Here is a 55730-nt window from a genome sequence, read left to right as displayed (position 1 = left end):
AGCGCCAGCCGCAAGCGCACCTGCGGCTTGTCGAGCACCTTCACCACGTCCGCGGACACCACGTCCAGGCGCATGCCCTTGTCCGTCGCCGTCCACAGCGGCTCGTACTTGCCCTCGCGCATCTGATCGAACACCTGGCGCGTGTACTCGTAGAAGGCCTTGCGATCCTGGACGCGGTCATCCTTGTCGCCGCGCTTCTCCAGCTCGGCGAGGTACGCGTCGTATGTCTTGCCCAGCTTGTAGCGATCGTGGTGCGCGTCCACCTGCGTGAAGTACGCCTTGAAGAAGGACGACACCTCCTGCCGGTAGGCCTTCTCGTCCGGGTTGACGCGCAGCCAGCCCACGCGCTCCAGATAGTCCTTCTGCACCCGGGCGAAGTCCGCATCCCGCTGGGCCTCGAGCGCCCGGGCACTCGAGGCACGGGTCGTCACCACCGCGGCGAGGATGATGCCGACGATGAGCACGATGACTCCGAAATAACGCTTCACGCGAGCAACTCCTGGGATCGGGAAAAACGGCCGTAGTGATATGAAGCCTGGCTCTCGTGTACCAGACCCACGGATCCTACGTGTCTCCGGTTGCACTTCCCCTGGAGGAAGGCGGCCTGCTGGGCGCAGCCCGGATCGCCTGGTGTGCCTACGGCGAGCGCTCCGAGGACAATGTTGTGGTGCTGTTGCACGATCTGCCGCACTCCCACCACGCGCTTCGCCCCGCGGGGCAGGACGCCGTCCCGTACTCCGGGTGGGGCTCGGAGCTACTCGGCGAGGGGCGACCCCTGGACACGGCGGCGCTGCACGTGGTGGTGCCCAACCTGCTCGGCAGTCCGTTCGGCTCCACGTCGCCGGTGGCGGTGGATCCTCACGCGCGCCGGCCCTATGGCGCCGCGCTGCCCACGGTGACGGTGCTGGACATGGCGCGCGCGGTGGCGGCGCTCTTGCGCTCGATGAAGGTGGAGCGCGTGCGCGCGGTGGTGGGCGTGGGGCTCGGCGGGCTGGTGGCACTGCGGCTCGCGGCGCTCTTCGCCGAGCGGGTGGGGGGCGTGGCGGTGCTCGGCGCGGCGCGCACCCTGCCCGAGTCCCTGCGCGAGCGCCTGGGCCTCACCCGCCACCTGTTGCGCCTGGATCCCGACTTCCATGACGGGCACTACGCCCCGGGAGCCGGGCCCCGGCGCACGCTGCGCAAGCAGGCCCTGGAGTACCTGCGGCTCGTCCATGGACCCGGCGGAGAGGCCCCGGACGCCACCCAGGCGCTGGAGGCCGAGGCCCAGGCCCTCGCGGATACCTTCGACGCGAACGCCTGGGCATTGCTGTGCACGGCCTACGCGGGCGCGGACCTCTCCGAGTGCCTGGCCGAGGTGCGCGCCCCGGTGCTGCTCGCGGCGGCCGCGAACGACTTGCTGGCCCCTCCCGCGCGCGTGCGCGACACGTACCACCTGCTCAGCGCGGCGGGCATCCGGGCGCACTACCACGAGCTGCCCGAGCCCTGCTCGCACCAGGGCCTGCTCGCCGGCTCCCGGCGGCTGCACGGCCCCCTGCGCGACTTCGTGCGCCGCCGCGGCTGAAGCGCGCTCAGCGCGGCGCGGCGGGGTTCATCAGCCGGGCGCGCAGCGCGCCGACGATCATCCCGATGGCGATGTCGTTGTTGCCCCCCTGCGGCACGATGATGTGCGCGTGGTGCTTGGAGGGCTCGACGAAGCCCATGTGCATGGGCCGCACGTGGCGCAGGTACTGGCTGACCACGTGATCGAAGTCCTGGCCGCGCTCGTGGATGTCGCGCTCGAGCCGGCGCAGGATGCGCAGGTCGTCATCCGTGTCCACGTAGATGCGCACGCTCATCTCGTCGCGCAGCGGCTTCATGTGCAGCACGAGGATGCCCTCCAGGAGGATCATGTCCCCAGGCTCCACGCGCACCGTCTGCGGCTGCCGCGTGCAGGTGACGAAGTCGTACACGGGCTTCTGGATGGCGCGGCCCGCCTTGAGCTCCGCCAGGTGCGCCACGAGCAGTTCCGTGTCGAAGGCATCCGGATGGTCGAAGTTGACCTCGCGGCGCTCGGCCATCGGCAGGTCCGACAGGTCCCGGTAATACGAATCCTGATCGATGAAGGCCACACGGCAGTCGGCGAGCGCCTCGCGAACCTTCCGGGCGACCGTCGTCTTGCCGGAAGCGGTACCACCGGCGATGCCTACGACGAGGGGTGACGGCATGGGGCGCGAACTACCGCAGTGGACGGACGGGCGCAAGGCTGTGTCCAGAACTCCACCTTTCCCCCTCCCTCCGGGGCACCTCACAGTCCTGTAGTCCACGGACTCCCTGTTCAAACCGACGCCACTCCAGGTTCGCCAGACTGGCTGGTATTTCAAGTTTGTCTGATTAGGCGTATAACCCAGGCGTGGAGCCATGAGCGTGGCTTCACTCCATGGACGCGGTCCAGTGCTCGTTGCAGACCGGTGCTGTCCCTAGCCGCCGGGGGGATGACATGCAAAACGTACCGAACGAGACGTCTCGTCGTCTGTCCTCTATCCACGGGCTGTGTTTCCGAGCGGCGATGTCGCTGTGGCTGGCGGGAGTGGCAGGTGGTTGTCACCCCGTCGGGGAAGGGAGTGAGCAGCAGGATCGGTCCGTCCAGATCTGGACCGTGGGCTCCATCAATGGCCTGTCGCTCAATGGCCTGTCGCTCAATGGCTTGTCACTCAACGGACTGTCGCTCAATGGCCTGTCGCTCAATGGCCTGTCCACCAGCCAGTTCGATCTCTGGTTTCAGACCAATCCCACACTCAACGACTCGGTGATGCGGTACGTGGTGCTGTGCGCCGTGCCGGCGGGAGTCACGCGCACCTATACGTCCGCCCTCACGGGGAGCACCTGGAGCTGGACGGGAGGCCTGGGCCTCGCACCGGACTGGGCCCAGGGCACGCCCGCCACGCTCACCGAGCAGCGCCTCGTCTCCGCGTGTCTGGCCGCCCACACCAACAAGTTCGGCTTGCAGATTCCCTTGTCCGTCCAGGGGCAAGGCGCCGCGGGCACGACCGTCCCCACCGATCCCGGCGAGCTCGAGGACTATCCGGAGCGCGAGGGCTGCTTCTTCGGCAACCTCTTCAACAACGAGGGCATCTACGCCGGCAACAACCGCAAGGCGCTCAACCACAAGGAGAGCACGCCGCGCGCCTGCGCCCTCTCCATCAAGAAGTCCGGACCTCCGGAGTGCCCGCCCATCATCCGGGTCGATCCGGACTGCTCGGAGATCTGCACCCAGGACGCCGCGAGCGGCATCTACACGTCCTGCACCTACAATGGCATCACCTACCCGGCCCTCACCACGCGTCTGCGCAAGCAGGACATCTACACGTGTGGAGACGGCGTCTGTCAGGTGAGCGAGAAGTGCGGCACCAAGAATGACTACGACAACTGCGCGTCGGACTGTGGCCGCTGCCCCTGAGCCCCTTCATCCCCAGCGCAGCAGGCCGAGCACCCCCGCGTCGGCGAGCCGTTGGATGGGCACCTCGCGCGCGGGCCGAGGCGCCCGCTCCAGCGCGGCCAGCTCATCGAGCACCAAGGTCGCCGCCGTCAGCACCTCCAGCCCCCGGCCCTTGCGCCGCACGATGAAGCGCCACGGACCGGGCGCCGGACGCCGTGCCACCTGCGCGAGCGCGTCCAGCCCGCTCACCTCCAGGGCCTCGCTCGCCCAGGCCCGCCCCGTCAGGTGACGGCGCAGGGCCCGGGCGGCGAAGACCAGCTCGGTGAGATCCACCGGGAAGCCGCCCAGGCCCACGTCCTCGGCCAGCCCCACCTCGCCCGGTCCCGGCGCGGCGCGGGGCCTGATGCGCGCGGCGTGGGGAAGGAACGTCTCGAAGGAGACCGCCGCCGCGACCCCCTCGTCCGGATGCTCGCGCAAACGCCGCCGCGTCCAGGCCGCGAACGCATGCCCGGGCGAGCGCCCCGAACCCTCGAAGAGCTCGCGGAACTCGCGCGACGCGCAGAACGCCCCCAGGCGCTCACGCGTGCCCGCGAGCAGCAACCGCGACAGGGGCCAGTCGCGATCGAGCACCTCGGCCACCACCGCGAACCGGAAGTCCTGCTCCGCCCGGGCTCCCTCCTCGTCGCCGCCCGGCTCCGGCGTCACGCCATACCCGGACTCGAAGAGCGTCCAGGGCGCGCTCTCCCGGACAAGAGGCGGCGCGGGCCGCTCCACCGGGGTGAGGGACAGCGCGGGCCGCGGCGCACGGGGCACGAGCTGGCGCAGGCGGCGCAGCGTGAGGAGCGCCACGTCGAGCGGGTGTCCATCTCCCTCGAAGGTGACGGCGCGCAACGAGGGGCAGCGCGGCAGGAGCAGCTCCAGCAGGCCGAAGAGCTCCTCGCGCACCGGTTGGGTGTGGTCATCCACGTAGTGGCTCCGGCCGCCCCTCCGGGTGACGACGCCCCCCGCGAGGTGCAGCTCGATGACCTGATCCAACGGGAAGTCCGCGAGCCCCGCGTCCAGGGGCAGCCCGGCGGCGAGCTGGTAGCTGAGCAGGTGCCCCAGGTCGAGCAGCAGCGGCAGCCCGGTGCGCGCGTGCAGGCGGGCCATGAAGTCCAGCACGTGCAGCTCACCCCGCCGGGCGAAGACAGCGGGATTTTCCAGCGCGAGCGGCATGGACAGGTGGGACTGGACGTGGAGCACGTGCGCGGCGCAGTCGCGCAGGCCCGCCTCGGTGAGGGGGGGCGTGAAGTAGAGGTAGCCCGGAAAGGGCTGCCCCCCCGAGTGCCACCACCCCACGTCGTTGCCCACCCACGCGCTGCCCACCGCCCGCGCGTGCGTGTCCAGGGCGGCGAGCGCCCGCTCCGGCTCCAGTTCGGGGCCATAGAGGTTGAGGTGCACCGGATGGAAGAGCACCGGCACCTCTCCCCGGCGCTCCCACATCTCCGGGAAGAGCGAGGCCGCGGCCCGCGTCTCCTCGAGCGACAGCGGCGCGCTGTACTCCACGAAGTCGAAGAGGCCCGGCGCCTCGGCGAGCAGGCGGTAGGGGTGCGGTGCGTCCGCCGCGTCGAGGTTGCTGCTCAAGCCCAGGCCCCTCCAGGGCAGGTTCCAGGCGGATGCCTTCGCGTCGCTCATGGGTACCCACCCTAACGCGAGCCCGTTTCATTCTCCCCGTTCAAGGGCACGAGTACTGGAATCCCCGGGCACGGGGTTGGCCGGTGCACCCGGATCCAGGGACACCTCTTGCGTCCGAACGTGCAGTACCGTAACTCGGCCGCCATGCGCCCTCCTCCTGTCATGCATGACACCAAGACATGGACCACGTCGAATGGGGAGATGCGGCTGTGGCGGCCCGCCCCCCATGTCATCGTCACGAAGTTCAAGGGAACGATGTACGACGCGCACCTGGCGAACCTCGCCATGCGCGCCATCGAGGACATCGTCGCCTCCGAGCCCCGGGTGGACATCTTCCATGACTGGGAAGACATGGAGCTGTACGCCACCCCGGCACGGACCCTGATGACGGAGCGGGCCGTGCCCCTCGCCCCGAACATCAACACCCTGAGCGTCCTGTTCGGCTCCAAGGTGGTGCTCATGGGCGTGTCGCTGGCCAGCATCAAGCTGGGCGGCATTCCCACGTTCACCCAGCGCAAGGAGTTCGAGCAGGCGGTGCAGCAGGCCGCGAAGTCCCCTCCGGGAACCTTCAAGCTCAAGCTGCCCATGGAGGAGTGAACCCCCCCTGCCCCAGGGCCCGCCTCATGGGCCCTTCTTGCCGCGCTGCCACTCCTCCCGGCGCTGATCCTGGGTCGCCTTGCGCGCGAGCGCGTCCTCCACCTGCCTCGGAATCTCATCCAGGCGGGTGCGGTGCATCTGGATGCTCAGCGCATACAAGCCGCGCTCCTGCTCCGACAGTTGAGCGCCATGCTCCTGGAGCACCCGGCTGGCGAACGCGATGAAGTCCTCGGACACCGCGCGGCGGTGATCATAATACTGGTGGATCTCCTCCTCCGTGGCCGTATTCGACTGCACCTTTCCCAGCAACGCGTTCCAGCGCCGCGCCTGCTCCTCGCGCCTGTGGAGGATCTCCGGATCCTTCGTCGGGGCACCCAGCTCCCAATAAAGATTATCGGGCATCTGCTCGCGAAGTTTCTCCAGGTTCACGGGATGCTCGCGCGCCGCCTCGAGCGCGGGGACCTGTTCGGGCTCGGGCGCGGGTGCGGAGGACCCGGCATCGGGCTCGCCCGCGACAGTTGCCTGGGGAGCAACAGGGCGGGATGGCGTGGGCGCCACGGGGACCACCGCCGGAGGCGGGGGCCGGCTCCGCTCCTCGCGTCCGGGTGCCTCGGAAGACGGGTTGTCCTCGCGTGGCATCCACCACAGGATAGCCATCAGCACCACAATGATTGACGCGCCGAGCCATGGCAAAGCCTTCGACCGCGAAGTGACACCCATACCGGTCCAGATACCTCGCGCCACTCGCGCTTCGCAACCCCGCGCGATAAAGTGCGCCCCGGTTCTCCGTGCTTTCCGGATGGTCGAGAACTGAATCGCATAGCCTTACCCCAAGCCCCCACAGGAATACTCACATGAAAAAGCAATGGCTGATGGGCCTTCTCCTGGCCGCTGCACCTGGCGTCGCGAGCGCCGAGGTGCTGGTCTCTGGCATCGTCGACGTGCTGGTGGACGGCGGCAACACCTACGACTGGAGCAAGGTGGAGCTGCCGGGAACCCAGTGCGGCAACGGCTCGCAGTACAAGTTCTTCGTCCATCGCAGCACCACGGGCTCGCAGAACCTGATGTTCTTCTTCGAAGGTGGCGGCGCGTGCTGGGACTACGACACGTGTAGCGGGCGCGCGGGTGTCATTGGCGCGGCCAATCCCAACGGCATCACCGACGACTACATGACGCAGTTCACGGCGAAGTACGTCTCGCCCATCGTCAACGGCGCCGATCCGGGCCTGCCCTTCCGCAGCCGCACGGACATCGCGACCAAGGACTGGAACATCGTCTACCTGCCCTACTGCACGGGCGATGTTCACGTGGGCAACAACGTCGCCACCTACGCCGACCAGACGGGAGCGCAGCCGCCGCTCTCCTGGCACCACTCCGGCTACACCAACTCGCTCGCGGCCATCAACTACGCCAAGACCCAGTTCCCCCAGGTGCAGAAGCTGCTCGTCACCGGGTTCAGCGCGGGCGGCACCGCCACCTCGGCCTCGTACTACTTCGTGCGCCGCATCATCAATCCGGCCCGGGGCTACTTCCTGAACGACTCCGGCCCCATCTACCTGGCGCCCAACGTCAACGACAACTCGCGCCCCCTGCACGACAAGATCCGCCAGTCGTGGAACCTGGACTCGGTGTTCAACCAGTTCCCCGCGTCCTTCGATCGCAACAACCTGGGCACCATCAACCGCATGCTGGCCATGGAGTTCCCGAATGATCAGCTCGCCTACACGGGCTACTCGCGGGACTACAACTACTCGCGCTTCTCCTACGAGCGCTTCTACACGCCCAACGATCAGGAGGCGGTGCTCACCCGCTGGAAGGCGGACCAGGACAAGCTCGTCGCCGAGCTGAGCCTCTACAACAACTACAGCTACTTCATCCCCTACGAGCGGCAGATCAACGCGAGCCACTGCAGCACGATCATCACCTTCGTGGGCGCGCACGCCTGCCAGCGGATGGAGAAGAAGAAGTGGTACGAGTACGTCAACGAGCCGTGGCAGGACTACAAGTGCAACAGCGAGATGGTGTCCATGACCACCTTCCTCCAGCGCTTCATCAATGACAACCAGCGCGTGCGCATCTACGAGCCCGCCAACGGCTACAACGCCGACGACCCGGGCATGTCGGTGCTCGCGCCGCTCATCAACGGCGCCCTCGGCGGCTAGTGCGTCCCCGGCCCGTCCGGGTCTCGAAGGGGAGCCTTCCGCGTGGACCGGGAGGGCTCCCCTTCTTCATGGGACTGGCCCGGCGCGACCCAGGCGCGTGGCGAGCAGCGTGTGCACGGAGGCGGGCAGCCCGCTCAGCACCGCCTCGCCCACCAGGTTGTGGCTGAACCACGCGCCGCGCACCAGGGCCGCCTCCTCCAGCTCCCGCCAGGCCTCCACCAGCCGCGCCACGGGCACCTCCAACACCTCGGCCGCCAGCTCGAGGCCGACATCGGCGCGGGCCACCGCCAACACCTGCGCCAGCCGGAGTGCCTCGGAGGACAGACCCTCCAGACGCGTCTGGATGATGTAGCGGGCCCGGCCCGGAGGCGGCAGTCCCTCGGGAAACCGTCCCCCGAGGCTGTTGGACTCGATGAGATGGCGGGCCGTTTCCACGATGAACAGGGGATTGCCACCGGTGTAGCGGGAGATGTCCTCGGCCATCTGCTCCAACCGGGGCTCGTTCATGCCACGCAGCAGGGTGCGCACCTCCGGCAGCGCCAGGGGCTCGAGCTGGATGAGCTCCGCGAGTCCCGCCTCCACCTGCATGTGGATCCGCTCGCCCTTCCAGAGGGTCTCGTCCGTGCGCTCGCCGAGGAGGATCCACGGAAAGCGCCGGGCCAGCATGTCCTCCTCGAGCTGGGCGAGGAGATAGAAGCTGAGCTCACTGCTGCCGCTGTCGGAGTACTGGGCATCGTCGAAGACGAGGACGTCCAGTTCCCTGAGCGCCTGGCGCGCCATGTGGAGCACGGCGGCGAACAAGCGGGCCGTCTCCTCCGGAGTACCCGGCGGGGGCAGGGGCTCGGGACCCAGCTCTGGCACCAGGCGAGACAGCTCACGACGGACCCAGGGCTCCAGCACCAGCCCCGGGTTGTGCCGCAGGAGGGTGCGCACCCCCCGGGCATGCGTGGAGAAGGGCACGTTGATGTCACCCGGGCGCGACGTCAGCAGCAGCGAGCGGCCCCGCGAGCGGGCGAAGTCCCCGATGAGCCGGGACTTGCCCACGCCCGCGGGGCCCAGGACGAAGGTGGGCCGGCGCGCCGCATGGGCCGCCTCCAGCTTCGCCCACTCTCGCTCTCGGCCCGCCAGCACGGGGGGATGCACCACGGTGAGCGGAAGCACCTTGCGCTCCGAGCCCACCGAGGGTTGCTCCGAGGGCTGTCGCTCCAGCTCGCCCGCCAGCCGGCTCGTCTCCGCCGAGGGCCGGATGCCCAGCTCGCGCGCCAGCACCTCCTCGCACTGGCGCCAGACGCGCAGCGCGGCGTCGCGGTTGCCCATTCGATGATGCAGCCGCATGAGGTGGCGGAACGTCTCCTCGGAGGTGGGCTCCAACGCGAGCATCCGCTGGGCGGCTTCCAGGGCCAGGTTCAGCCGCCCTTCCCGCTCCTCCAGCCACAGCTGCTCTTCCAAGGCCTTGCGTTGCAGACCCGTCACCCGCGGGCGGGTGGCACGCAGCCAATCCTCCAGCGCCTCGCAGTCGTCGTAATTCAAACCCGCGAGCAGCTCGTCTCCCGGACTCTCGAGCCACGAGAGCTGGCCACGCACGAGCTCGCGCACGTCCACCCGGAGATCATCGCGCAGCCGCACCGTCTTGCGGCCCTCCACACCGGCTTCACCCAGCAGCTCGCCCAGGCGACGCAACAATTGGGACAGGTTGTTGCGCGCGGTGGCCTCGCGTGACTCCGGCCAGAGCAGACCCGCGAGCGTCCCCCGCGCCGTCTCTCCCTCCAGCGCCAGGTAGGCCAGGAATGCCGCGGTCTTCCGCTCCAGCGGCCTCGATTTGTGGCGCTCCTCCAGAATCCGGGCACCACCCAGAAGCTCGATACGCGTCTCGCCCAAGCGGCGCGAGTGTAGACGCGCGCCCCTGGCAAGTCACAGCCTTCCCGTGGCCGATCGACACACCGGGGCCCGCCCTGCTTCGGGACGGACCCCGGAGGTCGCGGCATCTGTCGTACGTGGACTCTTCTACTTCAGGCCGATGGTGCCCGTGGACAGCCCGTACTCACTGGCCCCCATGTCCGGCGCGGAGCCAAAGAAAGGCAGCCCCACGTTCAAGCCACGGTCCACCACGTTCGCGCTCGCGCTCGCGGCATCGAAGTAGGGAAAGGGCATGGCCCCCGAGCGCACGAGCTGAGCGATCCCCACGAGATTGCCCGCCTGGGAGGTGCTGGTGGGCAGGGCCGTGGGCGCGTTCCTCGACAGGTTGTGCGAGAAGGCCACGCTCGTGGGCGCCGTCGCGTTGTTCCCCTCCGTGTACACGAACATCTTCATCGCGCCACTGGTCTCGAAGATGTTGTCACGGATCTCGATGGCACCGCTGCCCTGGGAGCTGGGCCGACGGAACTCGAACAACGCCGGCGTGGCCGTGCTGATCACCGTGTTGTTGTAGAACTTGAAGTCGTTGACTGCGGTGGTGAAGACGAACATGGAGGGGCCGGCCGACGCCAGGTTGAACACGTTGTGGTTCACCCGGATGTTCTTGAGGACGGTGCCCTGGGTCGAGGCCTTGCCCTCGTTGTACTCGCCCATCGTGTTCCAGGGGTTGGTATTGCCCGTCATGTCGAAGTAGTTGTGCTCGAGGATGATGTTGCTGTTGGCCAGCTCCACGAAGCCCGCCTTGGCCACCTTGAAGCGGTTGTGGTGGACGTGGAAGCTGTAGGGAGACTGGTCGATGGGGGCGTTGAACTCGAGCGACATCGCGGCGTTGAAATCACAGTGGGCGATCTCCACCCCGTCGGCGCCGATGTTCCAGAACTCGAAGCCGATGTTGGCGGCCCGGTAGTTGTCCCAGGGCGCGCTGTCCTTGCCGCGCTGGATGATGTTCAACAACTTGGAGCCACGGATCTCATCCTGCTTTCGCGCGGTGTCCTCCCAGGAGCGCATGGCCTTGAAGGCATAACCCGAGCCCGTGTGGTAGGTCTCGGGCCTCGATGCGGTGGTGTAATGCTCGATCCGGCCGTTCTGGATGAGGGCCCCTTCATGGGTGCCGCGCAGGGTGATGTTGCCCCAGGACGCGCTCGTGTTCTCGAGCGAGGACTCGGCGATCTCGAAGTCGGAGATGCGCAGGTTCTTCACCCCCGCGTAGCCCTCGCTCGAGCTGTAGATGCCCGCCCACGAGTAGTTCTTGATCTTCACGTGGTGGATGTTCACGCCGTTGCGGTTGATGATCTTGATGCCCGAGGAGCCCAGGTTCTGGCCATCCATGGAGAACCCGGAGAGTTCCTGGGAGGAGTCGACCGGGAGGTAGCGGTCGAACGGTCCGTACGTCGCGCCCTCGTGAACGAAGGCGGGAATCTTCTCCCCCGAGGGATCCAGCACCTTGGACTCCAGCTGGATGAGGCCGTGACCATTCCAATCGAACTGACCGCCACGGATGAGGGTGGCGTCCGCGCCCGCGCCGATGAGGTTGACCTTCTCCTTGAGTTGGATCTGCCGCGTCTCGTCGAACGTGCCCGCGCCCACCTGGATGGTGTGGCCCGCGTTGGCGGGCGCCACGTCCGCGGCCCTGGCGATGGTCCGATAGGGTTTGGCCTGGGTGCCATCGCCCGTCGAGTCATTGCCATTCAGGGCCACGTAGTAGACGCGGCCGCCCGACGACGGGGGCGGAGTGCTGGTTCCCAGCGTGAAGAGAGCCAGGCCCATCAGGTGCGGATCCCCCGACCGGGCGCTCAAATCCAGATTGAGCGTGCCGTCGGACACCTGCACCGTGTAGGGACCGTATTTCTTCCACTCCCCCTTCGCCAGGGTGCCCACGCCCTGAGCCACCGTCTGTCCTTCCAGGGAGACGTCGAGCGAGCGGTAGTTCGTCTGATGGTTCTCGAGGATGTAGAGATAGACACCGTAGCTGGCCGAGGGCACGGTCTGGGCGATCTTCAGGGTGCCGCCCTGCCAGATGGCGCTGTTGAGCATCACGCCCGTCGTGGCGTCCGTCGCCGGGCTCGGGCTCAGACTCGACTGGGCTTCCGAATAGCCAGAGGGAATGCTCAGGCCCTGGGCCTTCGCCTCGGCGAAGGAGAGGAATGGCCGGCCCTCGATGGTGACCGCGCTCCCCGCGAAGTTGATCGCCTTGTAGAAGGTCTCGCTCTCGGCGAGGGCTCGAAATTGCTCGGAGGTGTCTGGGCTGGCCGGCGTGCCCACCGGCGCGGAAGTGGAGGGATCGCAAGCGGACAAGGTGCTGGCGAGGAACACCAGCGCGGCGGTTCTCTTCATGGGGAGCATCCTTTCGGGGCCACTCGGGGGAAGGGCCATTCACGCGATCAGGAACAGATTACCGGCTTCACTTCGATTCCCGCTCTAGCAGGAGATGCGTGACTGCAAGATGACAGCGGGAGAGAGGGTACATGACAACAGCGTGACCCGGCGCGGATGGGCCGGTCATCATCTCAACTTTCGAGAAAGGATTCATTTCCCGAGAACGTGAACTCCAAATGATGAGAAAAAACAACAGGACGAGCGATTCCCTCTCCTTGACGACTCATGGATTTCAGGTCCAAAGTACGAACACGGACTTACCGTACAAAACCAACAATCAGGAGATTCGACATGATGAAGTCAGTGAAGGTGGGCCTTTTCGGGCTGGCGATGAGCGTGATCGGCGCCGTGGCATTTCCTGCTCAAAACGCCCATGCCCAGAGTGATTTGAGTTCAGACGGGAAAAGCCCTATCTGCATAGCACGCTACACGGCTTGCCTTGCTGGCGCGAATGGCAACGCGGCAGTGATCGCCGCGTGCCAGGTGCAGTACGCGCTCTGCAATTAAGGCTGAATTCCAGCTCCCGAGCGGGTTGAGTTCATCCCGCTCGGGAAGCCCGGCCTGGAGTGCCGCTCGGGCGCGGGCTGTTTTGTCACCGGCAATCACAATCCAGACGTGACGACCCTCCACGAGCCGCGCGCCAAAACGCGGAGCGCAACACCTCGCGCGGCTCGTTGTCCGTCATGAGCGCGCGGGCCGGTGCCCTCTGCTATTGGGGGCACCTGTCCAATGGGGAACGCCGGAAGGCGCTCCCCTCCTGGTGAAGCAAGATCCCGGCGTAGAATGGGACACGTCACGAGGGTTGCTCGCGACGGGCATGCTGGCGCTGTAGTTCCGGAGCGACGGCGTTTGGCCACGTTGCCTCCGGAGGTGCGCAGTGTCCATCCGTCTTGCTGGCTCGCGCCCATCTGGCGCATGGCTGCGCCCCTTGCTAGCCGGCTGGCTTCTCCTCGCTCTCTTTCTCCAGTCCGCCTGCGCCACGGGTTCCCCACGTGGCGGCCTCCTCGTGGGCTACCGCTCCCATCCGCTCACGCCCCCGCCAGCCCCCAAGCAGGACGTCACCCTCACGCCGAGCAGCGACTTCGCGTCCGTCCAGGTTTCGGACGCGCAGTTTCACCAGGCCTTCACCCAGCTCGTTCTGGAGGTTCCCCTGCGGGTGGCCCCCCGCCCCACCAAGGCGTTGGCGGGCCGCCTGGTGCTGGCCTCCTGGCCACCCAATGGCGCGGGGGACTCCAGTGTCGAAGGTGGCTATGCCCGCCTGTGCGAACGGCGTGGATCTCCGGGGGACTGCTTCTGGCTGCTGGGGGAGGGCCCCCACGACACCACCCTCAGCCACCGGGACAGGTTCGCGCTGGCCCTCGGCCTCTCCCTCACCCCTGCGGTGGAGGCCGCCTCGGGTGTCCTGCGGGACTTCTCCGCAACGGCCATGACGACGCTGCTCACCGGCCTGTCCCTCTATCTCGTGACACTCATGGCGCCGGAACCCATCTCCAAGGGCCTCGCCCTGGCGATGACCCTGTTCCTCTGGGGCTACCTGGGTAGCGAGCTCTGGGGATTGATTTCCGCCACGAAGGACCTCTGGGAAGAGGTGGAGGTCGCTCGCTCGTTCCACGAGCTGCGCGACGCGAGCGAGCGGTATGCCCAGGTGCTCGGACCCAACACCCTGCGTGTCCTCATCATCCTGACGACCTGGAAGGCAGGCGCCAAGGGGAAGGAGGCCATGACAGGGAGTGGGCTGCCGGGTTTCCCCCTGGCCGTGCAGAACACGGCCACGGCGGGCCGCATCCGCCTGCCCGTGGCGGCTTCCGATGCAACGTCGGTGTCGGTGGCGGAAGGCAAGCTCGTGCTCACGCTCCCCGCGGGCTCGGGTGCCATCCTCTTCATGCAGGAGGAGGAGGGCCCCGTTCACCACATCGCTACCGTGGAGAACGAGAAGTCTCCCGCGCGTGGCGGGCCTTGGACGCCGAAGCTCAAGGAATTCTTCGACAAGGCCGGCATGTCCATGGAAGACCCGGCCAACAAGATCCCCATCCCGGGACACAAGGGCCCTCATCCCGAGGAGTACCATCAGGAGGTCTTTCAACGGCTTGGGAAGGCAGTCAAGCGCTGCGAGACTACGGATCAGTGTCGGACGGCTCTCACCCGGGAATTGAAGCGGCTGGCTACGGAACTCAAGGAGGCAGGTTCCAAGCTCAACAAGCTCGTCACCCGAACCGATTGAGGTTAGGAGAGCCGTATGTCGAAGAGGTATTTCGCGCTGGACGAAGACATGAGCAGCCCGGAGCGTTGGGTGCTCCACGACACCTTGGATGCCCACGGGAAGAAGGTGGGACCGCGGCTGTACCTCAACGAGACCCCCATTCGTTTCGACGGTCACCTGCGAGTTCCCATCCTCCACCCAGGCAGCCCATTGGATTACTCGTTGGCGGACGCTGGGGATTTTCCCGTGGTCACCGAAAAGGTCGCCAGCACTCTGGCCGAATTGGCTCCTGGCGACGTCCAGTTCTACACCGCCGATGTGGACACGCGGCCAGAGCCGTATTTCCTCGTCAATGTCGCGCGCATGGTGAGGTGCATCGATGAGGCCGCCTCAGAGGAAGTGCGCTACGGGGAACCCGAAGACAACTTGCCCGACGCGCTTGGATATTATCTGTCCGTTTACGGCATGCGGATTGACTCGTCCAAAGTGGGCGATGCCAGGATCTTCCGGCCCTGGGGCTATCCAGCCGCTCTTCTCGTTGCCGAGGAAGTGAAGGACGCCCTCGAGCGCACCGGCGCCACGGGGCTGAAGTTCACGGAAGTCACCGGGCCCAGTCCCATCAGCGACGAGGAGCGTGCTTACAAACGGAGGTGCCGTGAGCTTCTGGAGCCCCCTCCTGCCGCCCGACGCGCAGCCTGGAAGTCGCTCGGCGCACTTGATGAACTGGCCGTTGCTCCCGGGGCCATTTGCTACGAATGGCCAGGACACCGGCAGGATTGGGGCATCATCCATCGGGAGGCAGGGCGCCTGCTCCTCGTCTCCGAGGGCCTCTCGGACCCCTTCATCTCCCGCCTGGAGCCCTCCGTTGGCTTTGGCTTGGAGCTCGCCCTGGAGACGGAGCCGACCGAGCTGCCCCTCGACGCCATTGAGCAGAGCTGGCCCTACATCCTGCTGGAGCGAGTCTCCAGGGAGGTGGTGGCCCACGAGCACGTGCGTGAGAGGGCCAAGGCGGGCCTCCTCGCGCTGGAGGTGGCGGGGACAGACATGCCCGCGACCCTCGTTTCCTCGGGGGGTCGCGTGGGTGTGCTGCTTGGCCAGGAGTCGCGCTCACTGCCCAGACTGTTTCCCACCCCCTTCGGCGACGTGCGGCTCGTCACCGTCAAGGCCCTGCTGCCCGCGGAACTGGAATACGTGTCGAAGCAGGGCGCGGAGGGCCTGGACGAACTGGCGCGGCGCTTCGCGCGAACCGGGGAGGAACATGTCTCACGCGCCAGGCGGCGCGCGGTGGTTTAGCTCGCACCTCCGGAAGCACATTCACCAGACGCCATGGGCGGCGAGCCGCCCTCACATCCGCGCGGGCGATTCGGGGCTCTGGCGCGGGCCCGCGGGCCAGAGCTCAGGGCACGTACGCGATGCAGTCAATCTCCACGTGCAGGCCCGGCTCGGGCAGAGCAGACACCTGCACGGTAGTGCGCGCGGGCCGATGCCCGGCGAAGACACGCTCGTAGACGGCGTTCATCCGGGGGAACTCCTTCATGTCCACGAGGAAGACGCCGCAGCGCAGGACGTGCTGTAGGGAGGAGCCTCCCGCCACGAGAATGCGCTCCAGGTTGCGCAGCACCTGCTCCGTCTGCGCCTCGATACCCGCGGCCTGCTGGCCGGTGGCTGGCTCGGTGGCGCCCTGCCCGGAGATGAAGAGCAGCCGGTCCAATTGCATGCCGGGGGAATAGGGACCGGCGGGCTTGGGCAGGTTTGGGGAAACGATGGGTTGGTGCTTCGGTGACGTCATGGGACTCCTCCTCGGATTGGCGGTACCGGGAGACAGACTCGCACGGCACACTCGCGCGGGGAGAAGCACCCGGGACGATGCGTACTTTATCGGAAACTGGAGTATGGACTCCAGATAATGAGAAATCACGAACAGCCTGGGTGTATAAATCCAGTTTGACAAGTCGCAACGTTCCCGTCATAAAGTTGAATACGTGAAGCGCTGAAGATTCCCGACATCCAAGAAATCTTGGACAGGAGGAAGACAGCACCTTCCATTCCTGACGGTCCGAGTGGGGTCGGGTTTCTCCCTGCCAAACACAACCAGGAAAAGGAGTTGAACCATGATGAAGGCATTGAAGGCGGGGCTTTTCGGACTGGCGATGGGCGCGCTCGGTGCCGTGGCCCTTCCCGCGCAGGAAGCCGCGGCGCAGAGTGCGGGCACACCGGCCACACCGGCCCAGCAGTATGGCTGCTGCTCGTACTGCAACCCGGCGTTTCAGCGATGCTTGAACAGCGCGGGCACCAGCCCGATGATGATCGCCGCCTGTGGGGTGACTCGCACCTCTTGCGAGAGCACCTGTAACCGTACCTGCTGATCGCGTTCCCGGCTCCAGGCAAACCATTCAGCAAGACCTGAAGAGAATCGCTTCCCAGGAGATTCAACATGATGAAGGCATTGAAGGCGGGACTTTTCGGATTGGCGATGGGCGCGATCGGCGCCGTGGCGCTTCCCACGCAAGTGGCCGAGGCGCAGACGACCCCGGCGCAGCCGCCACTCACCTGCTGCTCGTATTGCAACCCCAACTATGTGAGCTGCATGGCCAGGTCCACCGGCATGCTCGGTGACACCGTCTGTTTGATGCAGCGCAGTTCTTGCGAGAGCACCTGCAAGCCGGGTTGCTGACGCGCGTCGCAGTCAGAGGCAGAGGCAGGTAAGCGGACCTCACACCAATGTTTGTCTTCGCGGACAGGATCCACTGTCCCAAGAAATCAACAAGGAGATGAGTCATGATGAAGGCATTGAAAGTGGGACTTCTCGGGCTGGCCCTGGGCGCGTTGGGTGCCGTGGCCTTTCCCACGCAAGAGGCCGAGGCCCAGACACCGAATACCGTCTGCTGCTCGCTGTGCAACCCCAGATACCAGGCCTGCCTGAACAGCGCTGGCAACAACTCGTCGGCAATCTCTTCCTGTGTGCGGGACCGCAGCTATTGCGAGAGCGTCTGTCTCCGCACCTGCTGAGTCCCCGTCTGGACATCCCCACACCTCGACAAGGAATTGGACCATGATGAAGACATTGAAGATGGGGTTTTTCGGACTTGCCCTGGGCGCGCTGGGCGCCGTGGCCTTCCCCGCGCATGAAGCCGCGGCGCAGAGCACGGGCACACCGGCCACACCGGCCCAGCAGATTGGCTGTTGCTCGTACTGCAACCCGCAGTTCCAGGGGTGCTTCAACAGCGCCGGCTCCGACATGGTGAAGCTCACCACATGCCATTTGCAGCGCAACATTTGCGAGCAGAGCTGCAATCGCACTTGCTGACCATGCCCCGTTCGTCCGCATTTGCTGACGTACCGGCCCATGCGGAAGCTCGGCGTGGGGCACACCTGTCCGATGGGGCACGCCGTGACGGCGTTCCCCTCCTTTAGAAGTCAGACCCCGGCGTAGAATGGGAGAAGTCACATGGTGAGCCCGCTTCGGGCAAGCCACGGGCTCACCAGGAGCGGGGGTCGGACATGAAGAAGAGCAGGCGCGCGGCGACCTATGAGGACATCGAGGCGCTGCCGGTCGGATGGGTGGGGGAAATCCTGGAGGACGAGCTGGTGGCCTCACCGAGGCCCGCCCTGCCCCACGCGCGAGTGGGCCTGGCGCTCAGTGCCCTGTTGGGCATGGCCTTCGATCTGGGACAGCCCGAGACGCGTGGCGGCTGGTGGCTCCTCTACGAGCCGGAGCTTCACCTGGGCGGAAACGTCCTCGTCCCGGATCTTGCCGGGTGGCGCCGCGAGCGGGTGCCAGTTCCCTCTTTCAAGGACGCGCCCTTCGCCACGGTCGCTCCGGACTGGATCTGCGAGATCCTCTCCCCCGCGTCGGTGAGCACTGACCGGGAGCGCAAGCTTCCGCTCTATCACCGCGAGGGCGTGGGACATGTCTGGCTGGTGGATCCGCCCACCCGGACCCTGGAGATCCACCGTCGACGGGCTCGGGGCTGGCGGCTCATCGCCCGTCACACGGGCGACCAGGACGTTTTCGCGGAGCCGTTCGACGCGCTCGCGGTGAGGCTGGGTGCCCTCTGGTGGCCACGGGGCCCGAACGCACGGGGTGAACCGGCGGGAAGGTGATGTCCTGGGAAGAAGGCCCGGTGCGCTCTCCCGCTCACCGGGCGCCGTAGGCGGCCTCCAGGAGTTGTTCCTGGGGGGCCCCGCTCGCCTTCGCGGCCTCGACGTCGAGCCCCTCGCCATGTCCCTGGAAGGTGACGCGCGCGTCCTCGAAGGCAGCGCTCCGGGGACACGCGGGCAACTTCAGCGTGGAGCGCAATACCTCGCAGGGCAGGGACCCGGGCGCGTCGAACACCGCTCCCCCCTCGCTCCTCGTGCGCAGGTAGTGCACGCGTCCCTCGGCGAAGCGCACCGCCGTCACGCCCCGGCCCAACAGCGACTCCACCTGCGCGCGTGGGCGCGCCGCTCGTTGTGCGCCACCACCCGCGCCAGCGCCACCCTCGCCTCCCCCTTCAACGCCGCGTCCTCCGCCGTCACCACCCCGGCCGTGTATTGCAACCGCGTGGTGCGGAAGACATACGCCGAGCCCTTCCTCGCCTTGAGCGCCGTGGGGCTCGTGGGCACTCCCGCCGGAGGCGCGTAGGGCGGCGGCGGCGACCAGGTGAGCACCCCCGCGTAATCACGGCCCGCGGGCAGCTCGGGAAAGCGCACCCGCCAGGGGCTGCCCAGGCACACCGCTCCGCCCTTCTTCACCCACGGCTCCAGCTTCGTGAAGTCTCCCGACACCGCCCGCGGCGTGCCGTCCTCCAGCACGAAGCCCGCCCCCGGACACCGCGCCTCGACAGAGTCCGGGGACACCAGCCCCAGCCTTCCCCTCCCAGTCCAGGAAGTAGCCGTTGCACGAGTCGCCCAGGTCCCTGTTTTGATGTAGAAACGAGCCTTGAATGTGGTCTCGGTGCATCCATATGGGGGGCGATTGATGACTCAGCATCTACGGAACCAAAGTCGATTTGCCGCAACCGACGCACTGCTATTGGACAAGGAAGGACGCGAGTTGCTGGTAGTGTGTGTGGCGGGGCGATTCGTCTTGCCACCTCCGGGACACCCAACCATCGAGCCACTGAGACTGAGCGAGGATCAGTACCCGCCACCTCAAGTGGATGAGTACTGGGGTGAGCCTCATCTATCAAGTCTGCGCCAAGAGGGGCAATTGGTATACGCGCGACCAGGAACGGACATGTACGTCACTGGGCACGCCTGGGCTCCACAGGGGAAGCCAACAAAGGAGGGCGTGGTTGGATTGAGAGTGGGATCCTGTCGCAAAGTGGCCCGTGTGTTCGGCCCGCGGGTGTGGCAGCAGGGGCTTCTGGGGGTGAAGCCCTCCGCGCCGCAAGCCTATGAGCGAATGCCCTTGCGCTGGGAGAGGAGCGTGGGAGGAGCAAGTGAGCCGCGCAACCCTGTGGGGTGTGGCTTGTATGCATCGGCGAAGGAAGCCGTGGATAGGCCACTGCCCAACGTGGAGGACGTGGAGCGATTGCTAGAAAGCCCCACGCAAAAGTTGGCGCCAGTGGGCTTCGGCCCGGTGGCCCGGCACTGGGAGCCACGGCGCGGGTATGCAGGCACGTATGACGTACAATGGGTGGAGCGGCGCGCACCGTTGTGGCCCAAGGACTTCGACGAGCGGTTCTTCCAGGCGGCTGCTCCGGGATTGAATGTGGCGAGTGGGCTGAAGGGGGGCGAGGAGGTGGTACTGGAGGGATTCTCCCCGGACGGGCGACTGGAATTTTTGCTGCCATACTCGCAGTTGGCGCTGGAGAACCGATTGGGGAGACGGATCGTACGGCGAGAGTTCGTACTGGATGGCGTGCATCTAGAGCCGGACGAGGCGGCGGTGACGCTGCTGTGGCGAGCAACGATTCTCTTGCATGGGGAACTAGCGGCGTACAGCGAGAGCGTCATTCAAGAGGCATTTCCGAGAAAGGAATTGCAGTGAGGGACTACCGGGATGCAGTGGCCGTAGTCGCACTCGGGGCATGCACGCCAATAGGGCTGACAGCACAGGTGACCCATGCGGAGCGGGCCGCGGGCACAACGGGCTTCGTTTGTACGGAGGTGAGGGATGACAGACGTGGGCGAATACGAGCGAGCCGCTTGCCTCTGCTCAAGGAAGACAGGACACGCACGCAACGCATGGTGGCATTGGGGGTAACGGCGCTTGAGGAGTGCTTGGCCGAGGTAAAACAATGGGGTGTGCAACGGTTGCCACTCATACTCGGGCTGCCGGAGCAAATGCATGGGGCCCCCTGGGAGCAAGAGGAATTGAAGGAGGCGCTGGAGCAGCAAATGGCGGCGGTGCGGTTGGAGTGGGAGCCCGGAGAGTGGCGAGAGGGCCGAGCGGGCCTCTTCCCAGCGTTGGCGCGAGCAAGAGAACTTCTGAGACGACAGCGATCGCCCTGGGTGCTGGTGGGAGGAGTTGACTGCCTCAGTGATCGGGCATCGCTGCGGCGGTTGGTGGAGTCGGGGCGATGTTTGACGGAGGAGCGGCGCGCAGGAGTGCTGCCAGGCGAGGGGGCTGGTTTTGTACTGCTGGCGAACGCGGAGACGGTCAGGCAACAACGGCTCGTAGTAAAGGGCTGGATCGTAGCGGAGTCCAGTGCGCGAGAAGAGCGGCACTTCCGGCAGGGAGAACCCAACCAGTCAGACGGGTTGACAGCAGTTTTTCATCAGCTGAGGTATCATCCACTGGTAAGAGGCCAACGGGTAGATCGTGTGCTTTCATGCCAAACAGGGGAAAGTTACTGGGCAAAAGAGTTCGCACTGGCGTACTTGCGCAATGCCGAGCTATTCCCCGAACCATTGATGATTGAGGATGTGGCCCAGGGGCTGGGTGAAGTGGGGGCGGCAGCTGGGGCGCTCCAGGTGGGATATGGGTTGTATGTGCTGAGAAAACTGGGTGGCCGGAGGGCACTGGTGTACGGCAGCTCAGATGGAGGATGCGTGGGGGCATGCGTGCTGGCGGTGCAGCCATGAAGACGTATGTGAACGGACGTTCGGTGCTGCATCAGGGCGATGGTAATCAGCAGACGGCGGCGGCACCGGATGTGTGTAAAACCCCCTCGCCTGGTGGGCCAGTGCCAGTGCCTTACCCGAATATTGCCAAGGACAGTGATTTGGCTGAGGGAAGCACGAGTGTAGAGGTAAATGGGTACCCGGTAGCACTCAAGGGCTCATACTTAAGCACCAGTTCTGGAGACGAGGCTGGGACGGCAGGCGGAGGGCTGATTTCATCGAAAACACAGGGGAAAATCATCTTCCTCACAGCGAGCCTGGACGTGTTGGTGGAAGGACAGGGGGTTGTACGCTTCCTGGATACATTTTTAGCGAATGCCAACACCCCAAACACGGTGGGAACTGTGTATGGGGATCCTCAGCGCGTGGAGGGCAAAGCCGAAGAACTGATATGCCAAGCATGTGGCCAGCCATTCTCACAGCATGAGCCAGGGCTCCCTGCAACAGAGGATGTTCAGAAAGAAATGAGGCTCCTTGTCAGAAGACATCATGGAGAGTTCAAACAAGAGGTCGAGGAGAGGGAGGGGTACGGCTTTATGCTGGGGGTACTGAAATGCAGGACCAAAAACGGGAAAACGATAACCATCAACTCCATGTCGGGCGCAATTAACTCCGTGCCCAGGAACTTCCCCGTGGGAAACGGAATGGATGGAGCCAAGCTGAATCAAATACTGAAGAAGCAGGCTGATCGTCTCGCCAACAAAAGAAACAACCCAATCCGAATGGATCGACTAAAAGGCAAAGACTCCAGCTCCAACGAACCAGGTGGCTGTGCCGCTCCCAAGCTATTGCTTTACGCCATGGAGCAGGGATGGGAACCTCTCGAAATGGTCGAGCAGTGGTTTGGACCGCCCAAGGGCGACAAAGAGCATGGCCAGAATTACGAACCATGTCAGACCTGCCGAAACTTACTGCCCGTGCTCTTGTGCGAGGCCAGACAGAGAGCGAAGAGCGAGCCGATTGAACCGAGAACGTGGCCAGCCAATGAGATGGAGCCATCATGACCAGCGGAATCCAGGGAGTTGTGCAGTTCATTCTTGAGCGATGGCCCGCCTCTCGAACACCGCTGCGCGGGGCATCAAAGGATGAAATCCATCGATTGGAAGAGGTTCAAGGACGCACACTGCCAGAGGCCTACAAGACTTTCCTGACGCATGTTGGCCACGGGAGTGACGGCCTGGCCTGGGAGCACATCGACTTCAGACCAAGTGCAATCGAACGATTCGTGACACGCTCCCGGCGTTTGAGCTTAGTGCCCCGGAGGTACATTCTTGTTGGGAGAGATTTGACTGAGTCGGAGCTAGAATATTTTCTCGACCTGGGCGTGGATTCCGGCAATGGGCCTCCAGCCGTCCGCGTGCCTGTCATCAACCTCGAGGACAAACTAGAACCAGAGAGCGAGAGAATACATCCAGACGCAACAAGCTTGGCGGAAATGCTTTTTCGTGAGGCCTACCATGATCTGCGAGTGGAGCCCATGCAACATATGTCTCTGCACTCTGATGTAAGAGGGGAGAATCCGCCCAAGGAACGTGCCGAGCAAGTACTGACAGAACTAGGTCTGATACGACATCCCCTCTCTGGGCCCTGGGTCCAGGGCTATGAATCCGATGAAGGGGTCATCGAAGTACGATGGCTCAAGGGAGAAGGGCTTCAGCTCATTGCCGCCTCGGACCACGAAGAGTGGATATCGAAAGTGGGCAAGGAACTACGCAGTCGCCTACCTGTTGTATTGATTTGATCGGACATTCAAAGGAGCTATCCAATGCGCTCGCACTCTCTGCTTGACCACCCAGAAGCCGAAGCATTTCAGCGCGGCTTGGGAGAGAACCATCTCTCAGAACTGGAGTTCCTGCTGGCGCAGCGGCTCCGCTACCTGCACGACCCGGAGGTGCCCTGGTCTCGTTTAGGACAATTGGAAGCACGTGCTCTGGCTCATGCCGAAGCCCTGCATGCCGCCAGCAAAACGGGGCTGGCTCAGACGCGAGCGCTACTTACCGAGGATGATGCGAACCGAGTACGCGCCTCCGCCTATACCTTGACCCTGCACGGAACTGAAGACATGGACGAGGTCTTTCAAGCCATGGACAAGGCTCCCGAGGAGCTACTCCCTGCTTGGTTTGAAGCCCTGGCCCTGGTTTCCCACACTGAAGTCGCGCCCGGCCTCTGTCGCCTACTGAGTTCGTCCCGTTCGCAGGTACGCGCCTCCGCCGCCCACTGGCTGGGTTGGAGACGCGAAGGAGAAGCAGAGTGCCTGTTGCCCTTACTGGAGGATCCTCAACCTGTCGTACGCTCCGCCACCGCACTCGCGCTGGCGCGATTACGCTACCAGCATGCATTGAAAACCATTGAGACCCAGTCACGCAGGGTGCCCCCTGGCGAGGCGGTAGATTTGTTGCCTGCTGCCCTTCTCATGGGCTCCTCGGACGCACTACAGCAGGTGCGTCGCCTTTGTGTCGCCGACAACCCGCCCCCCGCTCTACTTCATCTACTAGCACTCGCGGGGGATGAGTGCGATGTGGCGCGGATTCAACGTTGTGTCGTGAATCCCGGCCTCGCCATCTCAGCCCTCCATGCAATGGGCGTACTCGGCGTCCCAGCCACTGTACCCATGCTGCTTGAGCAGTTGGAGGCAGCGGAGACGAAAACACGTCTAGCGGCAGATGAAGCCTTGAGCCTCATGACAGGGGCGCGCTTGCCGCACCAGCTACACCTGCACAGAGAACTCGATGAGGGCGAGAACCGCTCAACATGGGTGGAGACTCCTGTCACCGAGCCCAAAGCCTGGCGGCGTTGGTGGGAGGATAATCGTGCACGCTTCGGCCAAGCGCCTCGCTGGCGCCGGGGCCAGCCGTTTAGTGTGGTCGCCTGTCTTGCCGAACTCAAGGAGCCCCTCAGCCCGCTGAGAGTACGCACGCGCGCAGCCAGAGAACTCGCCTTGCACACTCGCCAATCCATTGACTTCGAGCCCGATTGGCCAGTGCTCCGCCAGCAGCAGGCTCTGAACCATTGGCAGAAAATGTTTGAATAGGGGCAGATGGTGGCGGCCATCCCCTCACCGGGCGCCGTACGCGGCCTCCAGGAGTTGTTCCTGTGGGGCCCCGCTCGCCTTCGCGGCCTCGACGTCGAGCCCCTCGCCATGTCCCTGGCCCTGTCCCTGGAAGGTGACGCGCGCGTCCTCGAAGGCGGCGCTCCGGGGGCACGCGGGCAATTTCAGCGTGGAGCGCAGCACCTCACAGGGCAGGGATTCGGGCGCGTCGAACACCGCTCCGCCCTCGTTCCTCGTGCGCAGGTAGTGCACGCGCCCCTCGGCGAAGCGCACCGCCGTCACGCCCCGGCCCAACAGCGACTCCACCTGCGCGCGCGGACGCGTCTGCGTCCAGGGCTCCTGTCCTCCCTTGGAGAAGGTCAGCCACTCGCGCCAGCGCAGCGCCGGCAACCGCAGGGCCCGCGCGTCCTCGGGCGCGATGCGCACGGTGCCCTGGAAGGACTGGCAATGCGTCGTATCGCAGAGGGGCCGGCCCGGATGGCGCTCGTCCGCGTGCCGCTCGTTGTGCGCCACCACCCGCGCCAGCGCCACCCTCGCCTCCCCCTTCAACGCCGCGTCCTCCGCCGTCACCACTCCGGCCGTGTATTGCAGCCGCGTGGTGCGGAAGACATACGCCGAGCCCTTCCTCGCCTTGAGCGCCGTGGGGCTCGTGGGCACTCCCGCCGGAGGCGCGTAGGGCGGCGGCGGCGACCAGGTGAGCACCCCCGCGTAATCACGGCCCGCGGGCAGCTCGGGAAAGCGCACCCGCCAGGGGCTGCCCAGGCACACCGCTCCGCCCTTCTTCACCCACGGCTCCAGCTTCGTGAAGTCTCCCGACACCGCCCGCGGCGTGCCGTCCTCCAGCACGAAGCCCGCCCCCAGGCACCGCGCCTCGACAGAGTCCGGGGACACCAGCCCCAGCACCTGCACCCGCGCCGCCTCCAGCCCCGCGTGCTGGCTCCTCACCCGCGCCAGCAGTCGGGGCACCTCGTCCGCGAAGGCCCGCGGCATCTTCCCCGGCCTCGCCACCACCGCCACCAGGTCCGCGTCCACCGCGACAATCCACCCGAGCACCGGCCGGCTCTCCTCGTCCCGCACCGTCCCCGTCTTCGTCGCCACGCCCGCGTAGTCCCTCGACGCGGGCAGCTCCGACAGCGTCCCTCGCGCCGCGTTGTCCGCGAGCCACGTCAGCACGTCCGGCCGCGCCTCCGCCAGCAACCGGTACGCCTGCGCCAGCCCCCACGGAGACAGGCTCAGCGTCGCGCGCAAGCCGATGGCGTCCGCCATGTCCAGCGGCTCGCTCGACAGGCCCACCGCCGACAGCACCGCCCCCCAGGCCCCGAAGGCCCTCGGCGCGCTCCCCTTCCCCTCCCAGTCCAGGAAGTAGCCGTTGCACGAGCGCAACAGCGCCGTCCTCACGTCCATCCGCTCCGGCATCCGCTCGCCGCACATCCACTCCGCCACCTCCGCCCGGGGCGCGAGCACCGGAGGCGCCGCCGTGCTCCCCGCCACCACGAAGGGCTTGAGCGTCGAGCCATAGGGCATGGCCGTGCGGAACGCCCCCTCGGAGAAGAGCACCTCGCCCGAGTGCCGGCTGAGCACCACCGTGGCCTGGGCGACGCTCCGCTCCGCGTGTCCGGCCAGCTCTCCCACCGACAACGGCACCGTCCAGCGCGTCCCCTCCTGGCACCGCCGCAGCCTCCGCGTCAGCGCCCTCGGAAAGCCCGCGTCCTCGTTCAGCACGCGCGCCAGCGCCCGGCGCGCCCGCGGCGTGTCCACGTCCGGGCTCCGCGCCAGCTCCACCGAGGCGCTCGCCAGCGACTGGTAGGGTGCCTCGCGCCACTCGGCCAGCTCGCCGCTCACCGCCAGCGCGAAGGCCTCGTGGAACAGCCGATCCTCCGCCGACGCCGGACAGGCCCACCAGAGGAGCTGGTGCGCCAGCTCGTGCCGGAGCGCCACGCGCAGCCGCACGTCCAGCACCCCGGCGCTGTCCTGCCGCAGCTCCACCACCCCCGGCCGGCCCTGCCCGTTGCGCGAGGGTAACAGCGTCTCCCCGCGCTTGAGCAGCACGGTGGCCGGTGCCCGGGCGGGTGCGCCTCCCGCCTCGGCCACGTAGCGCGCCTCCAGCGCCCGCCAGGTGGCCTCCGCCTCGGTGCGCAGCGCCGCCTCGGGAGTCACGTCTCCGCGGGTGACGAAGACGGGGGTGGCCGCCAGCACGACGGCCGTGACCGCGGCCCACCCCATCACCGCCTCACCCTCCGCCCGGCCCCACGTCCGTCTGCGAGGCCGCCACCTTCAGCACGTCCGTGCCCGTGCGGCCGCGGATGCTCGTGACGTACATGTCCTCGATGACGGCGGGCGGCGCGGAGAAGGAGCCCACGAACTGCGCCCGCATCACGTAGCCCACCGTGCGCGGACTGTCGCTCCACCACGCCGGCTCCTCGAAGAAGAACGTGGCGCGCTGGGGGCTGAGCGAGCGGCGCTTGAGCGCCTCGGGGGCCAGGGGCAGCTCGTGCGGAGCCGCCCGGTACTCCTTGTCCTCGACGAGCGGCACGAAGCCCGCCGGCACCGCGTCCTCCACCACGTAGTACGCCGAGCGGTTGCGGTTGTCCCCACGCGCGTCCAGCGTCAGCTCCACGTACACCACCTCGCCCTGGTTGAGCGAGGCCCCCGGCTCGAGCCGCACCTTGCCGCTCTCGCGCAGGACGTAATAGGCGCGCGTGAGGCTCATGCCCTCGGCCATGGGCTTCACGTCCGTGAGCGGCGTGGCCGCCGTGCCCCGCAGGCTCGCCACGCCCTGGAAGTCCGCCACCTGCACGCCGCGCGTGCCCGGCTCCAGCACCGCCACCAGCCCCATGCCCCGCGGGCTGAAGCTCACCGGGCTCTTCGTCCCCTTCACCTCGGGCGGCGGCAGCTTGCGGAACTCCTTCGCGTCCCGCTCGACGAGCCACAGCGAGTGCAGCAGCGCCGTGCTTCTATCGAAGGTGGACAGCCCCGGCTCCGACAGCGCCTCCAGCAGCCGCCGGCGCGCCTTGGCCACGTCCAGGTTCCCGAAGGACGCCGCGTGGGCGAGGATCGCCGTGAGGCCCACCCGGCGCAGCGGATAGCGCCACATGGCCTCGCTCGGCGCGGGCAGCTTCGCCAGCGTGACGAAGCCCTCGTTGCTCTGGGCCACCAGCGCGTCGATGCGGCCCTTGAGCGCGGGCTCCTTCATCACTCCCGCCTTCTCCGCCGCCAGCACCGCCAGCGCCAGCGGATAGAGGTCTCCCGGCGGCGCGGCCTCCACCAGCGCGCGCACCCGGGCCGCCTGCCGCTCGCCGTCCATGCGCGCCAGCACCCACGCCCGCGTGGCGTCCCACTCGAAGGGCAGCCCCTCCTGCGCCTCCAGCCAGCGCAGGCTCTCGGTGATGCGCGGCTCGTTGCGATCCACGAGCCCCGCGTCCACCGCGTACGCGAGCCCGTCCAGCGCGATGAGCGTCATGGGCAGGTCCGCCTGGTTGTAGCCGCTGAACCAGGTGAAGCCGCCGCCCTTGACGCCCATGTCCAGGATGCGCGCCGTGCCCTGCACCGCGCGGCTGCGCGCCTCGGCGAGCAGCCCCTGGCTGTCCGTGTCGAGCGACTCCAGCGCGCCCGCCTTCTTGAGCGTCTGGTACAGCGCCACGTTGGGCACCGTGGTGGACACGAGCTGCTCCAGGCACCCATACGGGTAGGTGAGCAGCTCGCGCACGTTGGCGAGCGCCGCGTCCACGAGCGAGGGCTGCAACACCAGCTCCACGCCCTCCACCTTCGCGCTCGGCGCCGCGGGCAGGGACAGCTCGCCGCCGCCCCACTTCGACACCTTCACCGGCTCCTCGAACACCGCCGGGCGCACGTCCAGCACGTGCTTGTCCCTCAGCGGCTCCTTGCCCCCCGTCACCTCCACCGCGAGCTGCGCCAGGCCCGCGCCCTTCGTCTTGAGCTGGAGGGGCAGCACCTGCTCGCCCCCCTTGGCGAGCTGCACCTTGCGCTGGTCCTCGGCGGCATCGAGCACGCCCGAGGCCACGAGCCGCACGTTCAACTGCTGGCTGTCCGGGGACTTCTCCCCCGCCGACAGGCGCACCGACGCGCGCGCCTCGTCTCCCTGGCGGAGGAACTGGGGCAGCGCCGCGTACAGGGCGAGCCCGCCGCGCGTGGCGAACTCCGCCGTGCCCTCGCCGAAGCGGCCCGAGGTGTCCGCCGCCACGCCCGTCACCACCCAGAGCGTCTGGTTGGAGGGCAGCTTGAAGCGTACCGTGGCCCGCCCGTCCCGGTCCGTGACGACCGAGGGGCTCCAGAAGGCCGTGTCGCGCTCCAGGTCCTTGGCCTGTCGCGTGGGCGGCTTGATGGAAGCGAAGGCATGGTCCGGCAGCCCCGAGAGCTTGCGGGCGATGGCCTCGCCGTAGCCGTAGCCCTGGAACTCGGCCGACACGAAGGTGGCCACGTTGTCGCGGCCCGGCGGGTAGAAGAAGTCGAGCACCTGGGGACGGAACTCGCTCTGGATGGCGTAGACAGCCTTGTCCACCACGCCCACGGACACCTGCGACACCACGCCCTCGCCCTCGTGGTTCGTCACCCGGAGGTCGATGATCTGCTCGGTGAGGGGCGTGGCCTCGGCGCGCCGGGGCTGCAACGACACGCGCAGCGTGCGCTCGGCGGGGACGATGCGGAAGCCCACCGTGCGCTCCTCCCAGCCGCCCGCCGCCGTGGGGTACGCCACCGACGCGTACACCGCGCTGCCAAAGCGCTTCTCCACCTCGAATTCGTACACGAGCGTGCGGCCCTTCAGCTCGACGAGCTTCGTGCCGTACACCCCCGCGCCCGTGAGCGTCACCCACACCGGGCCGCCATCCGTGCCGTTGGGGCCCCAGCCCTGGGGCAACAGGCCCACGAGCTGCGCCGTGTCGCCCGGCGACAGCGTGCTCGCGAGCGCCGCCAGGGTCAGCGTGGGCACCTGCGCCACCGGCTCGCTCTCCGCGCCGATGACGAGCAGTTGCTCCTCGCCCGTCCACGTCTCGCCGCCCTTGTCCTTCACCGTGACGCGCGCCAGCACCGCGCCCGCGTCCGGGGTGGGCACCTTCTCACGTGCCGTGCCGTCCGGCCCCGTGGTGAAGCTCCGCTTGCCCAGGCTCTTCTCCTCGCCATCCGCGCGGCGCAGCACGAACTCCACCTCGCCCGGCGTGGTGCCGTAGGGCTTGCCGGACAGCGTGGTGGCGCGCACGCTCAGCACCGCCTCGCCGCCCTTCTTCACCACCGCCGCCGAGTAGCGCGCGCTTCCCAGCACCTCCACCTTGGACAGGAAGAAGGCGGCGCTCGCGTTGGCGAACGTCTGCTGGTCATCCCGCGCGCGCACCGTGAGGGTGTAGCGGTAGGGCAGGCGCTCCTCGCCCGGCTTGAGGGCGGGCACGGGGATTTCAATCACCGCGTTGCCCTCGGCGTCGAACGTCGCGGCGCTCGCCCACGGGTCCTCCTCCACCTCGCGCTGGGCCACCGTGGAGTACAGGCGCTCGGGCACGCTCAGCCTGCCCTCCGTGGTGGAAGCGCTGCCGTACGTCACCGCGCTGCCCTGCCCGCCCATGCCCGCGTCATCCACCCAGGCCGGCGCGTCCAGCAGCGTGCGGTAGAGGAACACCTCGTAGCGCGTCTGCGGAGGCACGGCCCCGTCGTACCGGCGCGCCTGCACCGTGGCCTTGATGGACTGGCCCGGCACCACCTTCTCCGACTCCGGCCGCAGCTCCAGGTAGAAGGTGGGCTTCACGTAGTCCTGCACGCGCGCCTCGCCCTGGTGCGGCTGGCTGTCCAGCTCGGCCGTGACGCGCAGCACGCCGGTGCCCAGGTCCTCGGGCACCTTCACGCCGCCGTTGAAGGCGCCGAACTCGTCCACCCGGGCCTGCGTCTTCACCTCGCGGCCCTCGGCCGACACGAGCTTCACCGCCACGTCGCGGCGGCGGGGCGTGAACAGGCGCGCGAGGTAGCTGTCCGGCTGGCGCACGAGCCCGCGGAAGCGCACCTCGTCACCCGGCTTGTAGATGGGCCGGTCGCTGTAGATGAACACGTCGGGCGCCACCGCGAGCGACGAATAGAAGTCCGTGTCCACGAGCGCCGTGTCCCCGTCGGCCGTGGCGGTGGCGATGATGCGCGGCTCCTGCACGGGCAGCCGCACCTCGCCCTGCGCGTCCGTGGTGCCCGTGGGGCCCTTGCCGTTGGGCAGGTACACCTGCACCTGGGCGCCCACGCGGGGCCGCTGATCCCTCCCCGCCACGCGCACCAGCACCTGGCCATCCGTCTGCTTGAGCTGCACGGTGAGATCCGTGACGACGAGCACCACCTGCCCCTCCACACGGCCCTGGACGAGCTGGAGCAGGTAGGTGCCGGTCGGCAGGGGCGCGAGCGTCACGCGGCGCTCCTGGAAGCCGCTGTCGTAGAACGAGGTGTCGAAGCCCGGCACGCTGAACTCGCGATCCGTGCCGCCCAGGTCCAGGTTCAACCACTGGCTGCGCACCGCGGTGAAGCCGGCGGGCACGCCCACGAGCTTGCGCGCGCCCTCGGCCACGCGGGCCAGCGGCTGGCCCGGAGGCGGAGGAGGCCGCGCGGGCAGACGCGGCGCCACCGCCTCGCGGAAGTCGGTGCCGAGCGCGTTGAGCAGGAAGGTGCCCGGAGAGCGCGTGGCGTTGAGGCCACGGCTGAGCGCGTTGCCCGGATTGGCGAGCGTGGGCGGCGTCTCGTACGCGCGGCGGATGTCGCCCTGCGCGCGGATGAAGGCCTGGAGGTTGTCGGGCTTGAGCACCCGCAGCTCCACGGGCCCCTTGCTCTCGAAGGCCACGTCCACGGCGACCGGCTCGTGGCTGCCGTAGGCCCGGGGGACGGTGATGTAGAGGGGCTTGGCCGCGGCCACTCCGGCGGACACCAGCGCGGCCAGGGCCGCGATGCGAGCGATGGACTTCATGAACCAAACCCTCCCGGCACCAGCCGGTTGCCATCCACCGTGCCGCGCAGGCCGATGTACGGAAGCGTTTCGAGATCCTTGCGCGCGGCCTCGATCTCCGCGGGCACCTTGCGCGCGGGCGGCTTCGCGCCTTCACCGGAGGACAGCTGCGACAGGTAGCCGTCCACCATCAACCCGCCGAGCAACGAGCCCGTGCGCACGCCGAAGGACACCGAGCCCTTCTCGCGCAGCCCCGCCACCACCGGGGGAGCCGCGTGCAGCAGGTTGGGCACCTCCCCCCCACACGCCTTGCGCAGCCGCTCGAGCACGGCGGGGGAGGAGGCCAGCACGTGGTGGCCGCACAGCGTCTCGCGCTCCATCCGGTTGGGTCCGGAGAAGAGCGTGTCGAGCGCCACCGCGTCCTCGGGCCGACCCCAGAGCAGGGCCACCTCGCTGGGCAGGTCCGCATCCCCCCGGGGCGTCCACACCAGCGCCACCTGGCGCGTGCGCACCGCCATGTCCGCGCTCCCTCCCGACCAGAAGGCCTTGAGGCTGGCCGCGTCGAGCAGCTCGGGCAGCTTGAGCTGGAGCGTGAGCAGCACGGGCGTCTCCTCGGGGATGAGCTTGAGCAGCTCGTCGGACAGGGGGGCGCTGTCCAGCCGGGGATCGTCCGCCACCGGGCCAGCGATGCCCCGGCCCACCAGCCGGTTGCCCTCGGCGGCGAACTGGAGGCGGATGCCCTGGGACACGCCCATCACGTGCGTGAGCAGCTGCGCCTCGCGGCCGAGCGCCTCGGGGGAGAAGCCCAGCTCCAGGTCCACCTCCTCGGGTGGCTCCAGGTCCAGGTGGGGCTCGCACAGGCCCTGCAGCACGACGGCCGGGGTCCGGCCGAACACCATCCGGTCATCCGTGCGCGCCGCCCACAGGGACTGCTCGGCCACGAGCCAGCGCGTCAGGGTGAAGCCCTTGCCGGGCACCTCGCCCTGCCCTCCCGGACACGTGTCGGCCGTGAGGACGTCGCGGCGCACCGCCCCGGCCATCCCATCGAAGGCGGCCATGACGGTGTTGCCCGGCTCGGGCACGAGGATGGCGGGCGTGCCGGTGCGGGTGTCACCGGAGAACCACACCACGCGGAAGGGCGCCGAGAGGAGCTGTCCGGCGAGCAGGTCGAACACGGCGCCCTTGAAGCCCAGACCGAGCTCCTCGCTCCGGGTGCCGAGCATCGCGGCCCAGCCACCCACGAAGCCCTGGCCGAGCGGCTTGCGCAGCTGCTCCTGGAGCCACGCGTTGCCCGTGAGCGCCTCGCGCACCTCGCCCGGCGTGTAGACGTCCACCCAGAAGGCGGGGCGCACGGCCTCGGAGGGCACGTCCATCTTCCGGGGTTTGTCGGGCGCGGGCGGCAGCGCCTGCAGGATGCCCGTGCCGCTCGAGGCATCGCCAGAAGACGGGGGGGCGCCGGGGTTGACGGGGGACGACGGGGAGGGGGCACTGCCCCGACCGAGGAAGAAGGCGGCGGCGAACACGCCCGCGAGCACGGCGACGCCAGCCCCCACGAGCAGCGCGCGGGGAGGTCCCTTGCGGCCCGGAGGCGCGGGGGGCGGCGGAGCGCCCGGCGGGGATGAGGGAGGGTTCATCGTGTCCACTCCTTGAAGCGGAAGAAGCCGAGAAAGGCGGTGTTCTGGGATACCGGACGCCACTCCAGGGGCGCCTCGGTGACGAGCGACTGGAGGACGCCGGTGCGCACCGCGGCGCCCGGCTCCCCCGGATGATAGACGACGCGCGTGGGGGCATGCGCCTTGTCCTCGGGGCGCACCACGAGCATCAGGTGGAAGACGGGGCCCGCGTCGCGCTCCAGACGGAAGGCCACCACGTCCCCGGTGCGCAGCGACTCGCGCGTGGCCTCGTCCCGGCCGAGCGGCGTGAAGCTCTGGGCGAGCAGCGTCTCGGCGTCCGCGAAGTCACCAGGCGCTCCCCGGGCATCGCGCCACAGGGGCGTGGCGAGCCGCTCGGGGCGCCAGCGCCGGTAGGCGCTCCGGAAGACGAAGCGCACCAGGCCCGCGCAATCGCGCTGCGCCGGGTGCCACGCGGGGTCCATCTGGCGCACCTGGGCGATCGCCACGCGGGCCACCTCGCGGCGCAGCGGGGCCTCATCGGCGCTGGCGGGCGCGGCGTGGAGCGACAGGAGCAGGAGCAGGGAGAGCATGACGGGCCAGGGCCCTCACTCGCCTTCGCCGCCGCCCTCATCCGGGCCGCCGCCCTGGGTGAGCGTCTTGACGGCGTCCTCCAGGTTGACGGGCCACGCGGGGGACTTGGGGACCGGGCCCTGTCCGGGCACGTACACCTCGGCCTTGCCCTCGCCCAGCACGTTCACCCACGCGAGCACCCGCGTGGAGCCGGGCGTGGCGAGCGGGATGCGCACCATGCGGCGCACCTCCTGGGGCGTGCCCTCGTAGAGCGCCACGTTGAGCGTGGCCACGGTGTGGGCCTTGTCGCCGCTGGGCCAGTAGTTGGTGGCGATGAGGTAGACGCCCTGGGGCGGGGCCCGGTGCACGTAGAGGTAGGGGCCGTAGGCGGGATCGTCGAAGGACGACTCACCCTGCTCGTTGAGGAAGAAGGTGCCTCCGCTGGGGCTCTCGGTGTTGGCCCAGTACACGTGCGCCATCTTGCGCAGGTCCAACTGCGCGCCCTTGCCGTCCTTGCCCGGGGTGACGCTGTCCTGGGTGGGCTCGTAGATGTGCAGGTCCGTGTAGACGCCCTCGGTGTCACTGGTGAGGATGGCCTTGAGGGGCACGGGGGGAATCTGCGCGTAGCTGGTGGCCTGGGCGCGCGTGGTGCCACCCTGGTTGGTGGCCATCACCGTGACGACGTTCTTGCCGCTGGCGGCGGGGAACTTGCGCCGGAAGCGCCCCCCGAAGGTGCGCATCAGGTAGCGGTCGCCGTTGATGGAGAGCACCACCGGATCGATGGTGGTGTCACTCACCGAGCCCTCCACGAGCAGCATCCGGTCCACCGTCCACCCGCCCGCGGGAGCGGTGAGGCGCACCGTGGGGGGCGTCTTGCCCTTTCCGATGGGGACGCCCTGCTGCCGCGGCGGCGCGGGCGGGGCCTGGGTGAGCAGCACGGCCAGGAGGACGGACAGCATCGGGAGCTCGTGAGTGGAGGGGAAGGAGGGTCAGATCGGCTGGAACCCCAGTTCGCAATTGTAGTCGAACGTCAGCTCTTCTCCAGGGTCGATTCGCCGCAGGGCCTCCACCAGGAACGTGTTCGGGTGCGGGCCGTCCTTCAGTTTGACGTTGGGCTGGGTCGAGTGGTTGTAGAGCATGAGCAGCCCCCCCGCGATGGCGAACTCCCGGCCGGGCTCGTCGCTCCAGTACAGCAGGTAACGATCGAAGACCGTCCCACCCAGCGGCACGGGCAGGTCCTTCTTGGGGATGATGATCGCCGGCACCACTTCCACCGCCTCGCCCGGGGCGAAACCACGCAGCGCCACCACTCCACGGCCCTTGCCCGGGATCTCCCGGAACCCCACGCTGTTGGTCTGAGGCACGACTTGCATACGCGAATCCATGGCTCCTGAAAGCGACGCGGCGGACGAAGAGCGCCAGCGGCGCGCCACATGTACTTCAAGGCGGATTGTTTTTCTCGGGGCTCACGTCTCCTCGTCGTCCCCGGCCGCGTCCGCCTTCTTGCCGCCCATCAGCGCGTCGATCTCCGCGTGCGCGGCGGCGGCCTGCTGCGCATCGAGCCGCTTCACTCCCTGCATCTGCTCGATGACCCAGTGGGCCCGACGCTTGAGGGCCGGCGAGCCCGAGGCCGGCGAGCGCCGCCGGGGCGCGGGCAGCATGGACGCGAGCAGGGCGCCCTGCGCCGGGCTGAGCTCCGCGGCGGAGACCCCGAAGTGCTCCCGGGCTCCCGCCTCGATTCCGTACACCCCATTCCCCCACTCCACCACGTTCAGGTAGAGCGCGAGGATGCGGCGCTTGGGCAGCGCCTTCTCCAGCCTCCGCGTGAGCACCAGCTCCTTCGCCTTGCGCAGAAGGCTGCGGTCCGTGGACAGCCACAGGTTCTTGGCCAGTTGCTGGGTGATGGTGGACGCCCCCCGCCCCAGCTTCCCCTGGCGGATCGCATCGTCCAGGGCGTTCTCCAACTCCTTGGTGTCCACACCATCATGGAGGAAAAAGCTCGCGTCCTCGGAGAGCACCACCGCGGCGATGGCGTGCTTGGACACGTTGGACAGGCCCACCCAGGTCTGCCTGCGCCGGGGCTTCTGATTGGCCGCGCGCGCCTCCTCGGCGCGCTGCTCGATGAGGGCCGTCGTCTTCGGGTTCTGCTTGAGCAGCGGCTCGGCGTCCGGAAGGCGCGCGTACTCGTAGGACGCGAACGCCACGAGCCCCAGGAACAGCACGCCGAGGATCCGGCCCGGCCACCGGAGGCCCCCGGAGGAGGCCGCCTTGGGCGCCTTGGAGGGCTTGGGGGTCTTGCTCCCGGGGGACGTCTTGCTCGTCTTCGTCCGACCCGACGGGGGGCCCTGCTGCTTCAGCTTGATGGTCCGGCTGCTCATGGGGGAAGTCCCCTCTACCCCGAAGCCCTCCGGGAGGAAAATTCACCTCTGGCGACTTCCCTCCTGGACGGATGGAGCACCCGGCACGGGCCTCGTCTGCCCGCTCGTCCCCTTCCCGATTTCCACCCGGCGGCCGATCTTCCCCTCTCCAGGGAGGGAGTCATGAGCATGGGCACGAGGATGGTGGGGTGGCTGGCGGTGGGAGCGGCGTTGCTGGGGGTGGGCACGGTGGGGTGCGCCCAGAGCGGCATGGCGTCGCAGGAGGACGCGCAGAACGGGCCGGTCGAGGATGGGATGAACGGGCGCTGCGACTACGAGGATCCGAACCGGTACTACGTCTCGCGGGAGCCCGAGCAGTGCGCTCGCATCCGGTTCGTCTGCCCGAATCCGGCGGACTCCACGCCCCCCGTCAAGCCGAACTACTTCAGCGACCGCTGTGGCTGTGGCTGCGAGGCCGAGCCCTAGCGCGGACTCACTTCCACCAGAGCCACAGCGCCAGGCCCAGGGCGACAACTCCCAGGACCGCCCCGAGGCCCATCAGGCCCAGCAGCCAGAGGGGACGGCGCTTGCGGATGATGGGCACGTACTCCGGGGTCCGGTCGACGCGGTCCAGCTCGACGCTCAAGCGTCGCTGCACGGTCACGGGCAGGGTCCGGCCCAGATCTTCCGGACGCACGAGTTCCCCGTTGATGAGCAGACGGGGGCGGCCGGCGGCGGACGGCTCGGAGGAGTCAGGAGGAGAAGAATCGGAGGCCGGCATCGGATCCTCACTGTAACCCAGACGGCGCTCCCTCAAGTGCCCGTCTGCCCACGAGCCAACAGAACAGGAAGAGCGGCGCGCGCTCCCCCCGGGCGCTAGACTCGGCGGCATGTGGCAACTCCTCAATCCCCACAAGCAGAAGCTCCCCAGCCCGGCGGAGGCCCTTCCGGGCCGTTCCACCCGGATGAAGGTCCCCGCCCGGCACCACGTCAACGCCACCCCCCTCGAGGGACCCCTCCCCGAGGGCATGCAGGAAGCCGTCTTCGGCCTGGGCTGCTTCTGGGGGGCCGAGCGCAAGTTCTGGCAGACCCCGGGCGTCTACTCCACGTCCGTGGGCTACGCCGGAGGCCTGACGCCCAACCCTACCTATGAGGAGGTATGCTCGGGTCGCACCGGTCACACCGAGGTGGTGCGCGTGGTGTTCGATCCCCGCAAGCTCTCCTTCGAGGCGCTCCTGAAGGTCTTCTGGGAGAGCCACGATCCCACCCAGGGCATGCGCCAGGGCAACGACACGGGAACCCAGTACCGCTCGGCCATCTACTGGACCACCGAGGAGCAGCACCGGCAGGTGGAGGCCTCGCGCGAGGCGTACCAGAAGGTGCTCGGCCAGGCGGGCTACGGGCCCATCACCACGGAAGTGCGCCAGGCGCCCGAGTACTACTACGCCGAGGACTACCACCAGCAGTACCTGGCGAAGAACCCGAACGGGTACTGCGGCCTGGGCGGCACGGGGGTGAGCTGCCCGGTGGGCGTGGTGGCCGCCTCGTAGCGACCCGGTGCTACTCGCTGCGCATGGCCTCGACGGGATCCAGCCTCGCGGCGCGGGCCGCGGGGTAGATGCCGAAGATGAGCCCCACGCCGGAGCTCATCCCCAGCGAGAGGGCGACGGCCCAGGCGGGCACCACGGTGTTGAAGCCCAGCACCCAGCGCACGAGGAAGGCCAGCCCGAAGCCCAGCCCCACGCCGATGGCGCCGCCCAAGAGCGCCATCATCACCGCCTCGGTGGCGAACTGGCCGAGGATGCGCGCCTTGCGCGCGCCCAGCGCCTTGCGGATGCCGATCTCCTTGGTCCGCTCCGTCACCGACACCAGCATGATGTTGAGGATGCCGATGCCGCCCACCACGAGCGACAACAGGCACACGCCGAAGCTGGCGATGGTGATGACCTGGGAGAGGCTGTTGAAGGTCTGGGTCATCGACTCGTTGGTGTGGACCTCGAAGTCGTTGGGCTCGAGCGGAGCCACCTCGCGCCGGCGGCGCATCAGGTTGGTCACCTCCTCCTGGGCCTTGGACAACAACTCCGGCGTGGTGGCCTGCACCGACAGCTGCAGCGAGCCGCCCGCGCCATAGAGCAGCTTGTAGACGCGCAGGGGGATGAAGACCTCGTTGTCCATGCTCACCATGCCCAGGAAGCTGCCGCGCCGCTGGGTGACACCCACCACGGTGAAGGGCCGGCCCTTGATGCGCAGCTGCTGGCCGATGGGATTCATGCCCGGGTAGAGCGCGTCCACCACGTCCATGCCCAACACCACCACCTGACGCCCATCCACCTCGTCCACCGGGCCGAAGAAGCGCCCCGAGGCGATGTTGATGCCGCTCGTCTCCAGGTACTCGGGGGTGGCGCCGGTGACGTCCACCGAGGGCCGCGTCTCCAGGTTCGCGGTGGACAGCTTCTGCCCCCCCTCGCTGTCCGACGCGGACACCTGGAGCACCGAGGGGCACGTCTCCAGGATGGCGCGCACGTCCTCGAGCGTCATGTTCTTGCGCATGGCGTACTTGCGCCAGTTCACCCGGCCGAAGCCCACCGGCCACTTGCTCACCTGGAAGGTGTTGGCGCCCAGCTGGGACAGATCCTTGTTCACCTTGAGGCGCAGCCCCTCGATGAGCGCCATCATGGTGATGACCGTCATGACCCCGATGACGATGCCCAGCAGCGTGAGCAGCGAGCGCAGGGGGTTGCCCAGGAAGGTGCCCACGGCGAGCCGCAGGTTGTCGGTGGCCGCGAGCCAGGAAGCGCGGAAGCGTCGGAGCATGGGGAGACTCATTCGTAGCGGAGCGCTTCCACGGGATCCAGGTTGGCCGCGCGCGCCGCCGGCCAGATGCCGAACAGCAGGCCCACCAGCGCGGCGAAGGCCACGCCGCCCACCACGGTGATCCACTGCACGTCCGCGGCCAGGGGGGTGAGCAGCGAGAGGATCTTCGCCGTGCCCAGGCCCACGATCGTGCCCGTCAGCCCCCCGAGCGCGGATACGGCCGAGGCCTCCATGAGGAACTGCAACACGATGGTGCGCTTGCGTGCCCCGAGCGCCCGGCGGATGCCGATCTCCCGCGTCCGCTCGCGCACCGACACGAGCATGATGTTCATGATGCCGATGCCGCCCACCAGCAGGGTGATGAAGCCCACCCCCACCGCCACGCCGAAGAGCGCGCCGGTGAGCTGCTCGTACGTCTTGGCCATCATCTCCGGCTTGTTGATGGAGAAGTCGTCCGGGGCGCCCGGGGGCGTGGCGCGCACGCGCCGCAGGATGCCCACCAGCTGATCCTCCGCCTTCTTCATGTCCTCGGAGCGCTCGATGGAGATGGCGATGCTGAAGCCCCGGCCCTTGCCGAAGGTGGAGTAGAACGTCTTGAAGGGCATGACCACCTTGAGATCCTGATCATTGCCCAGCATCTTGCCCTTGGACGCGAGCGTGCCCACCACCTGGAAGGGGTGGCCATCGATGCGCACCGTGCGGCCCAGGGGATTGAGCCCGGAGAAGAGCGTGCCCACCACGCTGGAGCCGAGCACCACCACCGGACGCGTCACGGCGTCATCCGCCTCGGTGAGGGGCCGGCCGGACTGGAGCTGATAGGCGGCGACGGACAGGTACTCGTGCGTGGCGCCGGTGATCTCCACGGTGGACACCTGCTCGCCATTGAAGGCCACGTCGCCCACGCGGTTCACCACGGGCGACATGCCGGAGATGTAGCTGGACTGCGCGCGGATCTGCTCCAACTGCGGCAGGGTGAAGTTCTTGCGGTTGCGGTACATCCACCAGTCCCCCGTCATCACCCAGGGGAACTTGGAGACGTAGAGGGAGTTGGTGCCCATGCTGGCCAGCTGCTTGTCGAAGGAGCTGTTGAGCCCCTGGATGATGCCGACGATGGCGAGCAGCGTGGCCACGCCGATGCCGATGCCCACCGTGGTGAGCACCGTGCGCATCCGGTTGGCGCTCAGCGAGAAGAACGCGATGCGCGCCCCCTCGAACAGGTCCACCCTCACCGCCCGGCTCATGCGCCCTCCACCGCATGCAGCGGCGCCCCATGCCCCAGGGCCACCTCGCGCCCGGGTCCATCCGCGACGATCTCCCCGTCGCTGATGCGGATGGCCCGCGGACAGCGCGCCGCCAGCTTGGGCTCGTGCGTGACGAGCACCAGCGTGTTGCCCGCGCGGTGCAGCTCCTCGAACAGGCGGACGATCTCCTCGCCCGTGGCCGAGTCCAGGTTGCCCGTGGGCTCGTCGGCCAGCAGCATGGAGGGCTCGGCCACGAGCGCCCGGGCGATGGCCACGCGCTGGCGCTGACCGCCGGACAGCTCGTTGGGCCGGTGGTGCATGCGGTGCTCCAGGTGCACCTTGGCGAGCGCCGCCCGGGCCCGCTCGCGCCGCTCTTTCGCCCCCAGGCCCCGGTACACCAGGGGCAGCTCCACGTTGGAGAGCGCCGTCTCGCGCGGCAGGAGCTGGAACGTCTGGAAGATGAAGCCGATCTCCTCGTTGCGCACCACGGCCAGCTCGTCGTCGACCATGTGCGACACGTCCTTGCCGTTGAGCAGGTAGCTGCCGCTGGTGGGCGTGTCCAGGCAGCCCAGCACGTTCATGAGCGTGCTCTTGCCCGAGCCGGACTGGCCGATGATGGCCACCCACTCGCCCCGGCGGATGCCGAAGGAGACACCGCGCAGCGCACGCACCTCCTCGCCTCCCACGTGGAAGACGCGCGTCACGTCCCGGACGTCGATGAGCCGGGCATCACCCGGGAGCGCCGCCGTGCTCACGACTTGCCACCACCCGGCCCACCCAGCATCGGCTCGTTCACCAGGTCTCCCGACTTGAGATCCTTGGACAGCGTGCGGTAGGGGCCCTCCACCACGCGCTCCCCCTCCTGGATGCCCTCGAGGATCTCCAGATCCGTGTCGGAGGCGATGCCCGTGCGCACCCGGCGCGCCTGCGCCTTGTTGTCCGAGTCCACCACGAAGACCACCTTGGCGAGCGACTCCGCGCGGTGGGGCGCCGTCAGGCCACCCTCCACCGGCGGCTTGTAGTCCGGCAGGCTCTTCTCCGGCCGCACCGTCACCGCCTGGATGGGCACGAGCACCGTGTCGTTGTGCACCTCGGCGGAGATGCGCACCTCGGCGCTCATGCCCGGCAACACCCGGGGCGGCCGCGTGCTCAGCGCCACCGTCACCGGGAAGCTCGTCACCTCCGACTCGGTACCCGGGTTCTTGATGAGCGCCTTCTGGGCGATGTCCACCACCGCGCCCTCGTAGGACTCGCCCTCGAGCGCGTCCACGGTGATCTCCGCCGGCTGGCCGGGCTTGAGGTGCACCACCTCGTGCTCGCCCACCTCGAACTTCACCTCCATCACGTTGAGCGCGGCGATGGTCATCACCACGTCCTCGGACAGGTCCGAGCCGCGCACGCGCTCACCCACCTCGCGCGACAGCTCGATGACGTTGCCGTCGATGGGCGACAGGAGCGTCGTCTGGGCGAGGTTGTTGCTCTGCTCCTCGTACACGGCGGACGCCTGGGACAGGCGCTGCTGCGCCGCCGCCAGCCGCACCACGGCCGCGTCCCGCGTGGACTTGGCCACTTCCAGCTCGGCCGCCGAGGCGAGCTGCTTGTTCGCCAGCGCCTCCACGCGCGCGAGCTCCGCGTTGGTGCGATCCACCTCCACCTGGACGACCTGCGCGTCCGAGCGCGCCGCGGACTGCGCCGCCTGGGCCTGCTTCGCCCCGGCCGCGTACCGGCGCGGATCGATGCGGCCGAGCACCTGGCCCTTGCTCACCCGCTCGCCCTCCCGCACCTTCAGCTCCACCAGGTCTCCGGAGAGGTTGGAGGAGATCTTCACCGTGGTCGCCGCCTGGACCTTGCCGGCGCCGGTGATGGTGCGGGTGATTCCGCCCTTGCGGGCCTTCGTCAACTGGGCCTCCACCGAGGGAGGAGGCCTGTCCTTCAGCCCTCCCACGGTGATGGCCGCCGCCCCGAGGAACAAACCGCCCGCGATGATCGCCTTCCACCACTTCATTTCGCTTCTCCCGGATTCAGCGTTCCCATGGCGCGCATCAGCGCGAAACGGGCGACCTCCACATCAATCCTGTTCTCGAGCAGGGTCAGCTCCGCCTGCGTGAGCTTGAGCTGGGCGTCGCGCACCTCGAGCGTCGAGCTGACGCCCGCGTTGAAGCGCTCGCTGGCGAGCGCCAGGGCGTCGGCGGCCGCCTTGCGGTTGGCCTCGGCCAGCTCGGTGGCGATGATCTGCGCCTCCAGCGTCGCATGCGCCTGACGCACCTGCCCTTCCAGATCCCGCTCCGCCTGCCGCAGGTTCAGCTCGGCCACCCGGCTCTGGGTCCGGGCCTGGCTCTCCTGGGCCGTCGTGGCCCAGCCATTGAAGAGATCCCACGACAGCGAGAGGCCCCCGCGCACCGAGTTCTGCAGCCGAGGCTGGAGGAAGACGATGTCCGCGTCAGGACCCCCGCGCTCCAAATCCACGGAGAGGGACAGCCGCGGCAGGAAACCCGAGTGGGCGATGCGCTCCTGCAACTCCGCGGCGCGCAGCCGCTCGCGCAGCGCCACCAACAGCGGCCGGCGGGTCCGCGCCTCCTCGAGCGCTTGCGACAGGGACAGGACGGGCTCGGGCGCGCGACGCAGCAGCTCCGGCTCCACCGCCGTCACCTCCTCGGCGCCCGGCAGCGCCAGCCACGTGGCGAGCTGCACCTGGTTGCCCACGAGCTCGGACTGCCGCGCCACCACGGCGATGCGGTCATTGCCCAGGTTCACCTGCGCGGACAACTCCTCGGCCTTGCCCACCCGGCCCGCCACGAACAGCGCCCGGGCGCGCTCGAGCTGCTCCTCGCTGCGCTTCACGTTGGCCTGGAGCACCTGGATGGTGGCCTGGGTGCGGTAGAGCAGGAAGAAGCGCTGGATGCCCTCCTGCTCGCTGGCGTCGCGATCCTCCAGGGCCTGGCCCCGCTGCGACTCGAGCTGGGCGCCGCTCTGCTCCAGCCGCGCCCAGATGGACCGGTCATAGATGACCTGGCGGATGGACACGCTCGCGCCGAAAGTCGCGAAGGTCGCCGCCGGCACATCCACCGGGGTGTTCACGTAGCCCCCGTCCGGCGAGGGCACGACGTTGTAGTCGCGCGAGGGGCCCGAGTACACGCCGGTGGTCCCCACCTGGAAGCCCACCTGGGGCAGCAGCGAGGAGCGCGCGATGCGCACATCCTGTTCGGAGGAGGCCACCTGGAGCAGGGCCGAGAGCGACTGGGTGTTCTGTCGGCTACGGACCCGCGCCTCCTCGAGCTGGATGGGCGTGGGGGCGGCGGCGAGCACCGCGGCGAGCAGGACCGCGTTCATGCCGCACCTCCCGCCTTGGCCGCCGCGATGCCGGGCAGGCCCACGAAGACCACGCCGATGAACATCACATAGAGGACGCACCCGAGCGCCACCGCCCGGGTCCGGCTCATGCCCGTGGCCGCGGAGAAGCCCAGCCCGAGCAGCACCACGCTCCACAGGTTGAAGAAGTCCACCCCGCGCAGCACCCGCTCCATCTTGGGCGACAGGCCCCCCAGCGCGGCCAGGCTCGAGGGCACCAGATCCTGCACACGCGCCTCGGACAGGGCGGGCTGGGCGAACGCGCAGACCGTGAAGACCAGGTGGTAGAGCGCGATGGGCAGCATCGCCAGCGCCGCCGCCGACAGCAACCGGCCAAAGGGCGCGCTCCGATCGAACAGCCACGCGCACACCCACAGCAGCGCCGCCAGCACCAGCGTCTGCAGCGGCATGAGGAGCACCCCCTTGAGGAGGCCCACGATCAGCGCCTTGCGGGGGGCGCTCTGGATCTCCTCGGACAGCTCGCTCTCCGTCATCCGCTCGAGCTGGCCCGACATCTGCAACCGCTGCACCACCGAGGCCCTCGCGTCCCAGCGCAGGGAGAACGCCGTGCCCGAGGCGGACACACACAGCACGAGCAGAAGCAGGGGCCACACCCAGCGATGGGCCTCGACCGCGGCGCGCGTCGCGTCGAGCGGATCGAGAAGTACCCGGGCAGGTTGAGCAAGTGAGATCATAGTCAAGGAGAAGGCGATCAGGAGCCGCGCGAGAATGTACGCGAGAGGACGCACTTCATTGCAAATGCGCCTGACCCCTGTCACCCCCAACAGGCTGGCGGCCCACCCCTTCCCGGACATCTTCACCCAGGGCGGAGTCAAGGTGTAGCGGCCTGTTACGGAAATTTTGCCGCGAGGATCCGAAGGGTGTATGTGCTCGCCTGCTCGCCTTCTGGAGTCTGAATGGTCGACAGCTCGGATTTCGCTCAGGTACTCCACGAAGCCTCGGACATCGCCCAGAGCGTTGAGCACAAGCTCACCTCGGCGCACGTGCTGCTGGCTCTCTTCACGGTGGAGAACCGGGCCCAGTTGCTCCTTCGGGAAAAAGGGGTCAACGAGGACAACCTCCTGGAGCAACTGACGGCGCACGACGCGGAGCAGGACGGTCTGGTGCGCACCCTGTGCATGCGGGCGCGGGAGATCGCCCAGAGCATCGGCTCGCGCGAGGCGGACTGCCTGCACCTGCTGGTGGCGTTCACGCGCGTGCCCTGCACCGCGAGGGATCTGCTGGCCAAGACGTGCTCGCCGTTGATGAACCTGGCCAACACGGCGCTCTCCTACTGCGTCAGCGGGAGCACGCCCCGACGCTACCAGCCGGGCCGGGCGAACACGCCGCTGACCATGCCCCGGCCCTCCCGGCCTCCAGGCTCGCCCCCCTCGGCCCCGCCCGCCTCCATCCTCGCCCCGAGCGTGTCGCGCCCCCTGCCCGCCCTGCGCGCGCCCTCTCGGCCCGCCCTCTCCCCGCGCGATCTCATCGACGAGGTGCACGAGGACGTGGCGCCCCCCTCGCCGCCCGCGGCCCGCGCGCCCTCGCGCACGCCCGCGCCCGTTGCCCCTCCGGCGGCGCCCGCCCCCGTGACGCCCCCGCCCGCGACGGCGGCTCCCCCGACGGCCACGCCCTCGACGACGTCCGCCCCCGTGGCCGCTCCGGCCACCCCTCCGGCGACCCCCCGCCCCTCGCCCACCCCTCCGCCCGCGTCCCGTCCGGCGGCGCCGGCTCGCTCCGCCGCGCCCCTGGTGCTCGACGAGAAGCGCTTCCCGGTGCTCACCTCGCAGGGCCGCAACCTGAGCCGGCTCGCCCAGGAGGGGAAGTTGGATCCGGTGGTGGGCCGCGCCAAGGAGATCGACGAAGTCATCGACGTGCTCGGCAAGCGGCGCACCAACAACCCGTGCCTGCTGGGCGAGGCGGGCGTGGGCAAGACGGCGGTGGTGGAGGGCGTGGCCCAGCGCCTGCTGGAGCTGCGCGGGAGCCTCGCGGAGAAGATCCTCATCGAGCTGGACATGGCCACGCTGGTGGCGGGCACCCAGCTGCGCGGCGCCTTCTCCGAGAAGCTCAACGCCCTCAAGGAGGAGGTGCGGCGGGCGGACGGTCGCGTGGTGGTGTTCATCGATGAAATCCACACGCTGGTGGGCGCGGGCTCCACGGGCGAGGGTCCCCAGGACGCCGCCAACGAGCTGAAGACGGCCATGGCGCGCGGGGAGTTTCCCTGCATCGGCGCCACCACCCACGACGAGTACCGCAAGTTCATCTCGCAGGATCCGGCGCTCGAGCGGCGCTTCACCCCCGTGGTGGTGCACGAGCCGTCGGTGCCGGAGACGGTGGAGATCCTCCAGGGCATCATCGGCCGCTACGAGGACCACCATGGCCTGCGCTACGAGCCCGAGGCGCTGGTGGCCGCCGCGTCGCTGGCGTCGCGCTACGTGACGGACAGGTTCATGCCGGACAAGGCCATCTCCGTGGTGGACCTGGCCGGCTCGCGGTGCAAGCGCGAGGGCAAGGAGCTGGTGGAGGCGGGGGACGTGGCGCGCGTGGTGGCGAAGATCGCGGGCATCCCCGAGGAGCGCCTGCTGATGACGGACTCGGCGCGGCTGTTGCGGCTGGAGGCGGACCTGGGCGAGCGCGTCATCGGCCACGAGGACGCCATCTCCCGCATCTCGCGCGTCATCCGCCGCAACTACGCGGGCTTCGCCTCGCGCCGGCCCATGGGCTCCTTCCTCTTCCTCGGCCCCACGGGCGTGGGCAAGACGGAGATGGCGCGCGCGCTGGCCGAGGTGCTCTTCGGCAGCAAGGATCTGCTGGTGCGCCTGGACATGAGCGAGATGTCCGAGAGCCACGGCGTGTCGCGCCTCATCGGCTCGCCCGCGGGCTACGTGGGCTATGGGGACGGCGGGCAGCTCACGGAGCCCGTGCGCCGCCGCCCCTCGTGCGTGGTGGTGCTGGACGAGATCGAGAAGGCCCACCGCGAGGTGCAGCTCTTGCTGCTCCAGGTGCTGGAGGAGGGCCGGCTGACGGATGGCAAGGGAAGGCACATCGACTTCTCCAATACCGTCATCGTCCTCACGACGAACCTGGGCGCGGAGGCCTTCCACAGCAAGAGCCGGCTGCTCGGCTTCGGCAATCCGCTGGCCAAGAACGCCACGCCCGCGGGCGACATGGAGGCGGCGAGCAACGCCGCGCGCCAGGCGATGCCGCCGGAGTTGTGGAACCGCATCGACGAGCGGCTGCCCTTCCGCCCCCTGGGCGAGGCGGACGTGGCGCGCATCGCCACCCTGCTGCTGGACGAGAGCCGCAAGCGGCTCGCCACGGAGAAGAGCATCGAGTACGTGGCGGGGCCGGACGTGGTGGAGCTGCTCATGAAGTCGGGCGGGTTCGATCCGAAGCTGGGCGCCCGGCCGATGCGCCAGGTGGTGCAGCGGCTGGTGGAGGCCCCCCTGGCCGAGCGCATCCTCGCGGGCGAGTTCATGACCGGCGATCGGGTGCGGGTGAGCGTGCAGGCCGGGGAGTTGCAGTTCCAGCGCGAGGAGCGTTGAGCCCGTGAGCGCCGCGCGTCCTAATCGCCCGAGGGTGGTGGTGGTGGGCGCGGGCCGGGTGGGCGGCGCGCTCGCGCTGTCACTCGCGGCCAGGCGCTGGCCGGTGCGAGTGTGGGTACGCTCCGAGGAGGCGCGGCGCCGCGTGCGGGACTGGGGGCTCGGGCTCGCGACGGAGAAGGACATCGCGAGTGCGCGCGTGTGCCTGTTGTGCGTGCCGGACAAGGCGGTGTCGCCGGTGGCCGAGGAGTGGAAGCCCCGGCTCGCGCGGGGCGCGGCCCTGGTGCACTGCGCGGGTGCCCTGTCGCTGGAGGCGCTCGGTGCGCCCCGGGGACGGGTGCTGGGCTCCTTCCACCCGCTCGTCGCGGTGTCGGACGCGCGAGACTCGCTGGCGGGCAACTCGGTGGCCCTGAGCACCCGCTCGCGCTGGCTGGGCGAGGTGTTGGAGCGGATGGCGAAGGACGTGGGACTGCATGTGCTCCGGGTGAAGGAGCGACAGCGGGCCGCCTACCATGCCGGGGCGGTGCTGAGCGCCGGGGGCGTGGTGGCGGCCCTGTCCGCGGCCGTGGAGGCCCTGCGCGTGGCGGGCATTTCCGAGGAGGAAGCGCTCGCGGCGCTGTTGCCCCTCACGCGCTCGGCGCTGCGCGGGGTGGAGGCACGGGGGCTCTCGGCGGGCTACACGGGCCCCATCGCCCGGGGAGACGCGGAGGTGGTGGCGGCACACCTCTCGGCGCTCCCTCCGGACGCGGCCGCGGTCTACCGGCCTCTGTCCCGACGTGGGCTGTCGCTCGTCGGCCACCGCCTCCCCGCCGAATCCCTGGCGAAGCTGAAGACCATCCTCGACTGAAGACAGTCAACCCCTGGGCCGCAACGGGTGACTGTGTCGAAGCGTGCTCCGACGGACTCGGTCCTATCCTTCAGGTTCATCCACGCGGGCGGCGATGGAGAAGGAATATATCGAGCGGTGATTGATATTGGGGTGATACACGGCGAGGTAGGGCTCGCCGGAGATTTGGATGACTGCTTGTCTGGGCGGCGCGGCCTGTCCCTGAAGCCACGCCTCTGCCTCTTCCCTCGTTGCGAAGGCTGCCACGGGAGGAGGTAGCCCCTCGCGCATCCGCGTGCCGAGGTAATACTCAAAGACAGGATGAGGAAAGAGGCGGCGGTGTTTCTTCTCTCGGATGTAGATGAGATGATGATACTGGTCCGCCACCAGGACGTAAGCAGAAGAAGGCGGGTCCGGGAGTTCATTCAGCCATGAGTCCGCCTCCTCGCGCGTGTTGAAGGACGCGACCACATGCGGAGGATCATCGGACACGAGGTGTTTGCGATAGTCCTCGAAGACGTATGTCTGACCCGTGGATTCGATGAAGAGAAGAGCATCGAAGATGACGTCCAGAAACTCCTGCTGCTCCTGGGATTGAGGGGTGATCCCCATCCCCGCGAGGAAATCCGTGGCCTTGATGAGGAGTTCGCGCGTGTTCATCGCGCCCCCTCCGCACCCGGAGTTCCCGATGAAGCTTCCGCGGAGATCATCAGGACCACGGGTGCCAACACAACGGCTGCCGCCCCGGCGGAAACCACGACGAAAGTCACCCCCGCTATCACGATGATGCTCCCGGCCAGGACGTCCATCCGGTGGCGCTTCAGCCAGTCGACCGCGCTGTCCATCGAAGTGAATTCCTGGGGGCGAAGCTTTTCCAACTCCAAGCAGTCATTATAGGCTTGCTGACAGCTTCTTCGGCAGAACTCCGATTTCCCGCCGCTCTTTCTCGGAGAGGTAAAACTCCCGTATCCGCGAGGAAGTGGACGAGCCATGCACTCTTGGTAGCACGCTCGATTCTCTTCGTCACAATCCCTCTGCCTGGCCGCCACTGGGACGAGGCGCCCCGCTTGTCCACCTGTGTCTGGTTGGCGTTGGTAGGGAAAACGAGTGACGCTGTCGGTGGATTGCCACGAGTGAGTGATCTGCCCGTCCGGACGTTCCTCGATGATGAGCACGAAACTGGACGGACTGGCTGCGCTCGCGTCGTGGGGGAGCACATGGCGGGCGGCGCTACACGAGACGAGCAACGCGCACAGGCCTACAGCCATGAGTTTCTGGTGGGTTGTACCGGTCCTCATGGCCGTATCCTACATAGCCCGACTGCGGAGGCTGCGGAAAAGGGCAGCACGGCACCGCTGCCGCCCGAGCACTTCCGAGACAGGGGCCGATGAAGCACCCTGCTCTTCGCATCAGGAGGTGGCGATCGACTTGGGCGGCAGCTTCAACACCTGGCCGACCTTGATCTGATCCGGGTTCTTGAGCTGGTCCTTGTTGATCTCGAAGATGCGCGGGTAGAGCTTCGCATCGCCATAAATGTCCTTGGCGAGCTTGCTCAGCGTGTCCCCGGACTTCACGGTGTACACACCGTAGGGCTCCGCGTGGGTCACGTTCAGCATCACCACGATCTCGTTCTGCCAGTTGGCGTGCTTCGCCTTGATCTGATCCCACATGCGATCCCGATCCCAGGCATGCTCCACCGTCCCCTGGATGATGAGCTTGCCGTTCTCCTCGCGGGACTCGACCTTCGCTCCCACGTTCTTCGCGACGTCGAGCACGTCCTTGTAGTCGTTCTGCAGGGCCATGGCTTTCCTCTCGTCACCACCCGGAGGAAGGCTCTCCCTCCGGTGGAGCGCCGCACTCTAACCATCGCCCTCCCTCACAACAGGCGAGGCACCCGATCCATGGCCCGGATGACGGGCTGTCAACAGAGCCGGGGTCGCCCGTCCCGCACTCCGCCCCAGGCGTTGCACATCCGCTTGTTCCGGCCTCTCGATGAATATATCTTCATCGCATGAGGAAACGCTCACCCTCCGAGCCGGGCACGAAGACACTCCGGGAACGACTGCGCGAGGAGACGGAACAAACCCTCCTCGAAGCGGCGGAGCAGCTCTTCGCCGAGCAGGGCGTGGGCGGCACGCGGATCGAGGACATCTCGAAGCGGGCGGGCGTGGCCGTGGGCACGCTCTACAACTACTTCGAGGACCGCGAGGAGCTGCTCGCCGCGCTCATGGCCCGCCGCCGCGCGGAGCTCGTGAAGATGCTGGACGAGGTGAGCGAGGCGGCCCGCGGCAAGCCCTGGCACGAGGAGTTCGACGCCTTCCTGCGCGCGACGCTCACCTTCCTGGAGCAGCACCGGCGCTTCTTCTCCCTCCTCGTCCAGGGCGAGGTGACCGCCCTTCGCCACACGACGGAGAAGACGAGCGGCTCGGGACTCGACGACATCCACGCCTGCGCGGAGCGGCTCGTGCGGCGCGGCGTGGCCGAGGGCGTGCTCAAGCCCGAGTTCGCGGCGCTCTATCCCGCACTGCTGCTCGGCATGCTCCGCTCCGCCATCGTCCATGACCGGTACGCGGATTCACCCGGCCCGCTCATCGCGCTGCTGGAACCCTTTCGCGACTTCTTCCTGAAAGGGGCGGGGAAGAAGCGCTGAGTCTCAACCCGCGGTCGCCCCCCTGACCCTCGAGAAAGCCCCTACCCCCATGCAAGCCAGTGACTACAACCCCCTGTCGTCCACGGTGCAGGCCGATCCCTACCCCTATTACGCGGCGCTCCGGGAGCACTCCCCCATCTATTTCAACGAGCAGCTCGGCTGGTACATCGTCAGCCGCTACGAGGACGTCGTCGCCATCACCAAGAACCCGGCGGTCTTCTCCTCCGCGCGCGCCATCGTGCAGCCGGAGAAACTCGACGCGGCGGAGAAGGTGGCCCCCATCTCCGTGCGCAGCTTCCGCCGGGGCATCCTCATCGGCGAGGATCCCCCCACCCACACGAAGACCCGGAACCTGGTGACCCGGGCCTTCACCCCCAAGCGCATCGCCGAGATGGAGCCGCGCATCCGGCAGATCGCCCGCGAGCTCATCTCCCAGCTCCCCCGCTCGGGCGAGTTCGATCTCATCAAGGACCTGGCCGAGCCGCTGCCCATGATCGTCATCGCGGAGATGTTGGGCGTGGAGCCGGAGCGTCGGCACGATTTCAAGCGCTGGTCCGATGATGCCATCGCCATCTCCTTCGCGCTCGTCAAGGGCGCGGAGCTGTCCGGCCTCGAGCACAGCTCCCGCGAAATGGCCGACTACATGGCGCGGGCCCTGGAAGCGCGCCGCCAGCAGCCTCGGGAGGATCTCATCCAGGCGCTGCTGGACAACGGCGTGCGCGAGGGCCTGCTCTCCGTGGACGACGCGTCCGCCTTCTGCCGGCTGCTGCTCGTGGCGGGCAACGAGACCACCACCAACCTGCTCGGCAACGGCATGCGCGCGCTGCTCGGCCATCCCGATCAACTGGAGCGGCTCACGCGCGAGCCCTCGCTGATCCCCAACGCCGTGGAGGAGATGCTTCGCTTCGACTCGGCCGCGCAGGCGCTCTTCCGCAAGACGACGCAGGAGGTGGAGGTGTCCGGCGTGCGTATCCCCGCGGGGGCGAGCGTCCTGTTGCTCTTCGGCTCCGCCAATCGCGACCCGCGCAAGTTCCAGGATCCGGATCACTTCGACGTGACACGCAACGTCGCGGGACAAGTCGCCTTCGGCCACGGCATCCACTTCTGCCTCGGGGCACCCCTGGCGCGGCTGGAGGCCAAGGTGGCGCTGGAGGAGTTGCTCACGCCGGACCGCCAGCTCTCCCTGGTCCCCGGCCAGCGCCTGGAGAACGTGGCGCACTTCACCCTCCGGGGCCTCAAGTCCCTGCGGCTGCGCACGGAGCCCGCGCGGAGCGCTCGCGCGAGCGCTTGAGCGAGAAGGGACACACGGGGGCGGGAGGACCCGCCCTGGCGCGCGGCGCTCGGGATGCCTCTGCTCCCTGGCGCCGCGCGGCGAGGCCTGGGGCTCAGCTAGCTGAGGATGATGCGGGGCCCCTGCAGGGCGTTGCGCACCGCGGCCAGGTCGCGCTCGGACATGGCGTCGCCCTCGGTCATCTGGCGCAGGCACACGTCGCCCTTGCCCTCGAGCACCAGCTTCTTGAGGTCACCCAGCAGCACCGAGGCCGCCTTGAGCATCTCCTCGTTCTGGGGGTTGGGCGGCGCGCCCTTGCCGGCCTTCTCCTCCATGTACTTGGTGAAGCGGCGCACCGTGTCCACCATCTGGTTCGGGTCGAACTTGGCCAGCACCGGCTTGAGCCGCTCCATGTTCAGCTTGAGCAGGTGCAAGGGCGCCCGCGAGCGCTCGAAGCTCGCGTGCAGCGGGGTCACCTCGGTGCGATCGAACGCGCCGAGCAGCCCCTCGTCCGGCGCCTGCACCGAGTGCGGCACCACGTCCACGAACAGCTCCATGGGCGCCACGCCCTGGGTGAACGCCTGGAGCTCCTCCTCGTCCACCGGCGGGAAGTCCTGCGGCGTGCCGATGAAGAGCATGGGCAGGATGAGGTGGCCCCAGAACTCGTTCTGCGCCGCGCCCGTGCTCGCCTGCGTGCCGAACAGGTGCGCCATCAGCTCCACGATGCGCGGCGCCACTTCCACCTGCTCCGACAGCTTCTTGCCCGGCTGCATCTGCTGCAGCGCCGTGAGCACCTGGCCCTCGAACTGCTGGCGCACTTCCTTGGGAATCTGCGCCCGGCCCAGCGCGTCGCGGATCTCCCGCGTCAGCGCGTCCGGCGTGGAGTCCAGCGCCTTGACCGTCTTGGCCGGATCCATCACCAGGAACTGCATGAAGCCCGGATCGATGAGCCGCTGGTAGTCCGCCGGGCCCAGCTTCTGCCCGCCGCCCGCGCCGCCAAAGCGCGCCTTGCCCAGCATGCCGCGGATGCTCGCGGACAGCTCCTCCAGGCGCGACAGCTTGCCGGCGATGAGCGAGTTCATCACCTCGCCAAACGGCGACAGCACGATGAGCGCGTCGGGGAAGCCCAGCGACGCCCCCTCGGGGGACTCGCGGTTGAGGAACCAGAACGCGCCGTGATCGCCCGCCAGACGCTCGGCCAGCGCTCCGCCGATGCCCAGCGCGAGCACCTGGTGGTTCTGGTTGTTCGGATCGAAGGCGCCGCCGAGCAGGTTCGGCAGGGCGGATTCCACCTCCTGCCAGGGCGTCTTCAGGAGATCCACGGGCTTGCCCGCGAGCTGCTCGAGGGCAGCGGCGACCTGGGCCTGGGCGGATTGGACATGCGGAGGGGCGGGATGAGCCATGAAGGATTCCTCTTACGGGACAGTCGACCGTAACGAAACGAACGCCCCCTTACCGCGAAATCCAAGTTCATCGCCATCAATTGCGCACCCCCCTAGGATGGGTGTCCGATGCCGCGCCGCTTCCTCCCCCTCCTGGTGCTCCTGCTCTCCCTCACGGGGTGCGCCTTCGTCACACCCCGCTTCGAGCAGAACGTCCAGACGGACTTCGTCCGGGCAGACATGCGCAAGCTGACCACGCGCACGCTCGAGCTGTACTACCCCGCCCGGCTGCGCCCCAGCGCCTTGCGCATCGCGGCGCGGGTGGAGGACTGCGTCGAGCGGCTGCGCCTGCTGCCCCGCCCCGCCCGCTCGCGCTCCCGGGTGCTCGTCTACCTGACGGGCGAGGACTTCAACAACGCGTACGTCGCCCCGGACTACTCCAGCAGGCCCCAGCAGATGGTGTTGCCGGCGCACATGTCGCTGGAGCTCTTCAACCTCCTGGGCTTCGGCCCCGCGGAGCTGGGCGCGGTGGGCTGTCACGAGGCCGTGCACTACGTGCAGATGGAGCAGACGGGCGGCCTGTGGGGCGCGGTCAACACCGTGACGGGGGGCCTGTTCCAGCCCAACACCCTCACCGAGTCCTGGTTCCTCGAGGGGCTGGCCGTCCATTACGAGGGACGGCTGGGCACGCACCAGGGCCGGCCGCACAGCCCGGTGTGGCGCGGCTTCTTCGAGGCCGCCGCCCAGGAGCTCGGCGGGGACTTCCACCCGGGCTACCTCTCCCCCGAGCACCGGCGGATGGACCCCTTCGGGGGCAACTACCTCATCGGCAGCCACTTCGTGGAGTGGCTCGCTCGCACCTACGGGGAGGAGCGGCTGTGGCGGCTGGTGGAGGCGCAGGGCACCACCCTCGTGCCCCCCGTGGCGGTGACGCTGCGCTTCAAGGCCGTGTACGGCTCCACCCTCGGCACGCTCTTCCGCGAGTTCACCGAGAGCCTCGCCCGGGAGCTCCCCCGGCGCGAGCGTCCCCCCTCGCAGCGGGTGCTCGCCCCCGAGGTGGGCTACTTCGCCCGGCTCGCGGCCTCGCCCACCGACGGCGCCCTGGCCACCGTGGACGTGGGCCGTGACGCGGTGCCCCACCTCACCGTGCGCGAGCGCGATGGCTCGCCGCGCTTCAGCCGCTCGCTCACCCAGTTCCTCCCCGGGCGCCGGTGGATCTCCACCCACCCGCTCAACATGAGCGGCCTGTCCTTCTCCGCCGATGGCCAGTCGCTCTTCCTCGTGGCCGCGGACGTCGACGCCCTGGGCAGCTACCTGTCGCGGGTGTGGCGGGTGGACGCGCGCACCGGCGAGGTGGTGCGCACGTGGGAGGGAATCGAAGGCATGGGCGGCGGCGTCACGCCGGATGGCCAGGCGTATGTCTTCGTCCACGTCCAGGGCGACACCGCCAACCTCGTCCGGCTGGAGCTCGCCACCGGCGCGCGCTCCCCCCTCACCCACTTCGAGGGCCAGGTGTCGCTCGGGCCTCCGGCCGTGTCCGCCGACGGGCGCGTCGTCTTCCCCCGCCTCACCCCGCGGGGATGGAACCTCGCGCTGCTCGAGGCCGATGGCTCCGTGCGCCCGCTCACCGACGACGCGCACTTCAACTACTCGCCCCGCTGGCTGGACGCGGGCCGGATCGTCTTCCTGCGCGAGCACGCGGGAAGGTGGCAGGCGCACGTGCTCGAGCTCGCGGGCGGCGAGCCCCTGCGCATCACCGATGCGCCCCACCTCGTCATGGACGTGGCGCCGCTCGGCGGCTCGGAGGTGGTCTTCCTCAACCGCCACGGCTTCGACTTCTCGCTGGATGCCGCGCCCCTCGTCGCGCCCGCCCCGCCCGAGGCCCTCGCCCAGGCGCCCGCGCCCGCCCTGGAGCCCGCCCAGGAGGCCCCGCCCCCCGAGTCCGTGCCCTCCTCCACGCCTCCCTTGGAGCACCCACTCGACATCCTCACCGACGAGCCCTACTCCCCCCTGGAGCGATTCTTCCTGCCGGAGCTGCGCGCGCCCTATGTCTACGTGCTGCCCGACGCGAGCACCCCCGGCCGGTTCATCGGCTACGGGGGCCTGTTGCTCGCGGGGCAGGACAGGCTGGGCTTCCACCAGTACGCGCTCGGGGTGGAGGCCGACACGCGGCTGAGGGATCCCAGCATCACGTTCGACTACGGCAACGCCCTGCCCGCCCCCTGGTACCTGCGGCTGTCCGGAGCGCGCGTCGTCCAGGAGGGCCGCAGGGATCTCCAGGCCTCGCTGTCCCTGTCGCGCACGTTCTGGACCACGCCCGTGAGCTTCAGCCTGCTCGGGCTGCGCCGCGACTGGTACGCCACCTCCAAGCGCCCGGGCGTGCGCACCTCGCTCATCGGCCCCTCGGCCAGCGTGTCCTACTTCGCCGGGGAGAGCACCTCCTACGGCGGCACGCAGCGGGGAATCGGCCTGGCGCTGGGCGCGGGCGTGTACCCCCTGGCCTTCGACGAGACCCGGCCCTTCGCGGACGTGCGCGCCGAGCTGAGCGCCTACCTGCCCGGACTGCCCTTCGTGCGGCGCGACAACCTGCAACTGTCACTCGTGGGCCGCGTCCTGCCCCAGGCCCCCGAGGGGCTGCTCCAGGTGGGGGGCGTGCCCCTGAGCTCCTTCGCCCTCCAGCGGCGCCAGGGCCCCGAAGACACCCGCAGCGTGCCCCTGCGCCTGCAGCCCGGACTGAGCTTCGTGGAGACCCTGCGCGGCT

The 55730-nt window shown here is 68.4% G+C and carries 50 protein-coding genes (2 of these 50 only partly in view); 23 read left to right on the top strand and 27 right to left on the bottom strand.

Annotation, left to right across the window (positions count from 1 at the left end):
* Positions 1 to 488 carry the 5' portion of a hypothetical protein gene (locus CYFUS_RS19405; RefSeq protein WP_095986578.1) on the bottom strand. The gene continues 418 nt to the left of window position 1, outside the view, so the window shows 488 of its 906 coding nt (coding positions 1-488); the start codon lies at positions 486 to 488; its stop codon lies off the left edge, out of view.
* Positions 489 to 568: 80 nt separating this feature from the next.
* On the opposite strand from CYFUS_RS19405, the gene CYFUS_RS19400 reads away from it, so the two are divergent.
* A complete protein-coding gene (locus CYFUS_RS19400; protein ID WP_332468398.1) occupies positions 569 to 1561 on the top strand; it encodes an alpha/beta fold hydrolase in 993 nt (330 codons plus the stop codon).
* 7 nt (positions 1562 to 1568) lie between these two features.
* Here CYFUS_RS19400 and udk read toward each other — a convergent pair whose 3' ends face one another.
* Positions 1569 to 2204 (bottom strand): uridine kinase, encoded by a 636-nt coding sequence (udk, locus tag CYFUS_RS19395; RefSeq protein WP_095986576.1) that lies wholly within the window; start codon positions 2202 to 2204, stop codon positions 1569 to 1571.
* 341 nt (positions 2205 to 2545) lie between these two features.
* On the opposite strand from udk, the gene CYFUS_RS19390 reads away from it, so the two are divergent.
* Positions 2546 to 3436: a hypothetical protein gene (locus CYFUS_RS19390; RefSeq protein ID WP_095986575.1), complete on the top strand. Its 891-nt coding sequence runs from the start codon at positions 2546 to 2548 to the stop codon at positions 3434 to 3436.
* Between the two features lie 6 nt (positions 3437 to 3442).
* Here the strand turns inward: CYFUS_RS19390 and CYFUS_RS19385 are convergent, their stop codons facing one another.
* Complete coding sequence (locus tag CYFUS_RS19385) at positions 3443 to 5089, bottom strand: DUF692 domain-containing protein (RefSeq protein ID WP_095986574.1); 1647 nt, start codon at positions 5087 to 5089, stop codon at positions 3443 to 3445.
* Between the two features lie 108 nt (positions 5090 to 5197).
* Between CYFUS_RS19385 and CYFUS_RS19380 the strand changes: the two genes are divergently transcribed.
* Positions 5198 to 5686, top strand: a complete 489-nt coding sequence (locus tag CYFUS_RS19380) for a hypothetical protein (protein WP_157758531.1) — start codon at positions 5198 to 5200, stop codon at positions 5684 to 5686.
* 24 nt (positions 5687 to 5710) lie between these two features.
* On the opposite strand, the gene CYFUS_RS19375 is transcribed toward CYFUS_RS19380, so the two are convergent.
* Entirely contained in the window at positions 5711 to 6343 is a 633-nt protein-coding gene (locus CYFUS_RS19375) for a hypothetical protein (protein ID WP_232537657.1), read from the bottom strand.
* Positions 6344 to 6540: 197 nt separating this feature from the next.
* On the opposite strand from CYFUS_RS19375, the gene CYFUS_RS19370 reads away from it, so the two are divergent.
* Positions 6541 to 7848 carry a pectin acetylesterase-family hydrolase gene (locus CYFUS_RS19370; protein ID WP_095986571.1) on the top strand — a complete coding sequence of 436 codons (1308 nt, stop codon included), beginning with the start codon at positions 6541 to 6543 and terminating at the stop codon, positions 7846 to 7848.
* 66 nt (positions 7849 to 7914) lie between these two features.
* On the opposite strand, the gene CYFUS_RS19365 is transcribed toward CYFUS_RS19370, so the two are convergent.
* Both CYFUS_RS19365 and CYFUS_RS19360 read right to left on the bottom strand, forming a co-directional pair.
* Positions 7915 to 9726 carry an AAA family ATPase gene (locus CYFUS_RS19365; protein ID WP_095986570.1) on the bottom strand — a complete coding sequence of 604 codons (1812 nt, stop codon included), beginning with the start codon at positions 9724 to 9726 and terminating at the stop codon, positions 7915 to 7917.
* A gap of 126 nt (positions 9727 to 9852) precedes the next feature.
* On the bottom strand, positions 9853 to 12096 hold the full coding sequence (locus tag CYFUS_RS19360) for a DUF1565 domain-containing protein (RefSeq protein WP_157758530.1): 2244 nt from the start codon (positions 12094 to 12096) through the stop codon (positions 9853 to 9855).
* Between the two features lie 333 nt (positions 12097 to 12429).
* On the opposite strand from CYFUS_RS19360, the gene CYFUS_RS19355 reads away from it, so the two are divergent.
* The 3 genes from CYFUS_RS19355 to CYFUS_RS19345 all read left to right on the top strand — a co-directional run bounded on the left by CYFUS_RS19355 (position 12430) and on the right by CYFUS_RS19345 (position 15631).
* Entirely contained in the window at positions 12430 to 12645 is a 216-nt protein-coding gene (locus CYFUS_RS19355; RefSeq protein ID WP_095986568.1) for a hypothetical protein, read from the top strand.
* A gap of 499 nt (positions 12646 to 13144) precedes the next feature.
* The gene (locus tag CYFUS_RS19350; RefSeq protein ID WP_232537656.1) at positions 13145 to 14359 is read left to right on the top strand and encodes an AHH domain-containing protein; all 1215 of its coding nucleotides are present in this window, start codon (positions 13145 to 13147) and stop codon (positions 14357 to 14359) included.
* Between the two features lie 48 nt (positions 14360 to 14407).
* Positions 14408 to 15631 (top strand): imm11 family protein, encoded by a 1224-nt coding sequence (locus CYFUS_RS19345; RefSeq protein WP_232537655.1) that lies wholly within the window; start codon positions 14408 to 14410, stop codon positions 15629 to 15631.
* A 103-nt stretch (positions 15632 to 15734) separates the two neighbouring features.
* Here the strand turns inward: CYFUS_RS19345 and CYFUS_RS19340 are convergent, their stop codons facing one another.
* Positions 15735 to 16127: a RidA family protein gene (locus CYFUS_RS19340; RefSeq protein ID WP_095986565.1), complete on the bottom strand. Its 393-nt coding sequence runs from the start codon at positions 16125 to 16127 to the stop codon at positions 15735 to 15737.
* A gap of 322 nt (positions 16128 to 16449) precedes the next feature.
* Here CYFUS_RS19340 and CYFUS_RS50705 point away from each other — a divergent pair, with 322 nt between their 5' ends.
* From CYFUS_RS50705 to CYFUS_RS19320, 5 genes are all read left to right on the top strand, one after another.
* Positions 16450 to 16704 (top strand): hypothetical protein, encoded by a 255-nt coding sequence (locus CYFUS_RS50705; RefSeq protein ID WP_157758529.1) that lies wholly within the window; start codon positions 16450 to 16452, stop codon positions 16702 to 16704.
* A 68-nt stretch (positions 16705 to 16772) separates the two neighbouring features.
* A complete protein-coding gene (locus CYFUS_RS19335; protein WP_095986564.1) occupies positions 16773 to 17012 on the top strand; it encodes a hypothetical protein in 240 nt (79 codons plus the stop codon).
* A 104-nt stretch (positions 17013 to 17116) separates the two neighbouring features.
* Positions 17117 to 17347 (top strand): hypothetical protein, encoded by a 231-nt coding sequence (locus tag CYFUS_RS19330; protein WP_095986563.1) that lies wholly within the window; start codon positions 17117 to 17119, stop codon positions 17345 to 17347.
* Positions 17348 to 17390: 43 nt separating this feature from the next.
* Complete coding sequence (locus CYFUS_RS19325; protein WP_095986562.1) at positions 17391 to 17645, top strand: hypothetical protein; 255 nt, start codon at positions 17391 to 17393, stop codon at positions 17643 to 17645.
* A gap of 194 nt (positions 17646 to 17839) precedes the next feature.
* Positions 17840 to 18442 (top strand): Uma2 family endonuclease, encoded by a 603-nt coding sequence (locus CYFUS_RS19320; protein WP_095986561.1) that lies wholly within the window; start codon positions 17840 to 17842, stop codon positions 18440 to 18442.
* A 34-nt stretch (positions 18443 to 18476) separates the two neighbouring features.
* Here CYFUS_RS19320 and CYFUS_RS54335 read toward each other — a convergent pair whose 3' ends face one another.
* Complete coding sequence (locus CYFUS_RS54335) at positions 18477 to 18752, bottom strand: hypothetical protein (RefSeq protein ID WP_198316632.1); 276 nt, start codon at positions 18750 to 18752, stop codon at positions 18477 to 18479.
* On the bottom strand, positions 18737 to 19177 hold the full coding sequence (locus CYFUS_RS54330; RefSeq protein ID WP_198316631.1) for a hypothetical protein: 441 nt from the start codon (positions 19175 to 19177) through the stop codon (positions 18737 to 18739). Before CYFUS_RS54330 ends, CYFUS_RS54335 begins: the two co-directional genes overlap by 16 nt.
* A gap of 121 nt (positions 19178 to 19298) precedes the next feature.
* Between CYFUS_RS54330 and CYFUS_RS19310 the strand changes: the two genes are divergently transcribed.
* The 4 genes from CYFUS_RS19310 (at position 19299) to CYFUS_RS19300 (ending at position 24419) form a co-directional block, all read left to right on the top strand.
* Complete coding sequence (locus CYFUS_RS19310) at positions 19299 to 20312, top strand: DUF2169 family type VI secretion system accessory protein (RefSeq protein ID WP_095986560.1); 1014 nt, start codon at positions 19299 to 19301, stop codon at positions 20310 to 20312.
* Between the two features lie 1033 nt (positions 20313 to 21345).
* Positions 21346 to 22392, top strand: a complete 1047-nt coding sequence (locus CYFUS_RS19305; RefSeq protein ID WP_095986559.1) for a DUF4150 domain-containing protein — start codon at positions 21346 to 21348, stop codon at positions 22390 to 22392.
* Positions 22389 to 23129 carry an SMI1/KNR4 family protein gene (locus CYFUS_RS50700; protein ID WP_157758528.1) on the top strand — a complete coding sequence of 247 codons (741 nt, stop codon included), beginning with the start codon at positions 22389 to 22391 and terminating at the stop codon, positions 23127 to 23129. Before CYFUS_RS19305 ends, CYFUS_RS50700 begins: the two co-directional genes overlap by 4 nt.
* 24 nt (positions 23130 to 23153) lie before the next feature.
* The gene (locus CYFUS_RS19300; protein WP_095986558.1) at positions 23154 to 24419 is read left to right on the top strand and encodes a HEAT repeat domain-containing protein; all 1266 of its coding nucleotides are present in this window, start codon (positions 23154 to 23156) and stop codon (positions 24417 to 24419) included.
* A 24-nt stretch (positions 24420 to 24443) separates the two neighbouring features.
* Here the strand turns inward: CYFUS_RS19300 and CYFUS_RS19295 are convergent, their stop codons facing one another.
* From CYFUS_RS19295 to mtgA, 7 genes are all read right to left on the bottom strand, one after another.
* Positions 24444 to 26660 (bottom strand): SpoIID/LytB domain-containing protein, encoded by a 2217-nt coding sequence (locus CYFUS_RS19295; protein WP_095986557.1) that lies wholly within the window; start codon positions 26658 to 26660, stop codon positions 24444 to 24446.
* A 7-nt stretch (positions 26661 to 26667) separates the two neighbouring features.
* Positions 26668 to 31377 (bottom strand): MG2 domain-containing protein, encoded by a 4710-nt coding sequence (locus CYFUS_RS19290; RefSeq protein ID WP_095986556.1) that lies wholly within the window; start codon positions 31375 to 31377, stop codon positions 26668 to 26670.
* Positions 31374 to 32990, bottom strand: coding sequence for a hypothetical protein (locus CYFUS_RS19285; RefSeq protein ID WP_095986555.1), 1617 nt, complete (start codon positions 32988 to 32990; stop codon positions 31374 to 31376). The genes CYFUS_RS19290 and CYFUS_RS19285 overlap by 4 nt, the downstream gene beginning before the upstream one ends.
* Complete coding sequence (locus CYFUS_RS19280; RefSeq protein WP_095986554.1) at positions 32987 to 33559, bottom strand: DUF1175 family protein; 573 nt, start codon at positions 33557 to 33559, stop codon at positions 32987 to 32989. Before CYFUS_RS19280 ends, CYFUS_RS19285 begins: the two co-directional genes overlap by 4 nt.
* Positions 33560 to 33574: 15 nt before the next feature.
* Complete coding sequence (locus CYFUS_RS19275; RefSeq protein ID WP_095986553.1) at positions 33575 to 34498, bottom strand: DUF2135 domain-containing protein; 924 nt, start codon at positions 34496 to 34498, stop codon at positions 33575 to 33577.
* Positions 34499 to 34528: 30 nt separating this feature from the next.
* Positions 34529 to 34912, bottom strand: a complete 384-nt coding sequence (locus tag CYFUS_RS19270; protein ID WP_157758527.1) for an SET domain-containing protein-lysine N-methyltransferase — start codon at positions 34910 to 34912, stop codon at positions 34529 to 34531.
* A 93-nt stretch (positions 34913 to 35005) separates the two neighbouring features.
* Positions 35006 to 35917: a monofunctional biosynthetic peptidoglycan transglycosylase gene (mtgA, locus tag CYFUS_RS19265; protein WP_232537654.1), complete on the bottom strand. Its 912-nt coding sequence runs from the start codon at positions 35915 to 35917 to the stop codon at positions 35006 to 35008.
* 162 nt (positions 35918 to 36079) lie between these two features.
* Between mtgA and CYFUS_RS19260 the strand changes: the two genes are divergently transcribed.
* Positions 36080 to 36382, top strand: coding sequence for a hypothetical protein (locus CYFUS_RS19260; RefSeq protein WP_095986551.1), 303 nt, complete (start codon positions 36080 to 36082; stop codon positions 36380 to 36382).
* Positions 36383 to 36389: 7 nt separating this feature from the next.
* Here CYFUS_RS19260 and CYFUS_RS19255 read toward each other — a convergent pair whose 3' ends face one another.
* Entirely contained in the window at positions 36390 to 36677 is a 288-nt protein-coding gene (locus tag CYFUS_RS19255) for a hypothetical protein (RefSeq protein ID WP_095986550.1), read from the bottom strand.
* A 109-nt stretch (positions 36678 to 36786) separates the two neighbouring features.
* On the opposite strand from CYFUS_RS19255, the gene msrA reads away from it, so the two are divergent.
* A complete protein-coding gene (gene msrA, locus CYFUS_RS19250) occupies positions 36787 to 37446 on the top strand; it encodes a peptide-methionine (S)-S-oxide reductase MsrA (protein WP_095986549.1) in 660 nt (219 codons plus the stop codon).
* 10 nt (positions 37447 to 37456) lie between these two features.
* On the opposite strand, the gene CYFUS_RS19245 is transcribed toward msrA, so the two are convergent.
* The 6 genes from CYFUS_RS19245 to CYFUS_RS19220 are packed head-to-tail and all read right to left on the bottom strand — an operon-like array spanning position 37457 to position 43994.
* On the bottom strand, positions 37457 to 38710 hold the full coding sequence (locus CYFUS_RS19245) for an ABC transporter permease (protein WP_095986548.1): 1254 nt from the start codon (positions 38708 to 38710) through the stop codon (positions 37457 to 37459).
* An 8-nt stretch (positions 38711 to 38718) separates the two neighbouring features.
* Positions 38719 to 39951: an ABC transporter permease gene (locus CYFUS_RS19240; protein ID WP_095986547.1), complete on the bottom strand. Its 1233-nt coding sequence runs from the start codon at positions 39949 to 39951 to the stop codon at positions 38719 to 38721.
* The gene (locus CYFUS_RS19235) at positions 39948 to 40706 is read right to left on the bottom strand and encodes an ABC transporter ATP-binding protein (protein WP_095986546.1); all 759 of its coding nucleotides are present in this window, start codon (positions 40704 to 40706) and stop codon (positions 39948 to 39950) included. The genes CYFUS_RS19240 and CYFUS_RS19235 overlap by 4 nt, the downstream gene beginning before the upstream one ends.
* Positions 40703 to 41956: an efflux RND transporter periplasmic adaptor subunit gene (locus tag CYFUS_RS19230; RefSeq protein ID WP_095986545.1), complete on the bottom strand. Its 1254-nt coding sequence runs from the start codon at positions 41954 to 41956 to the stop codon at positions 40703 to 40705. The genes CYFUS_RS19235 and CYFUS_RS19230 overlap by 4 nt, the downstream gene beginning before the upstream one ends.
* Positions 41953 to 43281 (bottom strand): TolC family protein, encoded by a 1329-nt coding sequence (locus CYFUS_RS19225; RefSeq protein ID WP_095986544.1) that lies wholly within the window; start codon positions 43279 to 43281, stop codon positions 41953 to 41955. The genes CYFUS_RS19230 and CYFUS_RS19225 overlap by 4 nt, the downstream gene beginning before the upstream one ends.
* Positions 43278 to 43994, bottom strand: coding sequence for a YIP1 family protein (locus tag CYFUS_RS19220; RefSeq protein WP_269770274.1), 717 nt, complete (start codon positions 43992 to 43994; stop codon positions 43278 to 43280). The genes CYFUS_RS19225 and CYFUS_RS19220 overlap by 4 nt, the downstream gene beginning before the upstream one ends.
* A 222-nt stretch (positions 43995 to 44216) precedes the next feature.
* On the opposite strand from CYFUS_RS19220, the gene CYFUS_RS19215 reads away from it, so the two are divergent.
* Together CYFUS_RS19215 and CYFUS_RS19210 are read left to right on the top strand one after the other, a co-directional pair.
* Complete coding sequence (locus CYFUS_RS19215; RefSeq protein WP_095986542.1) at positions 44217 to 46844, top strand: AAA family ATPase; 2628 nt, start codon at positions 44217 to 44219, stop codon at positions 46842 to 46844.
* A 4-nt stretch (positions 46845 to 46848) separates the two neighbouring features.
* The gene (locus CYFUS_RS19210; protein ID WP_095986541.1) at positions 46849 to 47688 is read left to right on the top strand and encodes a DUF2520 domain-containing protein; all 840 of its coding nucleotides are present in this window, start codon (positions 46849 to 46851) and stop codon (positions 47686 to 47688) included.
* Positions 47689 to 47751: 63 nt separating this feature from the next.
* Here CYFUS_RS19210 and CYFUS_RS19205 read toward each other — a convergent pair whose 3' ends face one another.
* From CYFUS_RS19205 to CYFUS_RS19195, 3 genes are all read right to left on the bottom strand, one after another.
* Entirely contained in the window at positions 47752 to 48327 is a 576-nt protein-coding gene (locus CYFUS_RS19205; protein WP_095986540.1) for a head protein, read from the bottom strand.
* Positions 48324 to 48512 carry a hypothetical protein gene (locus CYFUS_RS51740; RefSeq protein WP_198316629.1) on the bottom strand — a complete coding sequence of 63 codons (189 nt, stop codon included), beginning with the start codon at positions 48510 to 48512 and terminating at the stop codon, positions 48324 to 48326. The genes CYFUS_RS19205 and CYFUS_RS51740 overlap by 4 nt, the downstream gene beginning before the upstream one ends.
* A gap of 564 nt (positions 48513 to 49076) precedes the next feature.
* Positions 49077 to 49469 (bottom strand): LysM peptidoglycan-binding domain-containing protein, encoded by a 393-nt coding sequence (locus tag CYFUS_RS19195; protein WP_095986538.1) that lies wholly within the window; start codon positions 49467 to 49469, stop codon positions 49077 to 49079.
* A gap of 209 nt (positions 49470 to 49678) precedes the next feature.
* Here CYFUS_RS19195 and CYFUS_RS19190 point away from each other — a divergent pair, with 209 nt between their 5' ends.
* Together CYFUS_RS19190 and CYFUS_RS19185 are read left to right on the top strand one after the other, a co-directional pair.
* A complete protein-coding gene (locus CYFUS_RS19190; protein ID WP_095986537.1) occupies positions 49679 to 50317 on the top strand; it encodes a TetR/AcrR family transcriptional regulator in 639 nt (212 codons plus the stop codon).
* Between the two features lie 49 nt (positions 50318 to 50366).
* On the top strand, positions 50367 to 51608 hold the full coding sequence (locus CYFUS_RS19185; RefSeq protein WP_095986536.1) for a cytochrome P450: 1242 nt from the start codon (positions 50367 to 50369) through the stop codon (positions 51606 to 51608).
* 98 nt (positions 51609 to 51706) lie between these two features.
* Here the strand turns inward: CYFUS_RS19185 and CYFUS_RS19180 are convergent, their stop codons facing one another.
* Positions 51707 to 52990: a hypothetical protein gene (locus tag CYFUS_RS19180; protein ID WP_095986535.1), complete on the bottom strand. Its 1284-nt coding sequence runs from the start codon at positions 52988 to 52990 to the stop codon at positions 51707 to 51709.
* Between the two features lie 108 nt (positions 52991 to 53098).
* Between CYFUS_RS19180 and CYFUS_RS19175 the strand changes: the two genes are divergently transcribed.
* A protein-coding gene (locus CYFUS_RS19175; RefSeq protein ID WP_095986534.1) for a hypothetical protein crosses the window boundary here: on the top strand, positions 53099 to 55730 show its 5' portion. Its footprint extends 311 nt past the window's final position; only the first 2632 of its 2943 coding nucleotides appear in the window; it begins with the start codon at positions 53099 to 53101; its stop codon lies off the right edge, out of view.

This window comes from Cystobacter fuscus (genome assembly GCF_002305875.1).
GTDB lineage: Bacteria > Myxococcota > Myxococcia > Myxococcales > Myxococcaceae > Cystobacter > Cystobacter fuscus_A.
The sequence above is the reverse complement of the archived record's forward strand: the minus strand, read 5'-3'. Positions and strand labels throughout refer to the sequence as shown.

Excerpts from the sequence above, each read along its gene's own strand:
- udk (WP_095986576.1), bottom strand. The coding sequence starts at position 2,204 with ATGCCGTCACCCCTCGTCGTAGGCATCGCCGGTGGTACCGCTTCCGGC.
- CYFUS_RS19390 (WP_095986575.1), top strand. The coding sequence starts at position 2,546 with ATGTCGCTGTGGCTGGCGGGAGTGGCAGGTGGTTGTCACCCCGTCGGG.
- CYFUS_RS19385 (WP_095986574.1), bottom strand. The coding sequence starts at position 5,089 with ATGAGCGACGCGAAGGCATCCGCCTGGAACCTGCCCTGGAGGGGCCTG.
- CYFUS_RS19375 (WP_232537657.1), bottom strand. The coding sequence starts at position 6,343 with ATGGCTATCCTGTGGTGGATGCCACGCGAGGACAACCCGTCTTCCGAG.
- CYFUS_RS19370 (WP_095986571.1), top strand. The coding sequence starts at position 6,541 with ATGAAAAAGCAATGGCTGATGGGCCTTCTCCTGGCCGCTGCACCTGGC.
- CYFUS_RS19360 (WP_157758530.1), bottom strand. The coding sequence starts at position 12,096 with ATGAAGAGAACCGCCGCGCTGGTGTTCCTCGCCAGCACCTTGTCCGCT.
- CYFUS_RS19355 (WP_095986568.1), top strand. The coding sequence starts at position 12,430 with ATGATGAAGTCAGTGAAGGTGGGCCTTTTCGGGCTGGCGATGAGCGTG.
- CYFUS_RS19345 (WP_232537655.1), top strand. The coding sequence starts at position 14,408 with ATGAGCAGCCCGGAGCGTTGGGTGCTCCACGACACCTTGGATGCCCAC.
- CYFUS_RS19340 (WP_095986565.1), bottom strand. The coding sequence starts at position 16,127 with ATGACGTCACCGAAGCACCAACCCATCGTTTCCCCAAACCTGCCCAAG.
- CYFUS_RS50705 (WP_157758529.1), top strand. The coding sequence starts at position 16,450 with ATGATGAAGGCATTGAAGGCGGGGCTTTTCGGACTGGCGATGGGCGCG.
- CYFUS_RS19335 (WP_095986564.1), top strand. The coding sequence starts at position 16,773 with ATGATGAAGGCATTGAAGGCGGGACTTTTCGGATTGGCGATGGGCGCG.
- CYFUS_RS19330 (WP_095986563.1), top strand. The coding sequence starts at position 17,117 with ATGATGAAGGCATTGAAAGTGGGACTTCTCGGGCTGGCCCTGGGCGCG.
- CYFUS_RS19325 (WP_095986562.1), top strand. The coding sequence starts at position 17,391 with ATGATGAAGACATTGAAGATGGGGTTTTTCGGACTTGCCCTGGGCGCG.
- CYFUS_RS19320 (WP_095986561.1), top strand. The coding sequence starts at position 17,840 with ATGAAGAAGAGCAGGCGCGCGGCGACCTATGAGGACATCGAGGCGCTG.
- CYFUS_RS19310 (WP_095986560.1), top strand. The coding sequence starts at position 19,299 with ATGACTCAGCATCTACGGAACCAAAGTCGATTTGCCGCAACCGACGCA.
- CYFUS_RS19305 (WP_095986559.1), top strand. The coding sequence starts at position 21,346 with ATGAAGACGTATGTGAACGGACGTTCGGTGCTGCATCAGGGCGATGGT.
- CYFUS_RS50700 (WP_157758528.1), top strand. The coding sequence starts at position 22,389 with ATGACCAGCGGAATCCAGGGAGTTGTGCAGTTCATTCTTGAGCGATGG.
- CYFUS_RS19300 (WP_095986558.1), top strand. The coding sequence starts at position 23,154 with ATGCGCTCGCACTCTCTGCTTGACCACCCAGAAGCCGAAGCATTTCAG.
- CYFUS_RS19295 (WP_095986557.1), bottom strand. The coding sequence starts at position 26,660 with ATGGGGTGGGCCGCGGTCACGGCCGTCGTGCTGGCGGCCACCCCCGTC.
- CYFUS_RS19290 (WP_095986556.1), bottom strand. The coding sequence starts at position 31,377 with ATGAAGTCCATCGCTCGCATCGCGGCCCTGGCCGCGCTGGTGTCCGCC.
- CYFUS_RS19285 (WP_095986555.1), bottom strand. The coding sequence starts at position 32,990 with ATGAACCCTCCCTCATCCCCGCCGGGCGCTCCGCCGCCCCCCGCGCCT.
- CYFUS_RS19280 (WP_095986554.1), bottom strand. The coding sequence starts at position 33,559 with ATGCTCTCCCTGCTCCTGCTCCTGTCGCTCCACGCCGCGCCCGCCAGC.
- CYFUS_RS19275 (WP_095986553.1), bottom strand. The coding sequence starts at position 34,498 with ATGCTGTCCGTCCTCCTGGCCGTGCTGCTCACCCAGGCCCCGCCCGCG.
- CYFUS_RS19270 (WP_157758527.1), bottom strand. The coding sequence starts at position 34,912 with ATGCAAGTCGTGCCTCAGACCAACAGCGTGGGGTTCCGGGAGATCCCG.
- mtgA (WP_232537654.1), bottom strand. The coding sequence starts at position 35,917 with ATGAGCAGCCGGACCATCAAGCTGAAGCAGCAGGGCCCCCCGTCGGGT.
- CYFUS_RS19260 (WP_095986551.1), top strand. The coding sequence starts at position 36,080 with ATGAGCATGGGCACGAGGATGGTGGGGTGGCTGGCGGTGGGAGCGGCG.
- CYFUS_RS19255 (WP_095986550.1), bottom strand. The coding sequence starts at position 36,677 with ATGCCGGCCTCCGATTCTTCTCCTCCTGACTCCTCCGAGCCGTCCGCC.
- msrA (WP_095986549.1), top strand. The coding sequence starts at position 36,787 with ATGTGGCAACTCCTCAATCCCCACAAGCAGAAGCTCCCCAGCCCGGCG.
- CYFUS_RS19245 (WP_095986548.1), bottom strand. The coding sequence starts at position 38,710 with ATGCTCCGACGCTTCCGCGCTTCCTGGCTCGCGGCCACCGACAACCTG.
- CYFUS_RS19240 (WP_095986547.1), bottom strand. The coding sequence starts at position 39,951 with ATGAGCCGGGCGGTGAGGGTGGACCTGTTCGAGGGGGCGCGCATCGCG.
- CYFUS_RS19230 (WP_095986545.1), bottom strand. The coding sequence starts at position 41,956 with ATGAAGTGGTGGAAGGCGATCATCGCGGGCGGTTTGTTCCTCGGGGCG.
- CYFUS_RS19225 (WP_095986544.1), bottom strand. The coding sequence starts at position 43,281 with ATGAACGCGGTCCTGCTCGCCGCGGTGCTCGCCGCCGCCCCCACGCCC.
- CYFUS_RS19220 (WP_269770274.1), bottom strand. The coding sequence starts at position 43,994 with ATGATCTCACTTGCTCAACCTGCCCGGGTACTTCTCGATCCGCTCGAC.
- CYFUS_RS19215 (WP_095986542.1), top strand. The coding sequence starts at position 44,217 with ATGGTCGACAGCTCGGATTTCGCTCAGGTACTCCACGAAGCCTCGGAC.
- CYFUS_RS19205 (WP_095986540.1), bottom strand. The coding sequence starts at position 48,327 with ATGAACACGCGCGAACTCCTCATCAAGGCCACGGATTTCCTCGCGGGG.
- CYFUS_RS51740 (WP_198316629.1), bottom strand. The coding sequence starts at position 48,512 with ATGGACAGCGCGGTCGACTGGCTGAAGCGCCACCGGATGGACGTCCTG.
- CYFUS_RS19195 (WP_095986538.1), bottom strand. The coding sequence starts at position 49,469 with ATGGCCCTGCAGAACGACTACAAGGACGTGCTCGACGTCGCGAAGAAC.
- CYFUS_RS19190 (WP_095986537.1), top strand. The coding sequence starts at position 49,679 with ATGAGGAAACGCTCACCCTCCGAGCCGGGCACGAAGACACTCCGGGAA.
- CYFUS_RS19185 (WP_095986536.1), top strand. The coding sequence starts at position 50,367 with ATGCAAGCCAGTGACTACAACCCCCTGTCGTCCACGGTGCAGGCCGAT.
- CYFUS_RS19180 (WP_095986535.1), bottom strand. The coding sequence starts at position 52,990 with ATGGCTCATCCCGCCCCTCCGCATGTCCAATCCGCCCAGGCCCAGGTC.